The organism is Gilliamella sp. B3464, assembly GCF_026536145.1.
Taxonomy (GTDB): domain Bacteria; phylum Pseudomonadota; class Gammaproteobacteria; order Enterobacterales; family Orbaceae; genus Gilliamella.
In genome coordinates, this window is record NZ_JAFNOQ010000013.1 from 1 (window position 1) to 55,381 (window position 55,381).

The 55,381-nt window shown below is 35.8% G+C and carries 48 protein-coding genes; 30 read left to right on the forward strand and 18 right to left on the reverse strand.

The window, feature by feature from the left end; all coding sequences use genetic code 11:
• Positions 1-329: 329 nt before the first annotated feature.
• Positions 330-1,574 carry a hypothetical protein gene (locus tag J3U57_RS11630; RefSeq protein WP_267344841.1) on the forward strand — a complete coding sequence of 415 codons (1,245 nt, stop codon included), beginning with the start codon at positions 330-332 and terminating at the stop codon, positions 1,572-1,574.
• A 698-nt stretch (positions 1,575-2,272) separates the two neighbouring features.
• Here the strand turns inward: J3U57_RS11630 and J3U57_RS11635 are convergent.
• From J3U57_RS11635 to J3U57_RS11660, 6 genes are all read right to left on the reverse strand, one after another.
• A complete protein-coding gene (locus tag J3U57_RS11635) occupies positions 2,273-3,388 on the reverse strand; it encodes an ABC transporter permease (protein WP_267344842.1) in 1,116 nt (371 codons plus the stop codon).
• 19 nt (positions 3,389-3,407) lie between these two features.
• Positions 3,408-4,526, reverse strand: a complete 1,119-nt coding sequence (locus J3U57_RS11640; protein ID WP_267332472.1) for an ABC transporter permease — start codon at positions 4,524-4,526, stop codon at positions 3,408-3,410.
• Positions 4,523-6,253 carry an ATP-binding cassette domain-containing protein gene (locus J3U57_RS11645; protein ID WP_267344843.1) on the reverse strand — a complete coding sequence of 577 codons (1,731 nt, stop codon included), beginning with the start codon at positions 6,251-6,253 and terminating at the stop codon, positions 4,523-4,525. Before J3U57_RS11645 ends, J3U57_RS11640 begins: the two co-directional genes overlap by 4 nt.
• Positions 6,254-6,263: 10 nt before the next feature.
• Positions 6,264-7,253, reverse strand: coding sequence for a secretion protein HlyD (hlyD, locus tag J3U57_RS11650; RefSeq protein WP_267344845.1), 990 nt, complete (start codon positions 7,251-7,253; stop codon positions 6,264-6,266).
• A gap of 18 nt (positions 7,254-7,271) precedes the next feature.
• The gene (locus J3U57_RS11655; RefSeq protein ID WP_267344847.1) at positions 7,272-7,766 is read right to left on the reverse strand and encodes a MarR family transcriptional regulator; all 495 of its coding nucleotides are present in this window, start codon (positions 7,764-7,766) and stop codon (positions 7,272-7,274) included.
• Between the two features lie 147 nt (positions 7,767-7,913).
• Positions 7,914-8,441: a DUF4865 family protein gene (locus tag J3U57_RS11660; RefSeq protein ID WP_267332476.1), complete on the reverse strand. Its 528-nt coding sequence runs from the start codon at positions 8,439-8,441 to the stop codon at positions 7,914-7,916.
• Between the two features lie 107 nt (positions 8,442-8,548).
• Between J3U57_RS11660 and J3U57_RS11665 the strand changes: the two genes are divergently transcribed.
• A complete protein-coding gene (locus J3U57_RS11665; protein ID WP_267344848.1) occupies positions 8,549-9,286 on the forward strand; it encodes a LysR family transcriptional regulator in 738 nt (245 codons plus the stop codon).
• 17 nt (positions 9,287-9,303) lie between these two features.
• On the opposite strand, the gene J3U57_RS11670 is transcribed toward J3U57_RS11665, so the two are convergent.
• The gene (locus tag J3U57_RS11670; RefSeq protein WP_267344849.1) at positions 9,304-10,122 is read right to left on the reverse strand and encodes a helix-turn-helix transcriptional regulator; all 819 of its coding nucleotides are present in this window, start codon (positions 10,120-10,122) and stop codon (positions 9,304-9,306) included.
• Positions 10,123-10,425: 303 nt separating this feature from the next.
• Here J3U57_RS11670 and fsa point away from each other — a divergent pair, with 303 nt between their 5' ends.
• The 3 genes from fsa to J3U57_RS11685 all read left to right on the forward strand — a co-directional run bounded on the left by fsa (position 10,426) and on the right by J3U57_RS11685 (position 12,657).
• Positions 10,426-11,088: a fructose-6-phosphate aldolase gene (gene fsa, locus J3U57_RS11675; RefSeq protein ID WP_267332479.1), complete on the forward strand. Its 663-nt coding sequence runs from the start codon at positions 10,426-10,428 to the stop codon at positions 11,086-11,088.
• A gap of 151 nt (positions 11,089-11,239) precedes the next feature.
• Complete coding sequence (locus J3U57_RS11680; protein WP_267332480.1) at positions 11,240-12,028, forward strand: siderophore-interacting protein; 789 nt, start codon at positions 11,240-11,242, stop codon at positions 12,026-12,028.
• A gap of 17 nt (positions 12,029-12,045) precedes the next feature.
• Positions 12,046-12,657: an ACP phosphodiesterase gene (locus tag J3U57_RS11685; protein WP_267332481.1), complete on the forward strand. Its 612-nt coding sequence runs from the start codon at positions 12,046-12,048 to the stop codon at positions 12,655-12,657.
• A gap of 36 nt (positions 12,658-12,693) precedes the next feature.
• Here the strand turns inward: J3U57_RS11685 and J3U57_RS11690 are convergent, their stop codons facing one another.
• Positions 12,694-14,775 (reverse strand): 3-hydroxybutyrate oligomer hydrolase family protein, encoded by a 2,082-nt coding sequence (locus tag J3U57_RS11690; RefSeq protein WP_267344850.1) that lies wholly within the window; start codon positions 14,773-14,775, stop codon positions 12,694-12,696.
• Positions 14,776-14,888: 113 nt separating this feature from the next.
• Positions 14,889-15,794, reverse strand: coding sequence for an HTH-type transcriptional activator IlvY (ilvY, locus tag J3U57_RS11695; protein ID WP_267332483.1), 906 nt, complete (start codon positions 15,792-15,794; stop codon positions 14,889-14,891).
• A gap of 188 nt (positions 15,795-15,982) precedes the next feature.
• On the opposite strand from ilvY, the gene prfC reads away from it, so the two are divergent.
• The 12 genes from prfC to J3U57_RS11755 all read left to right on the forward strand — a co-directional run bounded on the left by prfC (position 15,983) and on the right by J3U57_RS11755 (position 31,546).
• The gene (gene prfC / locus J3U57_RS11700; protein ID WP_267344851.1) at positions 15,983-17,575 is read left to right on the forward strand and encodes a peptide chain release factor 3; all 1,593 of its coding nucleotides are present in this window, start codon (positions 15,983-15,985) and stop codon (positions 17,573-17,575) included.
• Positions 17,576-18,165: 590 nt separating this feature from the next.
• Complete coding sequence (ptrA, locus tag J3U57_RS11705) at positions 18,166-21,039, forward strand: pitrilysin (RefSeq protein ID WP_267344852.1); 2,874 nt, start codon at positions 18,166-18,168, stop codon at positions 21,037-21,039.
• Positions 21,040-21,139: 100 nt separating this feature from the next.
• Positions 21,140-22,012: a helix-turn-helix domain-containing protein gene (locus tag J3U57_RS11710; RefSeq protein ID WP_267332486.1), complete on the forward strand. Its 873-nt coding sequence runs from the start codon at positions 21,140-21,142 to the stop codon at positions 22,010-22,012.
• 19 nt (positions 22,013-22,031) lie between these two features.
• Positions 22,032-23,315: a 3-phosphoshikimate 1-carboxyvinyltransferase gene (gene aroA, locus J3U57_RS11715; protein WP_416379533.1), complete on the forward strand. Its 1,284-nt coding sequence runs from the start codon at positions 22,032-22,034 to the stop codon at positions 23,313-23,315.
• A 1-nt stretch (position 23,316) separates the two neighbouring features.
• Positions 23,317-23,997 carry a (d)CMP kinase gene (gene cmk / locus J3U57_RS11720; RefSeq protein WP_267344853.1) on the forward strand — a complete coding sequence of 227 codons (681 nt, stop codon included), beginning with the start codon at positions 23,317-23,319 and terminating at the stop codon, positions 23,995-23,997.
• A 110-nt stretch (positions 23,998-24,107) separates the two neighbouring features.
• Entirely contained in the window at positions 24,108-25,790 is a 1,683-nt protein-coding gene (rpsA, locus tag J3U57_RS11725; RefSeq protein WP_065634839.1) for a 30S ribosomal protein S1, read from the forward strand.
• A 99-nt stretch (positions 25,791-25,889) separates the two neighbouring features.
• The gene (ihfB, locus tag J3U57_RS11730) at positions 25,890-26,180 is read left to right on the forward strand and encodes an integration host factor subunit beta (protein ID WP_065634838.1); all 291 of its coding nucleotides are present in this window, start codon (positions 25,890-25,892) and stop codon (positions 26,178-26,180) included.
• 364 nt (positions 26,181-26,544) lie between these two features.
• Complete coding sequence (locus J3U57_RS11735; RefSeq protein ID WP_267344854.1) at positions 26,545-28,788, forward strand: DNA internalization-related competence protein ComEC/Rec2; 2,244 nt, start codon at positions 26,545-26,547, stop codon at positions 28,786-28,788.
• 82 nt (positions 28,789-28,870) lie between these two features.
• The gene (lpxK, locus tag J3U57_RS11740; RefSeq protein ID WP_416379685.1) at positions 28,871-29,878 is read left to right on the forward strand and encodes a tetraacyldisaccharide 4'-kinase; all 1,008 of its coding nucleotides are present in this window, start codon (positions 28,871-28,873) and stop codon (positions 29,876-29,878) included.
• A 3-nt stretch (positions 29,879-29,881) separates the two neighbouring features.
• Positions 29,882-30,067, forward strand: coding sequence for a Trm112 family protein (locus tag J3U57_RS11745; RefSeq protein WP_267332491.1), 186 nt, complete (start codon positions 29,882-29,884; stop codon positions 30,065-30,067).
• Between the two features lie 19 nt (positions 30,068-30,086).
• Entirely contained in the window at positions 30,087-30,854 is a 768-nt protein-coding gene (gene kdsB / locus J3U57_RS11750) for a 3-deoxy-manno-octulosonate cytidylyltransferase (RefSeq protein ID WP_267344857.1), read from the forward strand.
• The gene (locus tag J3U57_RS11755; protein WP_267332492.1) at positions 30,854-31,546 is read left to right on the forward strand and encodes a DUF2461 domain-containing protein; all 693 of its coding nucleotides are present in this window, start codon (positions 30,854-30,856) and stop codon (positions 31,544-31,546) included. Before kdsB ends, J3U57_RS11755 begins: the two co-directional genes overlap by 1 nt.
• Positions 31,547-31,634: 88 nt before the next feature.
• Here the strand turns inward: J3U57_RS11755 and J3U57_RS11760 are convergent, their stop codons facing one another.
• Together J3U57_RS11760 and J3U57_RS11765 are read right to left on the reverse strand one after the other, a co-directional pair.
• Complete coding sequence (locus J3U57_RS11760; RefSeq protein WP_267332493.1) at positions 31,635-32,297, reverse strand: MarC family NAAT transporter; 663 nt, start codon at positions 32,295-32,297, stop codon at positions 31,635-31,637.
• A 103-nt stretch (positions 32,298-32,400) separates the two neighbouring features.
• A complete protein-coding gene (locus tag J3U57_RS11765; protein ID WP_267332494.1) occupies positions 32,401-32,919 on the reverse strand; it encodes a single-stranded DNA-binding protein in 519 nt (172 codons plus the stop codon).
• Positions 32,920-33,131: 212 nt separating this feature from the next.
• Here J3U57_RS11765 and corA point away from each other — a divergent pair, with 212 nt between their 5' ends.
• From corA to J3U57_RS11785, 4 genes are all read left to right on the forward strand, one after another.
• On the forward strand, positions 33,132-34,073 hold the full coding sequence (gene corA / locus J3U57_RS11770) for a magnesium/cobalt transporter CorA (protein ID WP_065634831.1): 942 nt from the start codon (positions 33,132-33,134) through the stop codon (positions 34,071-34,073).
• Positions 34,074-34,629: 556 nt separating this feature from the next.
• Positions 34,630-35,601: a glucokinase gene (locus J3U57_RS11775; protein ID WP_267332495.1), complete on the forward strand. Its 972-nt coding sequence runs from the start codon at positions 34,630-34,632 to the stop codon at positions 35,599-35,601.
• Between the two features lie 11 nt (positions 35,602-35,612).
• Positions 35,613-35,861 carry a YcgL domain-containing protein gene (locus J3U57_RS11780; RefSeq protein WP_081297552.1) on the forward strand — a complete coding sequence of 83 codons (249 nt, stop codon included), beginning with the start codon at positions 35,613-35,615 and terminating at the stop codon, positions 35,859-35,861.
• The gene (locus tag J3U57_RS11785; protein ID WP_267332496.1) at positions 35,858-36,280 is read left to right on the forward strand and encodes a YcgN family cysteine cluster protein; all 423 of its coding nucleotides are present in this window, start codon (positions 35,858-35,860) and stop codon (positions 36,278-36,280) included. The genes J3U57_RS11780 and J3U57_RS11785 overlap by 4 nt, the downstream gene beginning before the upstream one ends.
• Positions 36,281-36,310: 30 nt before the next feature.
• Here J3U57_RS11785 and J3U57_RS11790 read toward each other — a convergent pair whose 3' ends face one another.
• Both J3U57_RS11790 and J3U57_RS11795 read right to left on the reverse strand, forming a co-directional pair.
• Positions 36,311-36,868, reverse strand: coding sequence for a YggT family protein (locus J3U57_RS11790; protein WP_267332497.1), 558 nt, complete (start codon positions 36,866-36,868; stop codon positions 36,311-36,313).
• A 36-nt stretch (positions 36,869-36,904) separates the two neighbouring features.
• Complete coding sequence (locus tag J3U57_RS11795) at positions 36,905-37,606, reverse strand: YggS family pyridoxal phosphate-dependent enzyme (protein WP_267344858.1); 702 nt, start codon at positions 37,604-37,606, stop codon at positions 36,905-36,907.
• 35 nt (positions 37,607-37,641) lie between these two features.
• Here J3U57_RS11795 and J3U57_RS11800 point away from each other — a divergent pair, with 35 nt between their 5' ends.
• From J3U57_RS11800 to J3U57_RS11820, 5 genes are all read left to right on the forward strand, one after another.
• Positions 37,642-38,583 (forward strand): type IV pilus twitching motility protein PilT, encoded by a 942-nt coding sequence (locus tag J3U57_RS11800; RefSeq protein ID WP_267344859.1) that lies wholly within the window; start codon positions 37,642-37,644, stop codon positions 38,581-38,583.
• 428 nt (positions 38,584-39,011) lie between these two features.
• The gene (locus J3U57_RS11805; RefSeq protein WP_267344860.1) at positions 39,012-40,421 is read left to right on the forward strand and encodes a hypothetical protein; all 1,410 of its coding nucleotides are present in this window, start codon (positions 39,012-39,014) and stop codon (positions 40,419-40,421) included.
• A gap of 215 nt (positions 40,422-40,636) precedes the next feature.
• Positions 40,637-41,446, forward strand: a complete 810-nt coding sequence (gene proC, locus J3U57_RS11810) for a pyrroline-5-carboxylate reductase (protein WP_267332501.1) — start codon at positions 40,637-40,639, stop codon at positions 41,444-41,446.
• A gap of 308 nt (positions 41,447-41,754) precedes the next feature.
• Positions 41,755-41,964: a cold shock domain-containing protein gene (locus J3U57_RS11815; RefSeq protein WP_267332502.1), complete on the forward strand. Its 210-nt coding sequence runs from the start codon at positions 41,755-41,757 to the stop codon at positions 41,962-41,964.
• Between the two features lie 133 nt (positions 41,965-42,097).
• A complete protein-coding gene (locus J3U57_RS11820; RefSeq protein WP_267344861.1) occupies positions 42,098-42,379 on the forward strand; it encodes a DUF5339 domain-containing protein in 282 nt (93 codons plus the stop codon).
• 15 nt (positions 42,380-42,394) lie between these two features.
• Here J3U57_RS11820 and J3U57_RS11825 read toward each other — a convergent pair whose 3' ends face one another.
• The 3 genes from J3U57_RS11825 to J3U57_RS11835 all read right to left on the reverse strand — a co-directional run bounded on the left by J3U57_RS11825 (position 42,395) and on the right by J3U57_RS11835 (position 45,366).
• The gene (locus J3U57_RS11825; RefSeq protein ID WP_267332504.1) at positions 42,395-42,880 is read right to left on the reverse strand and encodes a thermonuclease family protein; all 486 of its coding nucleotides are present in this window, start codon (positions 42,878-42,880) and stop codon (positions 42,395-42,397) included.
• 240 nt (positions 42,881-43,120) lie between these two features.
• A complete protein-coding gene (fabA, locus tag J3U57_RS11830) occupies positions 43,121-43,642 on the reverse strand; it encodes a bifunctional 3-hydroxydecanoyl-ACP dehydratase/trans-2-decenoyl-ACP isomerase (protein WP_065634819.1) in 522 nt (173 codons plus the stop codon).
• A gap of 146 nt (positions 43,643-43,788) precedes the next feature.
• On the reverse strand, positions 43,789-45,366 hold the full coding sequence (locus tag J3U57_RS11835) for an AAA family ATPase (RefSeq protein WP_416379535.1): 1,578 nt from the start codon (positions 45,364-45,366) through the stop codon (positions 43,789-43,791).
• A gap of 385 nt (positions 45,367-45,751) precedes the next feature.
• Between J3U57_RS11835 and J3U57_RS11840 the strand changes: the two genes are divergently transcribed.
• Positions 45,752-47,524, forward strand: a complete 1,773-nt coding sequence (locus J3U57_RS11840; RefSeq protein ID WP_267332506.1) for a DUF3413 domain-containing protein — start codon at positions 45,752-45,754, stop codon at positions 47,522-47,524.
• A gap of 20 nt (positions 47,525-47,544) precedes the next feature.
• On the opposite strand, the gene lipA is transcribed toward J3U57_RS11840, so the two are convergent.
• Positions 47,545-48,504, reverse strand: a complete 960-nt coding sequence (lipA, locus tag J3U57_RS11845; RefSeq protein ID WP_267332507.1) for a lipoyl synthase — start codon at positions 48,502-48,504, stop codon at positions 47,545-47,547.
• A 13-nt stretch (positions 48,505-48,517) separates the two neighbouring features.
• A complete protein-coding gene (gene lipB / locus J3U57_RS11850) occupies positions 48,518-49,135 on the reverse strand; it encodes a lipoyl(octanoyl) transferase LipB (protein ID WP_267332508.1) in 618 nt (205 codons plus the stop codon).
• A gap of 376 nt (positions 49,136-49,511) precedes the next feature.
• On the opposite strand from lipB, the gene aceE reads away from it, so the two are divergent.
• From aceE to lpdA, 3 genes are read left to right on the forward strand one after another with little or no spacing between them, the layout of a single operon-like run.
• Positions 49,512-52,178, forward strand: a complete 2,667-nt coding sequence (aceE, locus tag J3U57_RS11855; protein ID WP_267332509.1) for a pyruvate dehydrogenase (acetyl-transferring), homodimeric type — start codon at positions 49,512-49,514, stop codon at positions 52,176-52,178.
• Positions 52,179-52,190: 12 nt separating this feature from the next.
• Positions 52,191-53,780, forward strand: coding sequence for a pyruvate dehydrogenase complex dihydrolipoyllysine-residue acetyltransferase (gene aceF / locus J3U57_RS11860; protein WP_416379684.1), 1,590 nt, complete (start codon positions 52,191-52,193; stop codon positions 53,778-53,780).
• 16 nt (positions 53,781-53,796) lie between these two features.
• Positions 53,797-55,221 (forward strand): dihydrolipoyl dehydrogenase, encoded by a 1,425-nt coding sequence (gene lpdA / locus J3U57_RS11865; protein WP_267332510.1) that lies wholly within the window; start codon positions 53,797-53,799, stop codon positions 55,219-55,221.
• The last annotated feature ends 160 nt before the right edge of the window (positions 55,222-55,381 follow it).

Sequence of the window (55,381 nt, forward strand, 5' to 3'; positions counted from 1 at the left end):
GGGCATCGGGCATCGGGCATCGGGCATCGGGCATCGGGCATCGGGCATCGGGCATCGGGCATCGGGCATCGGGCATCGGGCATCGCAATTTTTTGTTCAAAAATCCATCTTTAAATTTATTTCTACATTTTTCAAATATTAATCAAAGTAAACAATCCTTTGTCAAAATTTGTTTCAGAAAGGGCATAATAAATTTAGGATTATCAAACCTCTTTTTGTTATTAATGTTGACAGCGTTATCGATAAAGCAGGTGTATGGCTTAAACTCACAAACAGCTCGAGTAATTAATGGCACAGGGCCTTATTTAACGTTTGACAATGGAAAGACAGTGTCAACAACAATATTACCACTGTTATCGCTAACGTTACCGAATAATAAGGTGATAAGCGCGTTGGAAGACAAATCATCAGTAGTCGAGCCCATTGTGATAGAAAAAGTGTCGACAACTTTTAATGATATTAAAACCTATTTACCTTTTAGTAATTATCCATCAATGCCGTTAGCTAATGTGATAGTGGCAAATAATTATTGGCGTGATGCAGATGGAGATAAACTTTTTACCATAACGGGTTCTATGAGAGTGAAATGGGAAACGTACGATGGTGAAGATGTGACCGATTATGTGAAATCGAATCCGAATAGTGAGTTAGATGCGTGTAAATCTCCCTATAAATCAACCCTTAGTGCCGATGATGGTGCTTTAGCAACCCGTTATGGTATACCGGATATAGGTCAATTTACGGGGGCAAGCCACAGTTATTATATTTTATCTAAACGCGAAGTATGTTATCTCAAACCTAACGCAACAATTGTGCTACCCGCTAAGCAATGGTTAACTAATAATCAAAAGGGCGATTTTAACTTTGATTCAGATTCAGATAATTGGTGGAATATACCAGACAGCACAAAACCTGATCCTCTTAATGGCGGTGGTTATACTTCAGATTATGTGCCTAATTTGGGTTTTAAAGCGGTGCCATCAGTATCGTCAAATAAGTTTCCTTCTACTGGCTTTCCTGGTGCACAGTTTCAGCTAATATTAACTGGTGCGCAAACAGATTATAACTATTCTGTTCCTAACAATCCTGGTGGAAAAGTCTCGATTGATAAATTAGGCAACGTATTACTTAATGATAAGCCTTCTGGACCTGTCACTGTTCGGGCAACGTTAAAAAACAATCCATTGTTGACGTATGATTATACTTTTGATCCACGAGGTATTTGGGTTGTACCTTATGAATTTGCATATAATTGGCAGAATGCGTCTAATTTTTGTAGTTTGATAACTCGTAAAGAATTAACTAATTCTCCTCGTCGTGCTGCGCCAATGAATTGGCTTTATCAATATAATGCTTATACAAGGTCAATTGGCGAAAGCATTTTGGGTGAATGGGGACATTTAGATAAAAATACCTATCCAAAATCACACTGGCTAGATCAGCTGTTTTGGACAGCAGACTATTGGGGAACATTATCGGGTGGTAATAGTGCACACTTTCGAATAGGTTTGTACTATGGTGATGTTGGTGTGGGTATCGATACCAATATGCATTATGTTTTATGTAGAGAATGATTTAACTACGTGTTTATTTAATGACTATCCAATTGATTTAAATAGTATAAATTAGATAAGGATTTCATGTTGCAATAAGGATTTATGATCAATATTTGTCACAAATTGGATTATCAACAGAATTTTAATAAAGTATTTTTATTTAAAGAATATACTTTTTTAAGAACATATAATTCAAGTGTATTTGTCATTAACCAGTAATTAGGTTACTGTTTTAAAATGGTTTTATTTCAATTTGAAACATATCTTAATAAGTCGATTTTTGTGTGTAGCTTGTTTCGTAACTAAGTTAAGCGAGCATTCGCCATAAGTGATTTTAACCGAATTTGGCGTACAACTTGAGTGCGAGTATGGTGTGGATGGTTATAGCGATGAATACACGCGACGTTGCCATAACATTAACGAAGTAAATGTTGTGGTAAAAGCCCGCAACGAGTCGTTGCAAACGAACGAGGCGCGGGCGTCGGAGCCGCAAGCATACAATTAGATTAAAATTTAAGCAATACATCTATTTAACTCAGTAAGCAGCAGGTAAGTTATTCACGCGGTTGGTCGCCAAATCTTTTTTCTTCAGACGCTGATTTGGTTTTATAGAGCGTTAAAAATAATAAATAACAAGCTTGTCGTAGTATAAGTGGCATCAAAATAGGTCAATAATCATCATAGACATTATTCGAATCTTCGAATGTTATGAGATGTTACACATACTTTTTAAATAGATAGTAAGCACTACCACCTAATAATATTGTGATGGCATACAGTTTCCATAAACTATGCCAGATAATAGCAAAACTGACATTTTTTAGATAAATCTGCTTTGTTAGTTCGACAAAATGGCGCACCGGATTAATTTCTGTTAGATATTGTAAAAAAATTGGCATGTTTTCGACCGGCGCAATAAATCCTGATAATAATATTGCCGGCATCATAAAGGTAATAATACCAATAAATGCTTGTTGTTGAGTTGAACAAAGTGCAGAAATAAATAAGCCAAATCCAACTAACGATAATCCATAACTAAACATACATAAATAAAAATAAATGAGTGATCCTTGAAAGGTAATGCCATAAAGAAAAATGCTGGCAATCAGTATCAGACTGCCTTGTAACATGGCGACAATAATTGCTGGTATTGCTTTACCAGTAAAAATTTGCCAAGTCATTAAAGGTGAAATGCGTAACTGGTCAAGGGTACCTTGTTCGCGTTCACGTGCTACCGAAAGTGAGGTGACAATCATAACGCCGATAGTCGTAATTAACGCAATTAAGGACGGTAAGATAAAATGTTTATAGTCTAAATTACTGTTGTAACGATGACGGACAATCAATTGACTACTATTTTGCCCTAGTTGTTCTTGCTGATATTGCATAATAATTTGTTGAATATAGCTAGCAGCAATTTGCGCACTGTTAGACTTGCGACCATCTAAAATAATTTGGATTTGTGTGGATTGCCCACTAAGTAATTTTTGCGAGAAATCACTTGGAAATTGCACCGCAACTAAGGCTTTTTGATAATTAATTGTATCACTAATGGCCTGCTGTGAATCGAGTACTAATATTTTAGAAAAAGAACTCGAATGTGCAAATCGATTAATTAACTCTGAACTCGGTTCATCTATTGTTGGTCTATACACGGCTATTGTTGCATTGGTGACATCAAGCGTAGCAGCAAAAGGAAAGATAAAAATTTGCAGTAAAACTGGCATGACTAAAATAAGACGGGTTTGTTTATCTTGCCAAAGTAGGGCGAGCTCTTTTTTTATTAGAGTCAAAGTTCGATATAGGGTTATTGTGTTAATCAATTTTATCATAGTATTTGTTCCGGTTATCTTAATCTAATTGCATACGGGTTTTTTTTAATATCACCACAAATAAAAGACAGATGCAGATGATTAAAAAAAACGCATTAATTAGCATTACCGATACAATATCGCCGGCTAAAAACAGCGTTTGTAAAATATTGACGTAGTAACGAGCTGGGATGATATAAGTAACGAGTTGGATAATGGCCGGCATACTATTGATTTCAAATACGAATCCCGAAAGCATAACGGCTGGTAAAAATGCCGCGTTTAATGCAATCATAGCTGCATTAAACTGGTTGCGGGCTAATGTTGATATCAATAAACCCAGTTGTAAAATAACCAGTAAAAATAAACTACTCACAATTAATAATAGTGTAATCGAACCGCGAAAAGGCACTTGCATGATGCCCACCGTCACAATTACACAAATAATTAACGCGAGTAGACCAATTAGATAATAGGGAATAAGCTTTGATAATAAAAACTCTAACTTAGTCATTGGCGTTGATAATAACGCTTCCATCGTGCCACGTTCCCATTCACGAGCAATCACCAAAGCAGTTAGAATTGAACCTATCACTGTCATAATGATCGTGATAGCGCCAGGCAAAATAAAGTTTTTGCTTATCGCCGCTGAGTTAAACCAAACGTGCGAGGTTATTTCAATACCTTGACGATGGTCAATCAATCGTTGTTGATTTTGCTTTTGTTGCCAAATTTGCCATATGCTCGTTAAATAACCTTGTACAAAATTAGCAGTATTGGGTTCACTGCCATCGGTGATAAGTTGAATAGTTCCTTGGTGATTTTGTACTGCTTGCGCAAAATTAACGGGTATGACAACTATCCCTCGAATTTGTCCGGCGCTTAATTTTGTTGATAATTCATAGCGGTTATTTGAAAACACAGGATCAATAAAGGGGGAACCATTCAATTCTTGTACAAAATCATGAGCCGGCTGACTTTGTTGTTCGACTAATACACCAATACGAATTTTGTTGGAATCTAAACTAATACCATAACCAAATAGGAACAATAATAACAAGGGAATAATAATGGTGATTATCCAGCTACTTGGATCACGAAGGATTTGCTTAATCTCTTTGTTACACAGTGTCAATGTACGGCTGAATGAAAACATCATAATGTTTTTCCTGATTTAGCATCAACGACCAGTTTAATAAAAGTTTGCTCCATAGTTGCATTGTCGGCGACGGATTGCTTTAATTGATTTGGTGAACCTAAAGCAATCACTTTGCCACCATTAATTAAAGCGATACGATCACAATATTCAGCCTCATCCATAAAGTGCGTTGTCACCATAACCGTTACACCTTTTTCAACCAGACTATTAATATGAACCCAAAATTCACGACGCGTTATCGGATCGACACCTGATGTCGGTTCATCTAAAAAGACAATTTCGGGTTTATGCATCAAAGCACAAGCTAAAGCTAAGCGTTGTTTGAATCCTAGTGGTAATGATTCAGGTTTTTTAGCTAACATTGGCTCTAAATCGAATGCGGTTATCATCTCGTTCATACGTTGTTTTTGTTCATCTGCCATCAAGCCATAAATCCCCGAAAAAAAGCGCAGATTTTGATACACACTCAATTTATCATATAGCGAAAAGCGTTGCGCCATATAGCCAATTCGTTCACGTACTTGGATCGCACTTTTTTTCAGATCTAACCCCAAGACTAAGGCTTTTCCGCGACTAACAGGCAATAAGCCGCACATCATTTTAAACGTTGTTGATTTACCTGCGCCATTCGGACCTAATAAACCAAAAATTTCGCCGCGTTTAATGGTAAAATTTACCTGATCTGTGGCAATAAAGCTGCCAAAAGTTTTTGTTAAATCTTTGGCTTCGATAACAATATCATCGAGTGATCCCGATATTTTCGGCATAATTTTAGTCAATATCGATTCTTTATGAGTAATACCGCCAAGTAAATCGATAAATGCATCTTCAAAACGCCCACAAGTGGGTTTACTGGTAATATCGGGGATAGACAGATGCTTCAATATTTGCTCAATAGATTGATCTGATTTTATAATCAAGCGAATATTATCGCCTTCAATCACACCGTCACTTACCGCGGGTAATTTTAAAACTGTTTGTAATAACGTTCGATTTGATGTAGATGAAGAAAGCAAGTAAACTCGATTGGCAACGCGCTGGGTTAGCCGTTGCGGTTGTCCTTGAAAAAGTAATTCACCTTTATTAAGCAATAAAATGGATTTACATTGTTCAGCTTCGTCAAGGTAAGATGTACTCCAGATGATAAGCATCCCTTCATTGGCTAACTGATGCACCATTTGCCATAGTTCCTTGCGTGAAATCGGATCAACGCCAACACCCGGTTCATCAAGTAACAAAATTTGTGGATCGCCCAATAAAGTACAAGCTAGACCAAGTTTCTGCTTCATCCCGCCGGATAACTTACCGGCTAGTCGTTCAGTAAAGCGCGCCAAATCGGTAAATTTAAGCAGTTTATCGAAAATTTGCTGACGATCTTCGCTTTTGATATCACGTAGATCAGCAAATAAATTAAGATTTTCTAACACGGTCAAATCTTCATAAAGACCAAACTTTTGGGGCATATAGCCTACAATTGTCCGTAGTTGATCGCGGTTTTCTATCGGGTTTAATCCTGCAACAGTAATTTGGCCTTCACTTGGCGTAAGCAACCCTGCTAACATTCGTAACAAGGTAGTTTTGCCGGCGCCATCCGGACCCACCAAACCAGTTACCCCATGTGCGGAAAGGGTTATCGATAACGGCTTTATAGCAATTGTTACCGGTTGATTGTTTTGCACAAACTGTTTGGTGACCTTGTCGAGTACAATTTGCTGATGATTTTGCATAATGTCACCATTATTGTGAAAATTTAATGGTTACCGGCATACCTTGACGTAACATCTCATCTGCTTGCCCTTCACCGGTTTGGTTAATTTGAATTCGCAAACGGTAAACTAAATCAGTGCGTAATACGGGGGTTTCAACCGTTTTCGGGGTAAATTCTGCCGTAGGAGACACAAAGCCAATTTGGCCGATATAGGGTCTGTCCGGCTGAGAATCGGTATATACATAAACGGTTCGACCCGGTACGGCTTGACTTAAATTGACTTCATCGATATAAGCCCGTACCCAAACTGGCCTATCTAACGAAATCGCATAAATCGGTGTGCCTGCACTCAACATCGTACCGGCTTCAACTGCGCGAGTTAAAATGGTGCCGTCAGTAGGAGCATAAAGTTCGGTATCCGATAAATTAAGTTCAGCTTGTTCAAGCTGAGCTTTTGCCACAGCAACGGTTGCTTGTGCTGATTCAATTTCCTCTTTGCGATAACCGTTAGTGAGTTGATCTAGTTTTTGTTTTGCTGTCTGTAAATTGGCTTTGGCTTGATTTCGCAAGGTTAAGCTGTTATCCAGTTGATCTTTAGATATCGAGGCGGATTTAATCAATGTTGCCATGCGTTGATAATTGCTTTCGGCATAATCATAACTCGCTTGATACTGTAAGACTTGTGCAGCAGCTTGCGCGACTTCTTCTTTACGATAGCCGGTGGTGACTAAATCCAATTGCGCTTGCTGCATCATTAAATTGGCTTTCGCCTGATCTAAAGCAATTTGATAAGGTTTAGCATCAAGTTTAGCTAATAGATCACCTTGTTTGATATGATCGCCTTCTTCATGATTCAACTGCATTAAGCGACCTGAAACACGAAAACTACTATTCACAGTGCGAATATCGACATTACCATATAAAACCAGTGAAGCCGGGCTTTTATAAATAAACCAAACGATACAACTTATTGCCAAAATGAATAATAATATTAGAGGTATGAGCTGTTTTTTCTTCATAACTATTCTCGCTTATCGTTATTCAGTAAGGTGCTTTAAAAGTTTAGTTAAGATTGAACGTAACTGCTGCCGTTCTTCCTGCGAAATAATTTGCCAGGCAGCAACCACTTTCTGTTCGATAGGGGGTAACTCTTTTTTAAAAAAATTAGTCCCCTTATTTGTCAAAACCAGACAGTGGGAACGACGATCGTTCGCATCATCTTGACGTTCAATCAGACCATTTGCGACCAAGGTTTCGACACTACGGCTAACTTGGACACGCGAAAAATTGGTTAACTGACTGACTTGTGACGGCTTCACGCCGTCAGGTTGATGCCAATAAATTACCAGTAAAATAGCAAATAATTTGTCATCAAGCTGATACTGTTGATAAGTTTGGTTAAGATTTTCTAACAGTGTTTCGGTACTAAACTGCAATAAACGAGTCAAAAAAATCTCATCATAGTTGAATGAAAGTCCACGAGATTTAAATTTATCAATCAGTTTTTCAACGGTTGTAATAGGGATCGCCATAAAAAAGCCATATTAAATTAGTTTCAATTGAAACTATATCAAATGAAACTAATTTTAACAATAACAATTTATAGCATTCATTAACAGGCTGTTATTTAAATGTTTTCCAATGGTAACGGCACTATTTTGCTGTTGGCTTTTAGTTGATTATTGACCGAGTGAAAGATGTAATACCTGATAGAGATTGTGATTAACTAATGTCGGTTTTTCATGAAAAAAAGTGAAAATACAATACATCCATTTATCAGGATTATAGATTACTATCTGTCCTGTTTGATTTTGATGTGTAGGGTGTTTGAAGTCGAACCCTTTTAATTGTGGCTGAGTCGCAATGACAAAGTTTTCTTCTAACATGTATTTACTTTGTACAAAACGATCACTGAGATTGATTTGCGCAACTACGCCTATATGAATATTTTGCCAACCAAATGAAGTTAGAATATTGTCATAATAACCGTCAAATATGAACGTTGTCATGCCTTCTGTACGGCGCCAAATATAGAGTGGGCAATAGCTATTGGCAATATTATCGTTATCTTTTTCTGAAATTAAGTAAGCTTTAAATAATAAATCTTTAAAACCATCCGTTTTGTGGCCATTAGTCATAATTCGTTGTTTGATTATTTTCATATCATAATCAGCCGGTAAATTTATTTTATATTGCATTGCTTGCATAATTTGTCTCCTTTCAATGTTTGATTTAGTTTAGAAAAGGAATTGAGATTTGAATAATCCTCATTTATGATTGGGGTATCAAAAAAAGTGATAGGTACTGTTTTTAAATGAATTTTAAAGGATTATTGATTTTTAAAACGGTTTATGAGGTGAATAGTCTTAATAAAGCCGCTAAAATTTTGGGTTATACTCAATCAAACTTGACGGCTCATTTAAAAAAGATAGAGCATGAGTTAGGTGCAAGCTTATTTATTCGTCGATTTGATGGTGTCATACCTACAGAAGAGGGGCAACAGTTTTATCATTTCGCTATTCAAACACTCGATAGATTTGCACAGCTTAAGACATCATTTAAATTTCGCCAACCTACGCTATTAATTTCTGAACTTCTTTTCCAATTTATTGTGATTGAACAACAAAAATATGCAATTGGCTCAACAGAGATTGTTATAAAAAGAACCAGTGAGATGAACCATGTTATTAATGAGCAATTTTTTGATAATGTCATTACGTTTAAAAAATTTAATCATGCTGATTATTGTTTAGTGGCTACAAAATATTTACCTGTTACTTTTTTAAAAAGCCATTCAAATATCACTCATCAACAACTGCCTATTTTGATTAATAATGATGTTGATTGTCCGCTAAGAGCTAAGACTTTAGCTCTATACCAACAGACGAGTAATATTATTACCGTTGATTCTTTAAGCCAATTGTTGAACCTTGTCGAAAAAGGGCAGGGAATTGCATTATTGCCGTTATTTTTGCAAAAAGATAATTTTGAAAAATTTAATGATGAACAGTATTTGATTGCATTTTATTGTTATCAACACCAATCGATTTAGTTTTTAAACCTTATTTATTATTTTTGTGATAATTTGCTGTGGTATTGACGGCGGTATTCGGTTGGTGTGCGTTCGGTTTTTTTTCTAAAAATTCGGCAAAAGTAGTTACTATCTTGAAAGCCCGATGCTTGTGCGACTTCTTTGACATTTAAATCATAATTTTTCAATAGTGATTTGGCATATTCTATACGTACATGATTTAAATATTCATTTAAGCCAATTTTGCCTTCGCGTTGAAATAGATGAGATAAATAGTTAGGCGAGATATAAAACATATTGGCTAAAAAGTCGCGGGTGATATCGTCACAAAAATGGGTATCGATATATTGTCGGATCGCTTGAAAAATGCTTGCCGTTTTCGATGCAGTTTCGACATTGACATTGAGCAGATCTAAGGTATTACTCAGTAGACTTTGTATCAAAAAGTGCGCGGTTTGATTGTTTTCTGATGGTTGATTATGCCAAGTCAGTTCGGCGAGAGCTTGAATAATAAAAGCGCCGACTCTTGGACCGCGCCTTAACGTATTGATTTGACCATAAGAGGTAAATTGGTTGCCATTCCAATGTAGTAAACTGAGGTTAATTTGTTGTTTGACAAATAAAATGGTTAATGTGGTGACAGGCTCTTCTAGAATGGGTTTATTCCAACTATGGGCCACAGTATATAAGAGGTCATGAGCTGATAACGTTTTGTGAATAATATTGCCGGCATTATCAGTCAATTGAATTTGTTGTGTACCTTCCAGCACAATCTCTATCTTCGGAAAATCAAGCTGGAATGTTTGCAGTGTTGGTGCATTGCTATTATCGGCAAAGAAGATATGATTGATCTTCATTTGTCCGTTAACCAGCTTAGTTAGTGTGTTGTTGATGGATATTTTCATGCTATTTAAGTGAGTATGATATCAAGAAATACACGCTGTTTTATAGAGTATATTCCGTGAATGATGAAAGCAAAGAATAATAAAATATCTTTATAATTAAATGTATTAATTATGTGATCAAGATCTCATTTTTATATTTAGCGTACAAAAATCCAGTAAATAGCAAAATCGTCTTCTAGGCTAACAAAACAATATTTTTTACTATGCTAGTGTCTTATCACTTAGATAATTAACCTATATACCAAGGGGCATAGTATGGAATTATATTTAGATACAGCGGATATTTCAGCAATTAAACGCCTTGCTGCAATATTGCCAATTAAAGGTGTCACGACTAATCCAAGTATTGTGGCAAAATCAGAAAAGCCGATTTTTGAATTGTTAGCCGAGTTACAAGATCTGTTAGGTTCGGATAAAGTGCTTTTTGCTCAAGTATTGTCGAACCAGGCTAAAGAGATGATAAAAGAAGCTGAGCAACTAAGAAAAGCCGTGCCAACTATTGTAACTAAAATACCTGTTAATGCCGAAGGTTTAATTGCCATAAAGGAATTGAGCAAACAAGGAATACCAACTTTAGGCACGGCGGTATATGGAGCGGGACAGGGTTTTTTAGGTGCGCTTGCTGGGGCAAAATATATTGCGCCTTATGTTAATCGTATTGATGCGCAAGGCGGCAATAGTAAAGAGACAATTCAAGAGTTACAGACATTATTAGATTTACATTGTCCTGAATCTATGGTGTTAGCTGCCAGTTTTAGAACACCACGGCAAGCGTTGGATTGTTTATTAGCTGGATGTCAATCAATTACGTTACCTGTTGATGTGGCTGAACAATTTATTTCTGATCCGGCTGTTGATGCAGCAATAGTAAAGTTTGAGCAAGATTGGTGCCGTGCTTTTGGTTCCCTAACTTACTAAGTCAAACTGTCAATACTATTGCGTGCATTGCTTGTAAAGCTAAGGTTTAATTGCGGTATTGAACGCAAAACGGTTAAATAAAAAGTTGGCTATATTTTGGTTATTTTATTGTATGATAATGCTAATAACATGGAATGAAAGGATCTTAAATATGACAGAACAACATAAGAGAGTGATTGTTAATGCAATATTGACAGTGGTTAAAATTGAAAAAATATCCCATAGTTTTATTCGATTACACTTTACTTGTAGTAAGCCACTCACGATTGATAAGTCTTGGGTTTGTCCACATATTAAATTACTCTTTACTGATCCTGAATCTGGTCAGATTCCTTTTCCACAGTTAGATGAAAATAATAAAATTATTGTTAATGAACGAACTCGCCAATTGGCTCGAACTTATAGTGTGCGTTATTTTGATGAAGCAACACAACAATTGGCAATTGATTTTGCTATTCACCCAGAAGGTTTGGCAACGTTATGGGCACAGCGGGCAACTGTTGGTGATCAAGTTGGTGTAGTTGGGGTTGTATCTAAATTAAACGTTGATGATCAGCAGTTAGTTTTTATGGGCGATATCGCTGCCGTGCCTACTATTAGTTACGCTATTGAGCACTTGCCTGATTATCAAAAAGTCAATGCGTTTATTGAAGTTAATCATCCAACCGATGTATTACCCTTACCCGTTCGTGACAACCAACAAATTCATTGGTTAGTCCGTGACAAAGGACAACCAAGTCAACTGATTGATAGCATACTGGCGACAGATTTTACGGATAATCCACCACTCCTTTTTTGGGGGGGAATGGAGGCATCGCTAGCACAGCAGCTGCGTCGAGCGCTAAAAGACAAATATAGTAATTTGCCAGCCGACGCATTCCAAATTACCAGCTATTGGCGTGAAGGATTAGCTGAAGGGCAATTTAAACACCGTGAATAATTAATTATTCTTATTGTATGAATATTCTTGCACATTTACATTTGGCAACATTGGCAAACAGTTCCTTGATTGGGAATAGTGTTGCCGATTTTGTGAAAGGTGATCCCTATTTAGCTTATCCACAAACTATTGCAGATGGCATTATGCTTCACCGAAGAATCGATAGCCTAATCGATTCTTTACCCGAAGTGAAGCAAGCTAAACAGTTATTTAGAAAAACTCACCAGCGAGTGGCGCCTATTGCATTAGATATTGTTTGGGATCATTTTTTGTCTAAATACTGGTCAGAGTATGGTATAAAATCTTATGCTGCCGTAGCTGAATTTAACCAGTTGACTAAAGAGCAAATTGCCCCTTTTATTACTGATTATCCACCCGATTATCAATATTTTATGCAGTCAATGTGGCAAGGTAAATGGCTTGAAAATTATGCTGATATCGAATTTATTGAAAAAGTACTTAAAGGTATGGCCGCGCGAAGACCTAGACTCAGTTTATTAAAAGAGACAATTGTTGATATTAAGCTACATTATTCAGCGCTTGAATCACTTTTTTTTAAGTTATATCCCCAAATGGTAAAATTTGTTAGTTCCAATCATTTTCAAGAAAACAGGCGATTATCGAAATAAGTTTAGTTAATCAACTTACCCGATAATCTTTAGTTGTTAATTTGGAATAGTAAGTTTACCGTTTTCTTTCTTAATGACATTGTTACGATTTGGTGATTGTGAAATCGGCACTAAGTTTTTAATGGTAGCATCAAGGGTAATGTCATTATTACTTGCTCGTGGTTTTGTATGAACAACTTGGCTTTCAGGCAGGGTTGCTTTATTCGTTAGATTTGCCCATAACCACTCCATTGCATCTTCACCATAATAATCTATAGGAAGTAAAATGTTTTCAAATGGCGGTTTACCATCTAAATAGCTAGTGTTTTCAACTTCTATGTAACGTAATTGTGAATTTTTACCTTCAACTTGGCTATTTAATGCGACATAAGCTCGTGATGTGTAATCCGGTAATTGTTTGACATTATTACGGCCATGTACAATATAGGTTTTAATTCCATTTAAATTAGCCGAAGCAATGATCTGACCCATACCATATTGAACGCGCGGATCGTTTATTTTTTTATATAAACATATAGCCCCTTTACTATTATAATCAATGTTTTCTTTGCTTTCAGAGCTAGAATAGAAATCCCTTCTAGGTGAAATTACATCTTCATTATTGACCAATGCTAATGCAGTTGAATCATTACCAATCCATACAGGTAAATGTCCATCAGATAATCCCCAAAGTTGTTCAAAGGCGACTTCCTTTAATGGTGCAACTTTACCGGTATAGTAAATGGGATTTTGTTGTGTGCTAGCAACCGAATAGTTGCACATTCTTTCGGTGATGTCGTAGTGTCCGTAAGTGCTAATGTATTGATAAGGTAAACTGACCGTTTCTTTAAAATAAAAATAGGGTAATTGGATATCCATTTCAGGCGTCCACCCATATTTATGCAGCTTTTCAAGCGCTTCTTCAGGTGTGCCTTCTTTTAATAGTTTTGCTTGTTTTAAGTCATTACAGCGGTTTTGTGAAAAAACATATTTATCGGCAAAAGGAATATACTTATCTTTATTGTTTTCGATAATTGCTGGCACAGCACAAGGGATATAAAGTGAAGCGTATGCGCTGTATTCTGCTATCGATTGATATTGAATTTTAACAGGTGTATTTTTACCGAATTGTACGCTAGCGGCTATTTTTTTGGAATAAGGTACAATTTGTGGGTTAACTGCAACGATTCCTTTTATAATGTTATTTTTGTCAAGCTCGCCCGCTTTGAGTGCTGCGCCGCCACCATCACTCGCTCCATAGACTAATACTAATGTATTGTCTTTGTTGTATTTGATTGTTTTATCCGGTGAATATAATGTGTTGATTTGATAAAATGCAAATTCAATGGATTGTAAAACAAATTCCCCCCAACGCTGCTCTGAATTCTGTCTTGAATGCAGTTGTTTTATGGCGTAGCGGTTGGGATAAGCTTTAACATACCTTTCTCGATTGTTAATATCTGGTTTAAAAAGAAGATTATCTGTTTGTGTTTTGCCATCAATGGCAAATCCACGCTGGTTAGTGATATCATAAATACCGTTGCCTAATCCTTTATCATTGTAAACAACTGCACAGTTGTGACGTAATCCCCATAATCCTCTAATTTGTACATCGTGGGCATTAAATAATCCATCGGAATCGGTGGCAGGCACCGCAACAATACAAGGTTTGTTTTTATCAAAATCCAAGGGGATTTGTAATAATAAACCGACAGTTTCTTCTTTATTTTTAAGGGTAGCTAAAACCTCAGTACCTGCCACTTTGCCATCAAATAATGGGGTTAAGGTTTTACGCTGATAACCAAAAAGAGTGCCTTCTCCTGTTTTAGTATCAATAAATCGGTTAAGTTTTAATTGCCTTAGTTCTTGAGTTGTTGGTTGCGTAGGGTTAGCCTGCTTAAGATTGATTTTAGTTGTTGATAGCGGTGTAAAGCCTAAACCCGCTGTGGCTAAGTCATCGCTATCACCATCATAATAGTTTGTACTTTCGATGGTTAACCATTGAGGTTTTACAATAGTATTATTCTCTTCACGGTTTATATTTAAACGTGTATTACCTTTGGCATGTACTGTAAAAGCAATCGTAGTTGTAGTAAGCAGAATTAATGATGTTAATATTTTTATAGTTCTTGTGTTCATGAAAATATTTCCTTTTTTAACAACCAAGCTTGTCGTCAAATTATTTTTTATGTTGCTTGCAGTATTAATAATGTAACTATTTTCTAGGTAAATGATTATACACGATATTTTGTTTATTGGGATTGGTTTGGTAAATTAAGATTGCATAATCCCCAAAACGCCGCGATAATTTTTTCTGATAAACGTCTTTTTTGAACACAGATCCCAACGTCAAACGGTTCCATTAAATTGGTTGACCATTCAGTAATTCTTTCCCGAATTCTTTCAGGGCTATTTTCCATAACAACTTTAGGTAATAAGGCTACACCGCAACCTAGTGCAACCATAGAAACAATTGCCTCGTGACCTGCAACTGTTGCATAAATTTTGGGGCTCATGATTTTTTGCTGTTTAAACCACAAATCAATGCGGTGCCGGCTTGGGCCATGTTCCGGCAAAATAAAGGGTATATTATGCCAATCCGGTTTTTTTTGGTGTAATTTATCACTAAATGAGCTATTGAGCTTGGGTATGAGTAACACCATCTCTATTTCACCAAATTTTAAAAATTCGACTCCTGAAGGTAATTGTTTTGGTTTGCCTGCAATGGCTAAATCGACTTGATTGGACTGGATTTTTTCAACCGCATCTGCCGCATCGCCGGTTGAGAGTTTAATTTCTACAAGAGGATAATTAATTCGAAAGCGGTCAAGTATTTCAGGTAAATGGCTGTAAGCGGCTGTCACTGAACAAAATAGGGTTAATTCCCCAACTAATTGTTGATTGGATTGATCTAATTCTTGGCGCACTTGCTGATGCAAACTGATTACTTGCTGGGCAAAACGTTTTACCTTTTCCCCTTCTTGCGTTATTTGTACTTGGCGATTATCACGAATAAAAAGGGCATGACCAAAATGTTCTTCTAAGCGTTGTATTTGTCTGGATAACGTCGAAGGGCTTACATGCATAGCATCGGCGGTCATACCAAAATGGCATGTTTCGCATAAATGTAAGAACAATTTTAAATCACGAATATTCATAACAAAATCCAATTTATACTGAAAGCTAGGTTTTTTTGCAAACTTGCAAAACAGCACCTAATCAATACTAGTTTATGCAAACATTATGCATAGATAAACCAATAACGCAAATAACTGCAATGGTAAAAATTAACAAGTTCTGTTAAAATGCCCGATTATTTTTGTGCAGGATAATTATCGTTAATTTTATGACAGAACAAGCTTATTTAGATGAAGTAAATGCGCGTCGCACTTTTGCGATTATTTCACATCCCGATGCTGGTAAAACAACCATTACAGAAAAAGTGTTGCTATTTGGTCATGCCATTCAAACAGCTGGAACGGTAAAAGGTCGAGGCGCGAATGCCCAACACGCTAAATCCGACTGGATGGAGATGGAAAAGCAGCGTGGTATTTCGATTACAACTTCTGTCATGCAGTTTCCTTATAATCAATGTCTAGTCAATTTACTTGATACCCCAGGGCATGAAGACTTCTCAGAAGATACTTATCGAACTTTAACGGCCGTTGATAGTTGTTTAATGGTGATTGATGCAGCAAAAGGGGTTGAAGATCGTACGCGTAAATTAATGGAAGTAACGCGTTTACGTAATACGCCGATTTTGACTTTTATGAATAAGTTAGATCGTGATATTCGTGATCCTTTAGAATTACTCGATGAAGTTGAGAACGAACTCAATATTATGTGTGCACCGATTACTTGGCCTATTGGTTGTGGCAAGTTATTTAAAGGTGTGTACCATTTAGCCAAAGATGAAACTTATCTATATCAAACAGGTCAAGGACATACCATTCAAGAAGTCCGAGTTATTAAAGGGTTAACTAATCCTGAATTGGATAAAACTGTTGGCGATGATTTAGCCGCTCAGCTTCGTGAAGAGCTTGAATTAGTGCAAGGCGCATCGAATGAGTTCGATTTACAAGCATTTTTATCCGGTGATTTAACCCCCGTCTTTTTTGGTACTGCATTAGGTAATTTTGGTGTTGATCATATGTTAGATGGCTTAACGGCTTGGGCTCCGCCACCGCAAGCTCGTCAAACGGATAAGCGAAAAGTCGAATCTAGCGAAGAAAAATTTAGTGGTTTTGTCTTTAAGATTCAAGCCAATATGGATCCAAAACACCGAGACCGCGTGGCATTTATGCGCATTGTGTCGGGTAAATATGAAAAAGGTATGAAATTGCGTCATGTTCGTCTTGCTAAAGATGTCAATATTTCTGATGCATTAACCTTTATGGCTGGCGATCGTGAACATGTAGAAGAGGCTTATGCCGGTGATATTATCGGATTACATAATCATGGTACTATTCAAATTGGTGACACCTTTACCCAAGGTGAAGATCTTAAGTTTACCGGTATTCCTAACTTTGCCCCGGAACTATTTCGCCGAATTCGTTTAAAAGATCCGCTAAAACAAAAGCAATTATTAAAAGGATTAGTGCAATTGTCTGAAGAGGGTGCTGTGCAGGTATTTCGACCATTAGCCAATAATGACTTAATTGTCGGGGCAGTTGGTGTACTTCAGTTTGATGTGGTCGTTGCTCGATTAAAATCTGAATATAATGTTGAAGCCATTTATGAACCGGTAAATGTGACCACCGCACGCTGGGTAGAATGTAGTGACGCGAAGAAATTCGAAGAGTTTAAACGCAAATGTGAGCAAAATTTAGCGTTAGATGGCGGTGATAATTTATCCTATATTGCGCCAAGTATGGTTAACTTAAATCTAACTCAAGAACGTTATCCAGATGTCGAATTTAGAAAAACACGGGAACATTAATTGTTATTATTTCTCCATTGTTGTTTAAAAAAATAAAGAGCTGGGTTTTCCCAGCTTTTTTATATTGTAGAGAAATTGAAACAATATAAAATAAAAGCGACTGTCAGTTCTAGTATTGGTACTTTGATGACTCAATTTATTGCAATAACATGGCTGACCAGTTGACTGTCAACATTTACGACAAGATTCAACGTGCCTGATTTTTAGATAAATAGTCGACCAAGAAAATCAAGATCGATTACGTTGTAATTGACTCGTTTTTCTATCTCAATCCAATATTGTTATTGAACGCAACTTTTGACTTAGTTGATGACTTACATTTAACCAAACCGTTTTTAATCTAGTCATGTCGTCAAAAATGTGGTGAGTAAATTGCCCTAATAGATTAGTGATACATTGTGCTTTCATATTATGAATTACTAGATTATCTTTTAGTTAAGATAGATAATAGAAAACTTACACCTCAATTTTTAATCAGATAAATTTATAGGATTAAATTTTTGAAAAAATTACTAGAAACTGCTGTCAGTTTTCTTTTTTAGTAATTTATTAAATTCATCATAGAATATGACATTTTAGGCGGAGAATATATGCATAAGATAAAAATAACGCTCTTAATTGTGCTAGCTTTTTTTTACTTCAATTCCTCTTTTGCGATTGAAAACAAACTTTCACATCCCGTTTTATTAGAAAAGGTTCAACAAAGTGATCGCGATAATCGCCAATACGAAGTCATCGAACTAGCCAATAAAATGCGTGTATTATTAGTATCCGATCCTAAAGCTGTGAAATCATTAGCTTCGCTCGCCTTACCTGTTGGCTCTTTACAAGATCCTGCCGATCAACAAGGTTTAGCTCACTATACCGAACATATGGTCTTGATGGGGTCTAAAAAGTATCCTGAACCCGCTAGTTTTTCTCAATTCTTAAATCGCCATGCGGGTAGTTATAATGCGAGTACTGCTTCATATAGAACTGCATTTTATTTTGAGGTGGAAAATGGCGCATTTAATCATGCGTTAGATTATTTAGCTCAAGCGATTGCTAATCCTGTTTTAGATCCAAAATTTGCAGATAAAGAGCGAAATGCTGTTAATGCTGAACTGACAATGGCCAGATCGAATGATGGTTTTCGTATTGGACAAGTTGATTCTGAAACAATTAATCAAAAGCACCCTGCGTCACAATTTTCAGGGGGAAATTTAGAAACGCTAAGTGATAAATCAACAAGTAAATTACACGATGCGTTAGTTAATTTTCATAATAATTATTACTCAGCTAACATTATGGTCGGGGTTGTTTATAGCAATCAATCTATTAATAAATTGGCAAAACTTGCTGAAACTACTTTTGGTCAAATTCCTAATAAAAATATTCAAGCTCCAAAAGTTGATCAAACCGCTATGCCAAGTGACGTATTAGCTAAACAAATTACTATGTTACCCGCTCAGCCTAAAAAATTGATGCTTTTACAATTTCCAATTGAAAATAATTTAGTTAAATTTGCCGATAAAAGTGATGAATATATTGCTTATTTAATTAGCAATCGTAGTCAAAACACATTGTCAGAACAATTACAAAAGCAAGGATTGATTGAAAACATTAGTGCATCAAGCGATCCTATTCGTTATGGTAATAGTGGTGTTTTGAGCATTAATGTAAGTTTGACTGATGACGGCCTTGCTCAAAAAGATAAAGTGATAGCGGCTATTTTCAATTACTTACAATTAATACAAAAAGATGGGGTAAAGGATACTTATTACGAAGAACTTAAAAAAGTATTAGCACTTGAATTTAAATACCAAGATATTGAACGAGATATGTCTTATGTTGAATGGCTATCTGATCAGATGTTGCTTTATCCAATCCAAAATATTTTAAACGCTGACTTTATTGCATCGCATTTTGATAAAGATGCGATAGTAAACCGTTTAAAGAGCCTAACGCCAGATAATGCTAGAATTTGGACCATTGCACCAAATCAACCTACCGATAAAGTTGCCTATTTTGTTGAAGCACCTTATAAAATTGATGCTATAACTAGTGAACAAAAATCAAATTGGTCGAATTTAGCAAAAAGCTTTTCGTTTACTTTACCTGAACTCAATCCTTATATTCCAGATGATTTTACGATTGTTAACCCAAATAGCAATCAATCTGAGCCTTTAGAATTTAATAAGCGCGGTAATCATATCCATTTTGTTAGCCAATATTTTGGTCAAGAACCTAAAGCCGCAATTGTCGTTTCATTACGTAATGATCAAGCTTTTAGTGATGCTAAATCTCAAGTTGCGTTTGATTTGCTCGATTATCTTGTTAGTCGTAATCTAGCACAACTTCAATTCCAAGCTAATGTGGCTGGTATTGAATTGTCGACTAGCCGTGATAATGGTTTGATGGTGACAGCTGATGGTTTTAATCAGCACCTTCCCGAAATGGTATTAGCGGTACTTAATCGGTATCAGCAAATAATTGTTGATGAACAAAGTTTAGCCTTAGCTAAATCGTGGTATATCCAAAAATTAGATGCAATTGAGCATGCGAATAGTTATCAGTTAGCCGCCAATCCTGTCAATGCATTGTCTGTATTACCTCACTACTATGAACGTAATTTAAGAAGACAAATCACAGCAGATATCAGTGTTAACGATATTGTAGCTTATCGTGATGCGCTAATGACGCATTCAGTTCCTTATATGCTAAGTTTAGGTAATTTATCGAATCAACGCTCGTTAGATCTTTATCATAAAATTCAAGAAAAATTTGCGTCTAACGCTCAATTTACACCAATTGATAACCTTAAAATAAATGCACCATTAACAGCACGCATTACTCAAACGGCGAAAGCAACTGATAATGCTTTAATGATGAGCTATATTCCGACTAATTATGATCGAAATTCGAGCCGCATCTTGAGTTATACGCTTTCGAAGATTATATCGCCTTGGTTTTTCGATCAATTACGATCTAATGAACAGTTAGGTTATGCCGTTTTTGCTGTATCAATGTCAGTAGGCGATTCTTCAGGTATTAGCTTTATTATACAAAGTAATCAATACGACCCAGCCTATTTGCTAGGACGTTATCAGCATTTCTATCCAATTATGCTGCAAAAATTACAAGCATTATCCAAAAATGATATAGAGCAATATAAAAAGGCGGTGCTTGAGGAATTGACAATGCCACCTCAAACGTTAAATGAAGAATTAGAACGCTATCTGGCTGATTATCGTTTATCGAATTTTTCGTTTGATTCACGCGATAAGAAAATAGCCGAAGTGAAAAAAATTGATAAGCAAGACTTAATTGATTTTTATAATAACGCTATTGTTAAACAAAAAGGTTTGGTGTTTGCTTCGCAAGTATTAGGGCAAGCGTCACAAGCTTCGAAAAAACCTGAAGCAATTACTGAATATACTGAATTTGCAGATGCATCAAACTTACAAGATGTTTTGCTAAAATAGTTGACTAAAATGTGGATGTTACCTTAAACATTTTTAGCGAAAATTGGCATTGTTATCACCTTGTGATACACTGCCAAGATTCGAATATTTTGAGTCAATTATGATTAGTGAAGCAATTGATTATTTGGCAATAGGGCAGCGATTACGCGCTTATCGTATTGCCGCCTCACTTAAAGCCGAAGATGTAGCTGAGAGTTTAAGAATTTCAAGAGCTGCAGTTTATCGCTTAGAAAAAGGTGAAATCGTTAAAATTGAAACATTAGAGCGATTAGCACTATTGTTAGACACTTCTTTAGCGAGCCTACTTGGTATTGATACGGAATATTATTCAAGTGGCGAAGGGTTTTTTGAACGTATGCGTCAGTTGGAAGAACAATCAACCCATATTTATTCACACTTTGATCCCTTCTCTTTTTTGCTAACTTCACCACACTATTTATCGCATTTGGCCATGATGCTTGAGGAGTCTGGTGAAGCGATTGATTCAGATAAATATGCGGTGAGTTTATCAATTTTGAAACATCGTAAAACGCAATTTTATCAGTCTGTTCCTAAAGTGATTAATTTAATTAGTTTACGCAATGTTGAGCGTTTTTTGCATATTGGTTTAGTCGGTAATTTAACCATTTCGCCGGGGAAAAAATCGGAAAGAATGTTATTAGCACGTCAAGAAGTTTATCATTTAATTGAACTTTTAGAACACCAATCTTATGCGCCAACAATTGCTATTACTGAGCAGGCTATTCCGTCAATAGCTTTTCAAATCTTTTATCAAGATCAAAATCCGATCTCTTTAGCGATGAGTCCATTTCGTTTGGGGGAATTACCCAATGTGACAACGGGGATTGCTTCAATTACTTCATCATTTGATGCAATCAAGCGATATCGTTCTTTATTTGATAAATTATGGCAAAATAGTGCTAAAGATAAGCAAGCTATAGATTTGTTAAAAGCGACGCTAGAAAAATTTTAAAAAATATTTATAGAGAGTGATTATGTTATCTATAACATTACAACCGATAAAAAAAATTAATGGGACAATCAATTTACCTGGGTCAAAAAGTGTCTCTAATCGAGCATTACTATTATCCGCACTGAGTAAAGGTAATACCCGTTTGACCAATTTGCTTGATAGTGATGATGTCCGTTACATGCTTGATGCTTTAAAGGCTTTAGGTATTAAATATCAACTATCTGATGATCGTACTATTTGTGATATTCAGGGCATCGGTCGTCACTTGCAAGTGACTTACCCTTTGGAATTGTTTCTGGGAAATGCTGGCACAGCGATGCGTCCATTAACAGCGGCATTATGTTTGGGTAACAATAATATTATATTAACAGGCGAACCTCGTATGAAAGAGCGCCCAATAGGGCATTTAGTCGATGCTCTGCGTCAAGGTGGTGCTAAAATTGACTATCTTGAAAACGAAGGTTACCCGCCACTGCATATTCATGGTGGTTTTAGCGGGGGTAATATCAACGTTGATGGAACGGTTTCAAGTCAGTTTTTAACCGCTTTATTAATGACTGCACCCCTAGCGGATAAAGATACCGAAATTACCATTATTGGTGATTTAGTTTCGAAACCTTATATTGATATTACAATCAAAATGATGGCGATTTTTGGTGTCACAGTTACCAATCATGATTATCAAAAATTTACCATTAAAGCCAAACAATGTTATCAATCTCCTGGCAATTATTTAGTCGAAGGTGATGCTTCGTCCGCTTCTTATTTTTTAGCCGCAGCGGCAATTAAAGGCGGTACAGTGCGTGTTACCGGTATAGGTAAAAAAAGTTTACAAGGCGACACCCAATTTGCACATGTACTTGAAAAAATGGGTGCTAAAGTGATTTGGGCAGATGATTATATTGAATGTACTCGGGGGGAATTAAACGGTATTGATATGGACATGAACCATATTCCCGATGCAGCAATGACTATTGCCACGACTGCTTTATTTGCCAAAGGATCGACGACAATTCGTAATATTTACAATTGGCGAGTGAAAGAAACCGATCGCTTATATGCGATGGCAACTGAACTGCGGAAGGTTGGAGCTACGGTTGAAGAGGGACCTGATTATATTACTATCGTTCCGCCTGCAAAATTAACGCATGCTAAAATCGAAACCTATAACGATCATCGCATTGCAATGTGTTTTTCGTTAGTTGCACTATCCGATACGCCGGTGACCATATTAGATCCTAAATGCACTATGAAAACTTTTCCAGACTACTTTGAACAATTTGAACGATTAAGCGAATATTAATATGATTAAAACTGTTCCCGTCATTGCCATTGATGGACCTAGTGGCGTAGGTAAAGGCACATTATGCCAAGCATTAGCTAATCATTTTAATTGGCACCTTTTAGATTCGGGGGCTATTTATCGAGTATTGGCATTTTCAGCCTTGCAACAAAACATCGCACTTGATGATGAAAGTCAGCTTGTTAAATTGGCGTTAAATCTGCCTTTAACCTTCGATTCTACAGGGGCTGAAGTAAAAGTTTTATTACAGAATAACGATGTCACTAACGCTATCCGTACTGAACAAACAGGCGGAGCCGCATCAAAAGTGGCTTCGTTAAGTCAAGTGAGAGTTGCATTATTACAACGACAACGAGATTTTAAACAGGCTCCGGGCTTGATTGCTGATGGTCGCGATATGGGAACTGTCGTATTCCCAGATGCATCAGTCAAAATCTTTCTCGATGCCAGTGCGCAATCTCGAGCAGAAAGAAGAATGAAACAGTTGCAAGATAAGCAAAATCATGCTAAATTCGCCGAAATTTTGCAGGAAATAACAGCGCGTGATGAGCGTGATCGCAATCGGGCCGTTGCGCCGTTAAAACCTGCTGTTGATGCACTTATAATTGATACCACATCACTTTCTATTCAAGATGTTTTTAATCAATCTATTAAGTATATAAACCAAAAACTCGGGCAATAAATTTATTTATTGCTTGAACCAAGCTCCACAAAAGGATAGGTGGAGTTCCGTAAACAACCCCACAAGACATGATGTAATGTGGACGTTAATATTAATTTAAGTATATAAATATGACTGAATCTTTTGCTCAACTCTTTGAAGAGTCTTTAAATCAACTAGACACTCGTTCTGGTAATATGATCCGTGGTACTGTCGTTGCAATCGACAAAGATGTCGTTTTAGTTGATGCTGGTTTAAAATCTGAATCAGCAATTCCAGTAGAGCAGTTTAAAAATGCCCAAGGCGAATTAGAAGTTCAAGTAGGTGACGTTGTTGACGTTGTGCTTGACTCAATTGAAGATGGCTTTGGTGAAACAATCTTATCTCGTGAAAAAGCTAAACGTCATGAAGCGTGGCTGACACTAGAAAAAGCAGTTGAAGATGCTGCAACAGTTTTAGGTGTTATCAATGGTAAAGTTAAAGGTGGCTTTACGGTTGATCTTAATGGCGTGCGTGCGTTCCTTCCTGGTTCACTTGTTGACGTTCGCCCATTACGCGATACTTCACATATTGAAAATCGCGAAATTGAATTAAAAGTTATTAAATTAGATCAAAAACGTAACAACGTTGTTGTTTCACGTCGTGCCGTTATCGAATCTGAAAATAGCGCAGAAAGAGAACAACTTCTTGAAAATCTACAAGAAGGTTCAGAAGTTAAAGGTATCATTAAAAATCTTACTGATTACGGTGCATTCGTTGATCTTGGTGGGGTTGATGGTTTACTTCACATTACCGATATGGCTTGGAAACGTGTTAAACACCCAAGTGAAGTGGTTGAAGTGGGTCAAGAATTACTTGTTAAAGTGCTTAAATTCGATAAAGATCGTTCACGTGTTTCTCTTGGCTTAAAACAATTAGGCGAAGATCCATGGGTTTCAATCGCTAAACGTTACCCAGAAGGAACAAAAGTAACAGGTAAAGTAACTAACTTAACTGATTACGGTTGTTTTGTTGAAATTGAAACAGGTGTTGAAGGTTTAGTACACGTTTCTGAAATGGATTGGACAAACAAAAACATTCACCCATCTAAAGTGGTTAGCTTAGGTGATGTGGTTGAAGTTGTTGTTCTTGAAATTGATGAAGAACGTCGTCGTATCTCTTTAGGTCTTAAACAATGTAAACCAAACCCATGGTTACAATTTGCTGAATCACACAATAAAGGTGATAAAGTTAGCGGTAAGATCAAATCAATCACTGACTTTGGTATCTTCATTGGTTTAGATGGCGGTATTGATGGTTTAGTTCATCTTTCAGATATCTCTTGGAATATGCCTGGCGAAGAAGCGGTTAAAGCTTATAAGAAAGGTGACGATATCGAAGCGGTTGTGTTACAAGTTGACGCAGAGCGCGAACGTATTTCTTTAGGTATTAAACAATTAGAAGATGATCCTTTCAATAATTTTGCTGCAAACTATAAAAAAGGCACTATTGTTAAAGGTAAAGTAACTGCTGTCGATGCTAAAGGTGCAACTATCGAAATTGCTGATGGTATTGAAGGTTACTTAAAAGCTCAAGATATTGCTCGTGAACGTATTGAAGATGCAACTACTGCACTGAAAGTTGGTGACGAAGTTGAAGCTAAGATTGTTAATATCGATCGTAAGTCTCGTGCGATTTCATTATCAGTACGCGCTAAAGATGAAGCTGATGAAAAAGAAGCACTTGCTGCTGTAAATAATACTGCAACTCAAGAAGAAGCATCATTTACTAATGCAATGGCTGAAGCTTTCAAAGCTGCTTCAAAAACTGAGTAAAAATTGTTTATGTAAAGAGTAAAGAGGGCTTGCCCTCTTTTTCTTTTGTGGTATAAAATAAATCAGTTATTTACCACACAAAATAAATTAGGAGTGACCATGAACAGATCAGATTTAGCCGAAAAGATAGTTAACTGGCGGACACACCTTCCTGTACAACTAGTTGATGATGCTGTAAGAGATATTATCGAACAGATCGCTTTAGCTATGGAAAGTAATGATCGTGTTGAAATTCGAGGTTTTGGTAGTTTTAGTTTGAACTATCGCGCCCCACGTAAAGCGAGAAATCCTAGAACAGGTGGTAATGTTGAAGTTAAACATAAATATATCCCTCATTTCAAACCGGGTAAAGAATTACGTGAACGAGTTAATAATGCTGCCAAAGCATAAGTTTGCATAATATTACAAAAAAACCTTTGACTAAAATCAAAGGTTTTTTTATTTATAACAATTCGGGTATTTATCAATCAATGCTTGCAGCACCATTCTAGATTACCGACACCTCCTCTTTAGCTGTGATTCGTATTAACGTAAAAAATAAGTTTTGCTGAAAATCAGTTTAGTTTTGTAAAAGTTTTTCAACTAATTAATAAAATGGAAGCAACCTCTAGAAATTAGCAAATGGAATATTTTGAGAAAACAGTTATGTGATAGTTTGATAGCCAATCAAAATTAACCCTATCCAAAATCAATGCGGCAACTTTTTTCACTGGATCTATTAGCAATAATTTTTTCTTTAGGTTGTTTGCCACTTATGTTTTTACCTTCATTACCTTCTTATGAACAGTGGTATATGCTGGCTATTGTTCTTATTACTTTTATTTTGATTGTTCCATCAACGTTTTATCGCTTTACAATAATGATTGCGGTATTAATCCTTAGCTTTTTATGGTCTACTGCTTATAGTCATCAATATTTATCAAATGTTGAACCTTATATCGATAAGACCTTGGTTGTGCAAGCTAAAGTCGAAACAATTGATGTTCAAGCCGACAATATAACAGAACCGTATTACATAAAATTTGCCCTAATCAATTCTGACCAGCATTATTTGTCTTTTAATCCGACTATTTCAGTCTATTGGGATCAGCCAATTATTCCTAAGGCCGGTCAAATTTGGCAACTTACGTTGAAAACCAAAGTTAGCCAAGGTTATTTGAATGAAGGGGGTTTTGATAGTCAACGCTTTGCAATTGCCAATAAGCGCCTGTTATCAGCAAAATTAAAACAAGCTAAATTACTTGATGATAAGCGTAATGTTAGACAAGTTATAGCAGATTACGCTTTACCCTATATTAATCTATGTGTTTACCGAGGAATCCTGATTGCGCTTGCTTTTGGCGAACGCACACAAATAAGTGGTGAAGATCGCCTAATAATGATGCAAACCGGTATAGCTCATTTAATGGCAATATCCGGTATGCATATTCTTTTAGTTTTTTATTTTTGCTGCTTTATTGTTAAAACAAGTCTGTTTTTACTTCCAAATCGTTATATACATTATTTTGTACCAATCATAGTTGGTTGGCTAAGTGCATTATTTTATGCTTGGTTAACAGGATTTAATCCGCCAACACTGCGTGCGATATTCGCACTATCAATATGGATATACTTACGCTATCAAAGTTATCATTTAAGTGCTTGGCAAAAAATAAACCGAATTATTGCAATATTACTCTTATTTGATCCGTTGATGATTTTATCAGAAAGTTTTTGGTTATCTTGCTACGCGGTTATCAGTTTACTCTTTCTATCCCAATGGATGCCTTTACCAAACCGTTTTCAACAAAAAAAACGTTGGTATTTAATACGGTTATTGCATCTACAATTTGGCTTAACGTTATTATTATTACCTATACAATTTTTTATTTTTCACGGGATAAGTACTGTTGCAGTATTCACGAATTTAATAGCAATTCCACTTATCACACTATGTACCTTTCCTGCTATTTTATTGGCACTATTATTTAGTTTGGTACATTGTTTTTATTTATCCTTGTGGTTTTGCTTTGTTGCAGATAGTTCTCTTAAAGGATTATTTTTATGTTTAAAAGCAATGAATGTATTGTGGTTGACATTACCGGCTAATTTTTATCTACTAAGTTTAATTGGTTGGTTGATGATTATTGTTATTCATACTGAACTTTGGCGTCATTTTTTCGTGACTATATTGTCTATTTTATGCTTAATGATTTCACCTTTTTTTGTCGTTCTTGATTATGTTTGGCGAGTAGACATGTTAGATGTTGGTCATGGACTGGCTATTGTGATTCATAATGGAAAGTCAGCTATTTTGTATGATACGGGTGCTAAATGGGATAAAAATTCAGTAGCACAGCAGGTCATTATACCGTTTTTATTGCAGCATAATTTAACAGTTGAAGGCATTATCATTAGTCACCAACATAATGATCATATTGGTGGGCTGAATATTTTAAAGCGTACCTATCCAAATGCGTGGTTGATGAGTTCATCATCATCATTGAATAATGATTATTTATGTTTAGCGGGGAATCACATTAGTTGGAACCAGCTTTCATTTAATATTTTATGGCCTAAAAAGCTGGTTAATTATGCGCAAAATAAAGACTCATGTGTGATACAAATAACGGATGGTCGATTCTCGGTATTGTTAACAGGGGATTTAGAACGAACGCAAGAGTATCAGTTAATTGAACAATATGGAGTTAAATTATCTTCAACATTTTTACAAGTTCCCCATCATGGTAGTATGAGCTCATCAAGCTATGCCTTTATAAATCGGGTAAAACCGAAAAGTGCATTGGTGTCGACTTCGCGCTATAATGCTTGGAACTTACCCGCAGATAAGATTACTTTACGTTATCATGAACTTAACTTAGATTATCATGTTACTGCAAGGACAGGTCAAATTAGTCTATTTTTTAATAAATTAACATGGAATATCAAAACAATGCGGGAACAAGTTCGTCCTAGGTGGTATCATGATTGGCTTGGGCGTTTACCTATTTATGAGTAAAATAATAGCCAATATCGCCATATTTATATTACGTCAAATATAGCAGTAATGGTAACAAAACATAATCAAGTGATAATAAATGATGATTGAAAAATTATGGTATGGTAAAAATAGATTATATTGGTTACTTATTCCTTTTTCTTTGTTGTATGGTTTGATTGTTTTTATTCGTCGCCAGTTATATCGATTCGGTCTTTTAAAATCATGGCATTCACCTGTTCCGATTGTTGTTGTTGGCAATTTATCCGTCGGCGGTAATGGTAAAACCCCTTTCACGATTGGTTTGATTCAAGCTTTACAAGCTAAAGGGTTCCATGTTGGTGTCGTTTCACGGGGATATGGCGGTAACGCTGATTCTTATCCCTTAATTTTAGATAACAATACAACAACAGCCCAAGCGGGTGATGAACCGGTTCTGATTTATCAACGCACTCAGGCGCCTGTTGCGGTAGCACCGAAACGAGTTGATGCGGTCAAAGCTTTATTAAAACACTATCAGTTAGATGTTATTTTGACTGATGATGGCTTACAACATTATGCGCTAGCTCGTAACATAGAAGTTGTTGTAGTCGATGGTAAACGTCAATTTGGCAATGGGTGGTGGATTCCTGCTGGTCCAATGCGAGAGCGACAAAACCGTTTAACATCAGTCGATGTGATCATCATTAATGGTGATAGCGATAGTCTGTTACCCGAGAAATATCCCAATAAAACTTATACTATGCAATTGGCTCCCAACTGTGCCATTAATTTGCTTACTCAGGAAAAAAAGCCATTATCTTCGTTACAAAATATCTGTGCTATTGCTGGAATTAGCAATCCTAAACGTTTTTTTGATATGTTAACAATGATGAATGCGGATTTAATTAAAACGGTATCCTTTGCTGATCATCAACAATTTACTTTGCCATTGTTAGCAGATATTGCAACTGATCAACAAATCATTTTAATGACAGAAAAAGATGCAGTAAAATGTCAGCAATTTGCATTACCAAATTGGTGGTATCTACCTGTAGATGCCATTATACCTATGCCAGCAATTAACCATATCTGTTCATTATTAGCGGATATAACATCACATAGAGAATAAAATATGAAAGCGCTTCTTCTTAATGCTATTGCATGCCCTAAATGTCACGGCAAATTGCAATATGATAAAGAACATAATCAGCTGATTTGTCAAACTGATAAATTAGTTTTTCCTGTAAAGGATGGTATTCCCGTATTACTTGAAACCGAGGCGATGGCACTGACTCAAGTAAAATTTAATCAAGAATAGAACATTACAAGGATTAGTTATGAATTTTTCTGTTATTATTCCTGCAAGATATGCATCAAGCCGTTTACCTGCAAAACCTTTAGCAGATATACACGGTAAACCGATGATCGTACGAGTGATGGAACAAGCAAAAAAGTCATCGGCAAATCGAGTCATTGTTGCAACCGATCATCAGCAAGTTTTCGAGGTGGTAAAAAAGCATGGTGGAGAAGTGATTCTAACCAGTGATAAACATAACTCGGGGACTGAGCGTCTGGCCGAAGTCATTAATAGCTTTCAATTTGCCGATGATGAAGTGATTGTTAATGTTCAAGGTGATGAGCCACTGATTCCCCCTATTATTATTGATCAAGTCGCTGAAAATTTAGTCAAATATAAAACAGGTATGGCTACTTTAGCTGTACCTATTGAGTCGGTTGAAGAAGCGTTTAATACTGGCGCTGTTAAAGTTGTGATGGATAAAGATGGTTATGCGCTCTATTTTTCTCGAGCGACTATTCCTTGGGAGCGAGATCGCTTCGCGAAAGCTAGCAATTTATTCAATCAATCCAGTATTGGTGATTTTTACCTTCGCCACATTGGTATTTATGCTTATCGAGCAGGTTTTATTCGTCAGTATATCAACTGGGCACCTTCTTCACTTGAGCAAATTGAAATGCTTGAACAGCTTAGAGTTCTTTGGTATGGTGAAAAAATTCATGTTGCAGTTGCTAAAGAGTCACCCGCCATTGGTGTTGATACGCAACAAGATTTAGAAAAAGTCAGAGAGTTATTTAAGGAGCAATAATGGCCATATTTAACGGCTTTTCTCAAGCGGGGCTAAATTTTTTACAAGATGCTTGGATTAACAACAGTAAAACCTGGTTTGATGAACATCGTTCTATTTATGATAACGATTTAGTTAAACCATTTAAGTTATTGGTTGAACAATTAACCCCAGAAATGTTAAAAATCGATGAGTGGTTTGAAACCAAGCCAGCGATAGGTAAAACCATATCACGCATTCATCGTGATACTCGATTTTCCAAAGATAAGACATTATATCGAAGTCGATTGTGGCTAACATTTAAACGACCAAATAAGGACTGGAAAGAAGCGCCAGCTTATTTTTTTGAAATTAGTCCGGATAGTTATCAATATGGTTTAGGTTATTATTGTGCATCAAAACAAACTATGGATATTTTTCGAGAAGAGATTGCTAATGATACTGCTAAGTTTTTAGAGATGATTCGTTGCGTCAAAAAACCTTTTGAATTGGTTGGTGAAAGTTATAAACGACCGCTGGTTAAAGATCAAGATGAAAAGATAGCAACATGGTATAACCGTAAAAGCTTAGCTGTTATGGTAACCAATAATCATATAGCTGATGTATTAGATAGTGATCTGCCAAATAAATTGATAAAAGGATTTAAAAAAATCGTCCCTCTATATGATTATTTAATGCGGGTTGAAATGATCAAAAATATACCTAAACTTTAATTGATGTCAGAACAGTAGGGCATCAACGTGTCCTATGTCTCATTATCCGTCAGTGCTTGGGTTAACTATCTGTATATTATTTAATATGTTAAATATTGGGGAAATTTAATACCAGCTCTTTTACGCCGTTAATGATAAATTGGGTACCGACACAAACTAATAAAAATCCCATAATTCTAGAAGTTGCTTCAATACCACTTTTCCCCATAAATCGCATGATACTGCCAGCACTACGCATACAAAACCATAAAATAATACACAATAATAATGGCACCATTATTGAAGTGGTATAAACAACCCAAGTCGATACGTTGTAACCACCACCTTTAACCGTTGAAGCCATACTAATAATCATCGCAATCGTACCCGGACCAGCAGTACTGGGCATTGCTAATGGGACAAACGCGATATTATTTGACGTTTCTCGTTTTTTTGCATCGGCTTCTAACGTTTTATGAGATGGTTGCTGGGGGAATAGCATTCTAAAACCGATAATACCGACTATCATTCCACCTGCAATACGTAATCCAGGAATTGATATACCAAAAGTATTCATCACTAATTGCCCACCATAAAACGAGACAACCATGATAATAAACACGTAAATGCAAGTCATTTTAGACTGATAGTTACGCTCTTCATTGGTCATATCACCGGATAAACCTAATAGTAATACAACAGTCGTTAATGGATTAGTTAATGGTATGAAAAGAATTAGACCAAAGCCAATAGTTTGTATAAGTTCCAGCATATCAATTTCAAGACTTAATAAAAAACATTAAGATAAGTATAATTGAAATTGATTAGATATGATACATGGGCGTAATAAAACGCCCAAAAAATCATTTGGTTGATTAGAAAGGAATATCGTCATCAAAATCCATTGGTGGTTCAGGGGCTTTAGGTTGTGGTGCTGGCGCACTTTGAGCTGCTTGTCGGGTCGACGCTGGCGCTGACGAAAAATTATTTGCGCTTTGTCCCCAATTTTGTGAGCCATCATCAAAGCCTTCGTTACTCGCGCCACGCGATCCCAAAATTTGTAAGGTACCCCCCATAGTATTGATAACTACCTCAGTGGTATACCGATCTGTTCCCGATTGATCTTGCCATTTTCGAGTTTGCAATTGTCCTTCAAGATAAACTTGCGTTCCTTTTCTAATGTATTCGCCAGCAATTTCAGCTAATTTACCAAACACGACAACTCGATGCCATTCAGTGCGATCACGGTTTTCACCGGTTTGTTTATCCTTCCATGATTCTGATGTTGCAACACTAAAATTAGCGACAGCATTACCATTTGGCATGTAACGGACTTCAGGATCTTGTCCTAAATTACCAACTAAAATGACTTTGTTTATTCCTCGATTTGCCATTATAAACTCCTAAAAATTGCATAAAGATTTAATTTCGATATTGTAGCATGAGACAGAAGTAACATCACCGTATTTAATTTAATTATGCGAGCTATTATCCATTTTTAAACATTGAGAAAGATTTGTCTCACCATAGGAATTTCTTATTATAACAGGTATAATGCCACACATTTGTTGTGTAGTGTTCTAAACATATTTTTACTGGAGGCCTTATGATTAATGCGTTTGGACTAAAAAACAAACAGTTAGTGAAAATTAATGAAGGCGATATAAATAATGCGACTTGGGTTGATTTAATTGAGCCAGAAGAAGCCGATCGTGATTTTGTTTTAACCCATTTAGGACAAAACTTAGCAACGAGTATAGAGTTAGATGATATTGAGGCGTCAGCCCGTTTTTTTGAAGATAACGAAGGATTACATGTGCACTCGTTCTTTTTTTATGAAGATGCAGAAGATCGAGCAGGTAATTCTACTGTTGCATTTACAGTCCATAATGGACGTCTTTTTACCTTAAGAGAACGTGATCTTCCTGCGTTTCGTTTATATCGAATGCGGTCACGATATCAGAGCATGATAGACGGTAACCCTTGGGAAGTATTACTCGATCTATTTGAAGTTAAAGTTGAGCAGTTAGCCGATCAGATTGAAAATATCTATAGTGAATTAGAGGAGTTGAGTCTAATTATTATGGATCGCTCTTCACAAGAACATTATGATGAAGCGATTACCTCTTTAGCTGAGTTGGAAGATACCGCATGGAAGGTAAGACTTTGCTTAATGGATAGCCAAAGAGCGGTGAACTACTTAGTTCGACGAGCAAAAATGCCAGTTGATCAGTTAGAACAAGCACGTGAAGTTATTCGTGATATTGAGTCGCTTGTTCCACATAATGAATCCTTGTTCCAAAAAGTAAACTTTTTAATGCAAGCTGCAACTAGCTTTATTAATATAGAACAAAGCCGGATTATCAAGATTTTCTCAGTTGTATCTGTTGTATTTTTACCGCCAACGGTAGTTGCTTCGGCTTACGGAATGAACTTTGAAAACATGCCTGAATTAAAATGGGAATATGGTTATCCATTCTCATTAATATTAATGTTACTTGCTGGCGTTGCACCTTATATCTATTTTAAATTAAAAAAATGGTTATAGATAAAGCATATTGGATATAGTTGGTAATTATTAACTATATTGATTTATTCTCGAGTTATCGCCTTGATGTTAATCAAGGTGAACTAGTTATGCATATACTGATAGTAGAAAGTGTTCATTTTGATGCTTATTATCTATCATTACTGTTCAAACTGTTGGTATGCTTTGACTAAGTTTATGAGTAAAGATTATCAATTAATTTGAAATCAAATAGAGTAAAGGATCACAATTAGTTTATTAGTACTACTTGATAAATAGTATGACCAGTGTTAAACAAGAACGGTCATTTGTACAATGGCTACATTTGAATAACGCCGAATAAAGCGAAATTCAAACAGTTCTTGCTTACTTTTTTAGGTGTACAATAAAATTGCATCGGTAAGAAGCAGCGCATCTTAAAATAACGTTATGTTTCACGCCAAAAATCATTGCTAGCGGTGAGATTTTTAACTTATTTGACTTGCCTTGTAACGAGTAGCTCAAAAATGTTTTAAATACCGATGATTTTGTACGCAGCAATAGGATTTAAACACAATTTGTAATAGAAGGGAATAACATGAGTCAATATGCTTTAGTCACTGATATTGGTGGAACCAATGCCCGTTTTGCGTTGTACGATTTAACCACTAACAAATTATCTGCTATCACAAAAATTCTGATTTCAAAAGATGATGATCTATTAGTTTTGATTAAAAACTATCTTGCTAATCAATCAATCAGTGTCGATATGGCCTGTATTGCAATTGCTTGCCCTATTGATGATACAGATATGGTGAATATGACCAATAATAATTTGTCGTTTTCACGTTCAGCGTTGATTAAAGCATTAAACTTAAAACAACTTGAAGTAATTAATGATTTTACGGCTGTATCGACTTCTATTCCACAATTAACCGATAAAGATTTAGTAAAAATCGGCGGGGATGACGCCGATTTAAATTACCCAATTGCGATTTATGGTGCTGGAACTGGTCTTGGTGTGTCGCATTTAATAAAAGTTAATCAACATTGGATCAGCTTGTCTGGAGAAGGTGGGCATACTGAATTACCAATGACCAATGAGAAAGAAGATCGTCTTTTAGCTGAGTTACGCAAAAAGTTTGGACGCGTATCGTCTGAGCGTTTTTTATCTGGAAATGGTATTGTAAATATATACCAAGCATTATTAAACATTAATAATCAACCTATAGAAGAGATTACGCCAGATGTAATTGTCAAAAAAGCGTTGTCCAATAGTTGTCCACTTTGTTTAGAAACGCTAACCTATTTTTGTACTTTTATGGGACGATTTGGTGGCAATTTAGCATTAACACTGAACACACAAGGTGGCGTTTACATTGCTGGTGGCATCGTACCACGTTTTATCGAGTTTTTTAAATCTTCACCTTTTCGGCATGCTTTTGAAAACAAAGGACGAATGTCGTACTTGGTTAAAAAAATCCCTGTTTATGTCATTACTCATGAAGATCCCGGTCTATTAGGTGCAGGTGTTTATTTACAAAATAGTCTTAATAAAATGAAGGAGTAGGTTCATCGGTTATGATGTGGTGTTATATTTATCGAAGTCCAAAAAAAGAAAATTGTTATTTATATCTGGAAAAGGAGAATGATTTTTCTACTATTCCTGAAAAAGTAATGTCAATTTTTGGTTCACCTGTATTGGTGATGAAAGTATTATTAGACGGTAAACGCCGTTTTGTTGTTGGTACTTCGGATGAAATAGAAGAAAAAATAAAAGCAGATGGTTTTTTCTTACAAATGTTAAAAGAAGATGATTTTAAAGTATGACAGAGCGATTTTGGGAATCTAAAACCTTAGATCAATTAACTGATGCACAATGGGAACAGTTGTGTGACGGCTGTGGTCAGTGCTGTCTTAATAAGTTGATGGATGAGGACACCGAAGAAATCTTGTACACCAATGTTGCTTGTAACTTGCTTGATTCTAATACGTGTCGTTGTAAGCATTATCACAATCGTTTTAAATATGAGCCTGATTGTATTAAGTTAACGCGTGAAAATCTTCTTACGATTGAATGGTTACCGTTAACTTGTTCTTATCGTTACTTTTTACAAACAGGGCAGCTACCCGAATGGCATCCACTCATTACCGGTGATAAAAAGCTTATGCATAAGCTGAAAATATCAGTTAGAAAACGTATTGTGTATGAAAAAGATGTAATTTGTTGGGAAGATCATATTCTATAAAAGGGAGTATACTCCCTTTTTTAAAAGCTTTTATAATATTAGCCAAATACTCCCGACCATATCGATGGCAAATAAATTCAAGAACATTAGAATAAAAATAAAAATCATAAATGAAATATCAATCATGCCAATAGGGGGAACAATGCGTCGAATGGGTGCGATAAAGGGTTCAGTCAACTCTGCCAGTAGCTCATCAGCGACCGATTGTCCACGGCTTACCCAACTTAGGATAGCTCTAAATAACAGTAACCAAAATAATAAATGACCAAAGGCGTGTATCATAGCAGCAACGGCATATGCTAAATACTCAGGGCTCCAAACTGGCGCATTAATCATGGCAAAATGTAAAATAAAAATAATTTTAACTAGCGCGACCAGATAGAAAATTAACCAGGTTGCACTATCAACTCTTCCTATTGACGGAATTACTTTACGTAATGGTCCAATAATGGGTTGAGAAATGCGAACTATAAATTGAGTAAATGGATTATGAAAATTAACTCTTACACTCTGCATCCATAGACGTAAAATGATCACATACAGACAAACAGTTAAAACAGCTCTTCCCAAGAAGATCAGTGATATCATTTAACACTCCTAAAAATTTTATAAGTTTGCAATATATCATAAATACTGCCTTGCGCCAAAGATCGCCGAGCCAATTCTAACCATAGTACTGCCTGCAACGATTGCTGCTTGCATATCAGCAGACATGCCCATAGATAATGTATCAAGAAATGGATAATCTATTTGTAGTGATTTTAAAAGTTGTTGCATCTGCTTAAATACATCTAATTGCTTGTTAAAATCATTCTCGATTTCAGGAATAGCCATCAAACCACGTAAATTCAAATTGGGTAATGCTATAACTTGCTTAACTAAGTCAGCGACTTGATTGGGTGCAATACCAGACTTGCTCGCTTCTTGACTTATATTTACTTGAATTAATACATTAAGTTTATTCATATTGGCTGGCCTTTGCTCATTTAATCGCTGAGCGATTTTAAAACGATCAATTGTGTGCATCCAATCAAAATTTTCTGCCACTAATTTTGTTTTGTTTGATTGTAATGGGCCAATAAAATGCCAAATTAAAGGGGCATTGGGCATATTTTGTTTAAAAAATTGAATTTTTTCGACGCCTTCTTGAACATAGTTTTCGCCAAAGGCAAACTGACCTGCGCTAATAGCTTGTTCGATTAATGTCACAGGTTTTGTTTTACTGACGGCAATTAGTTCAATGCTATTGGGATCTCTTTCGCATTCTAACGCAATATTTTTAATTTTGTTTTTAATGGTGAGTATATTGTCATGTACTGTATTCATGTGAATCCCGAATCAAAGTTAGTTGGAATAATTGAATGTTAAATTCATTTTTGGCTCTTAGTGTAACGCAAAATGCCTCTGATTTGCACCTTTCAAGTGGTGAAGCTGCCTGTATTCGAATCAATGGGCAATTACAATTTTTATCAGAACACAGGTTATCACCAATAAGTTTAGAGACTGAACTATTATCATTATTAACTGGCGATCAAAAACAACAATTATATCAAAATAAGCAAATTGACTTCGCTTATCAGGTAAAGGACTTAGGCAGATTTAGAGTGAATATTTTTTATCAATATCGGGGAATCTCAGCCGTTTTTCGTATAATTAAACAACACATTCCGACCCTTGCCGAGATAAAGGCGCCTGAAATTTTTAAACAACTTATCAATTATGAAAGTGGCATTATTTTAATTACCGGTTCAACAGGGAGTGGTAAGTCAACCACACTAGCATCTTTAATTAATCACATTAATTTTAATCAATCAAAGCACATATTAACCTTAGAAGATCCGATTGAATTTATTTATCATAATCAAAAATCATTAATCCAACAAAGAGAGTTAACAAATTTGGATCAGACTGTTGATAGCCTCTTAAGGCAAGATCCTGACATAATATTGCTTGGGGAATTACGTAACAAAAAAGCTATCCAAACCGCATTAACAGTAGCTGAAACAGGACATTTAGTTTTTGCTACGTTGCATACAAATTCTGCTATTGAGACTATTAATCGTATTATTGATGTATTTGAAGACAGTTCACGAGATTTTATTCGTACTCAATTATCACATAGTTTAAAGGCAATAATAAGTCAGAAACTAGTCACCACCGAAAATGGACGTAAAGCTTTATTTGAAGTACTGATTAACAACCCTGCTGTCAGTAATTTAATCAAAGAAGGCAAAGTTAAACACATTTATTCTTTAATGCAAACTGGACAACAATATGGCATGCAAGTAGCGCCTACATATTAGCTATTATAACACGGTTAAATTCCATAAAATGATTTTGAGTAAACCACCTTATGAGTTTTTAGAGGATGATTTTTACTCTAAAATATAAATAACTCGGTGTTTTCCTATAGGTATCTTTATTCTTAACTAATCTTTACAAAAAATCCATTAAAAAACTATCTAACTATTTTTTAAACAGCTATAATTTTTCACCTATAGAAATAGGCTTATAAAATAAGCAAACAATCATAAAAAACAAAATAAAACAATATATTACTTGACGGACGGAACACAATGCTGTATCATTTTAGACACCAGACTGGCAAACCAATGTATTAAATTCATCAACTAACTCCATTCGACTATTTTTATATCTATTTTCGTTTATATTCTCGAAATTATCTACGAAGTTTTTTTCAAAGAAACAATTAGTATTGGCGTCGTCGTTGTTGTCGTACTCATTAGCACCACAGGCATTATCGGCTATTGCTGCCAATGCAATTCAAGGCACTGCTCCTTATTTAACATTCGATGGCGGAGCAACCCATGCGAACTCAGTTATTCCCTTATTATCAATAACATTACCAGGAAACAAAATTGTTAATGCATTAAATGATAGCTCTAGCATGGAAACACCAATCGTGTTAGATAAACTTTCTGCCACTTTTGCAGATATCAATACGTTAGTACCTTATGGGGATTATCCTGAGACATTGACAGATAAAGTTATTGATAATAACGATTATTGGAAGGATGATGATGGAGATATGTTCAATCGTGCCAATTCTAGTAAATTAAAAATTAAATGGAAAAATTTATATGGTCAAGATATTACTAATTATGTCAAGGACAACTTTGATAAAGCATTAGATGGGTGTGATGCACCTTATCAGTTGACTTTAGAAGTTGAAGATGTAAGCATTAAGACAAAATATGGTATTCCCTCTGAAAGTGATAGATTTATAGGAGACAGGCATACTTTCTACCTTTATCCTAAAATAGATAAACCACAATTTTGTTACTCTATTCCTGATTTAGAGTTTGATTTTTATTCAAATAATATGCCTTATGATGGGGCTATTTCATCTTTTAACGATTCGAATGGTGATTGGAATAAGTATAGAGGATTTTATACTTACAATCCTGCAAATCCTGGGGCAAACTTTCCAACAACAGGCTCTAATAATTTGTTTTTTTATTTGAGCATTGCAGGGATGAAAGCACAAGATATTGTAAATGCTAATGGTCGTACAATTTCGGCAGGAGGGGTAACATTAACGTTAAGTGCTGAAAATACGTTACCTACTGGATTAGTAAAAATCAACTTAACAGGTCCTAAAGAGAGTGCACCTAGTTCTTTTTGGCCTTCAACTTTTTATTTTCGCGATATGAACAATGATCCATTTTATAGCTTTAGGTTAGAGCGTTGGTATGTGGCTAAAAAAGGTGGAGCAGGAGGTTATCAGAATGCAGTAACGTTTTGTAATAATTTTAATGGTGGTGGATATCGTATAGGAAAAGTGCACGATTTTACAAATGCAAGAAATAGTAACGTCAATTGGCTAAATGGTATATCTGAATCATTTTATCTTGGAAAAATTAGTTATAAAACAGATGGTTATTGGATGGGAGGACTTTTTAGTGAATGGGGCCGTGTGACTCAAATTTACTATAAAGATAGTGATTGGGAATATTTTCGTGTTGGTGACCCTGCTTGGGGAGATTCGAGAGCAATTTATTGGACTTCAGATGATCAGTCACATTGGGGATATAATTATGTTGTAGAGGCTAATACTGGTGGTGTTGGTGATAGAGATCATTTAGATCAGGGCTATAGAGTTGCTTGTGTTGCACCCTAGTTTATTCCATCCTTTAAAACGTATTCATAACTATTTAAACAAAAATATTTAGTATTTTGTTTAAATAGTTGATTGAATTCTTTAGCTATAAAGTATTTAATTAACCATCGAAGTTTATGCCTATTTTTTATATATGTTATATTATTAAAAAGGTTTTTATACAAAAAATGTTCTATACTTGTGAGCTAGTATAGATACTAAAAGGTGATTAATAAATGGAACAAAAAATTGGATTTATCGGTTTAGGAAATATGGGGAATGCCATTTTACAAGGGATTTTATTAAGTAATATTGTTCCTGGATCTCAGCTTTATGTTTATGACCATCATCCAGAAAAAGGGCAACTCCTTAATCAAGAATATGCTGTTAATAATCTTAATTCTGAGCGTGAAGTTGCGCGTGAATCAGATATTGTTATTATTGCGGTTAAACCTAATGTCATTGTAGATGTATTGAACGATATTCAAAAAGAGTTAAAAAAGAATACAATTGTTATCTCAATTGCAGCCGGTGTAACTATTAAAACTATTGCTAAAAGCGTTGGTTATGAGCAAAAGATTATTCGAGTGATGCCAAATACGCCGGCATTAGTAAATGCGGCAATGTGCTCAATTACCCCTAACACTGAAGTGACAGACGATGAGTTAGCAATCGTGCAGTCGTTATTGAATTGTATTGGTGAAACCGAAGTTGTGCCTGAATATTTAATTGATGCGGTTGTTGGCGCTAGTGGATCTTCACCTGCATTTGTATTTATGTTTATTGAAGCGATTGCTGATGGCGCTGTTAAAGGTGGTTTGTCGAGAAAACAAGCTTATAAATTTGCAGCACAGACGGTGTTAGGATCGGCAAAACTGTTACTTAAAACCGGTAAACATCCAGGTGAATTAAAAGATATGGTTTGCTCGCCTGCTGGAACAACTATCGAAGGTGTACAAGTTCTTGAAGAAAAAGGGTTTCGAGCAGCAGTAATCGATGCCGTAGAAGCAACAATCAAAAAATCGAAAGATCTGTCCGAAAAATAAATTGTTAAGTGTGACATATTACTCTAATAGAAATTCATTTTGTATTCCTTCCTGTTAGAGTAATGAAATGTTAAAAGTAAAACATTTCTTGCATTCAATCGGAATTTATGCGTTAATAGTTACCAGCATATAACATGCAGATTTATTTTGTAACATTTAGATATTCGCAGTTTGTAGTTTACTTTATATCAGGGATTCGTATTAGTTTTCTTCAGTCTCCTCTTCTTAGTGTTAATAAGTAGTCTAGGTTTTATGTTTTAAAGATGGCCGTCATCGGCTAAGATTAATTTATTTATAGGAAGATTGTTATGTCTAAGAAAACTGGTCAAGTTAAATGGTTTAATGAAAGTAAAGGTTTTGGTTTTATTTCGCCTGCAGATGGCAGCAAAGATGTATTTGTACACTTTTCAGCGATTTCTGGTGATGGCTTTAAAACGCTAGCTGAAGGTCAACAAGTAGAATTTTCTATCCAAGATAGTCCTCGTGGTCCAGCTGCTGCTGACGTTATTCTAATTTAAATACCTCCCATCATATCCTATCCTATCTTATCAGCAACTATTTGCTGGTAAGATTACAAACAAAATAATTCTACATATACACTTTTAAAAAAAATCTTATAACATATCAATAGTAAAATAATATGAGGAAAAAATGAAAAAATTACTACTTACAATCTCATTACTGGGAATATCTTCTTTTGCCATGGCAGACCTATCAGCGTCTTGTAAAACTTATTTTGATAAAGTGGATAATTTAATTAAAGCCATTCCAGATAATGCAGCGACTAAACAACAAACGGATATGTTGAAACAAAATCTAGAATTGGGTAAAAAGCAAGTTATTGCAATGTCTCAAGCTGATCAAGAAAATGCTTGTAAGAAAGGATTAGAGGCATTAAAACAAGCAGAAGCAGCATTATCTTCTAAAAAATAATGCGCTAAAGTTGATTTATCGTTTATTACGATGTCGAAAATCCCAAGGGGCTATAGGATTTTTATCTTTCCAAAGCCCTTTTTTGTTTTGTTTAGCTTGCGTTTCTAATCTTACCATTTCTTGATTATTTGCTATCCCTTTATAACGGTAAGCCCAAGCATAGCCACTTTCAACCATCTTAGCATTGATATTTATCTTATTGGAAAATACAGTACCTAACGTTCGTTGATAGATATCTTTTTTACTCTCTTTTATAAAAACAGCTTTACCCGCAACAAGTGACGCTAAATATTTTCTCGACACATTGCCATAAGCTTGTTTTTTTTCGGGCGCATCGATATCTAACAATCTAACTCTTATTTTTTGTTTAGTGTTGGTTAATACATCAATTGTATCGCCATCAATCACTTTGACTACTTTGCCTGCAAAATCAGCATAAACAAAAGAACTGAATAAAAAAGAAAAAACAATAATAATAAAAAAACGTTTTAACAAAATCATATTTAAAAACTTAAAAAATAAACTTATTATGGCGATGACCAACAAATGATGAACTAGTTTATATTGTTATAAGGAATATCATTTGATCATAGGCACAATAGATAACTAGGTTGAGCTGCAATGACAAATAGCAAAAACATGTTGTTATTAATGATACTCAATCAACCACTGTTGTCTAATAAATCGTTATTTTAGCCTTACAACTAGTGCGTTATAAGGCTAAGTAACCTTTATTATGAATTAAAATTCGCTGGTATCTTTAAATAATCCAACTTTTAAATCAGTTGCTTCATAAATTAATTTACCATCAACATAAACTTCGCCATCTCCAATTCCCATAATTAATTTACGGTTAATGACGCGTTTAAAATGAATTTTATAAGTCACTTTTTTATTTTTTGGCAGGATCTGACCTTTTAATTTTAATTCGCCAACACCCAGTGCGCGTCCTTTACCTTTACCACCAATCCAACCAAGATAAAAGCCGACTAATTGCCATAATGCATCTAAGCCTAAACAACCAGGCATCACAGGATCGTTTTTAAAGTGACATTTAAAGAACCATAAATCAGGATTGATATCGAATTCTGCTTCAACATAACCTTTACTATAGTTACCGCCATCTTCATTCATTTCAATCACACGATCCATCATTAACATTAGATCAGAAGGTAAAGGAGGACCATCATGACCAAATAATTCACTATTGCCTGATTTAATCAAATCTGCTTTATCATACGAAGACTTACGTTCAAATGTCATAAAAAAACCTTTTATTTGTTGTTATTACTTCATGGTCAAAATAACGGTATTATTCATATCCATGTTATAAAAATAGATAGTGTTTAAACAGTATCAGTTTAACTCATTAATTAATGAGATTTTGCTTTAAAGTGTATTGGTTATTATTATTTTTTGCAATATTTTTGCCATCTACTCAACCAACTGTCGTGTTTTTTATCTTGCACTAACAGTGACTGCATGCGTGCCTGAATCAATTTGTATAAGCTAATACCATGCTCATCTTTATAGGGAATACCCGTTAGTAAATACAAGGCATCGGCAATATGCTCAACTGCCCAAATTGAAAATTTATTTTCTATCACTGCATTAATCACTTCATCGCTTAAACTCAAATGGCGTTGGTTACTGGCGGGAATAATGACTCCTTGTTGGCCAGTTAAGCCTTGATGCTGACAAACGGCAAAAAAACCTTCTATTTTTTCATTTACCCCACCAATTGACTGTACATGACCAAACTGATCAACCGAACCGGTAACAGCTAATTGTTGATCGATAGGTTGATTGGATAATGCACTAATGAGTGCACAAAATCCAGCCAGTGAAGCACTATCACCATCGATTTCACTATAAGATTGTTCAAACACTAAAGATGTTGAAAAAGGTAATTGATGATTTATCGCAAATTCTGACATCATAAATGCTTGCATTATCATCATTCCTTTAGAATGAATGTTACCTGCAAGGTCAGTTTTACGTTCAATATCAATCAATTCACCATCACCAAAATGAATAATGCAGCTTAAACGAGAGGGTTCCCCTATGGCTCTTGGATAACCCGGATATTCAATGACAGATAACCCATTTATTTGCCCAACAACCTGATCTTTGGTATTAATCATTATCTGGTTGGTAAATATTTCATCATAAAACCGCTCAGTTAAATAACTTTCGCGCCAAAGTTTTTGCTTGATTGACTTGATTATAGCTGACTCATCAATGACACTATTTTCCATATAATGGGCTGCATTAACTAATAGGGTGTAAACCCAATCAACTGCCATAGGAAGATAAAATTGATCACCGGTATAACGTGTTGCCTCTTTATATAACTTAGTGAATGCTGATTTATCAATATGTGGTAAGTTTTGATTCTCAGCTATAAATTCTAAGTAACTAAACCACTGTTCTATCTGTAAAGAGGCGTTAACGGCTAATTCGTTTTCAAACTCACTATAAATTGAAGTGGAGTAAAACTCGGGATCGAGATCTTGTAATTCGGTTAAGCTTAATCTATCACCGACTAAAATAATGCGTAAATCAAGAGGCATTTTTGGAATAGCAATAGGCAATGGGTGTAATTCATCGGCAGAAAACCATTCAAACTCTTGTTTTATCACCATCTGTTTTAATTTAAACCACATAGATGGTTGGGCAAGTAACGAGCGAAGTCCTAAAATCAAAAAACCACCATTGGCTTGATGAACTAATCCTGCTTGTAATTTGATAGGATCATTTTCCGGTTGTCGAACGCAGCCTAATAGCATTTCACTGTCGAAAGAGAGGGCTGTTAAACACGTATCTTGAACAGCAAAGTTATCTTGTTTACTTTTGGCCTTTGTTAGCGTGATTTTGTTATCATTGATATAATAACTAAAGCCTAAAATAGAAGTTGAAATACTAGGTTTGATTGCTTGTTTAAATAGACGAAAAAACAGTTCGCTTTCTGTCCCTTTTAGGAGCATAAACCGAGGGGTATAAGCTTGCTTTTGCTTTGGGCACAATAGTGAAAAGGCATCGGCAATTCGTGGTTGCCATGTCAATAAATTATTTACCTCTTTAGTGGCTAAATCAGTAGGTATTTTTTTGTTATTAACGATGATTTCGATTTGTTTTAAATCTGGTTGAAGCTGTTGTGCTTCGAGTTGTTTGATTGCCAAAATGAGTATCTTTTTTGTTAGCCAAATAAATCTATAAATTATAGCAAGTATCGATTGTAACGCCAACAAATTACCGAGATCTTTATGCTAACAAATAAAAAATTTACAGAAAGATTTTTCAAAATCAGGTAAACTATGCCGTAAATTAATAGTTACTAATCATTGTTATCATCATTGCCAACAATTAAATATGCTCAAACTTAAAAATAATCATTTTAAAGATGAACAAGTTTCACAAATTGTGAGCTGGGGACACTGGTTTACATTATTTAATATTTTTGTCGTAATTATTCTTGGTAGTCAATACTTGATGATTGCGGATTGGCCTCGCACATTTATGGGAAGATTTTATGCTATTATTAGTGCGATTGGGCATTTTAGTTTTTTGACTTTTATTGCTTACTTGATTTTACTTTTTCCATTAAGCTTTTTTATTTATTCATCAAGGTGGCAACGCATCATTGCAACAATTACAGCTACCTTAGGTATTACCTTACTTTTAATTGATATTGACGTTTTTTCGCATTTTCGAATGCATCTTAATTTATCGATTTGGCAATTGCTAACTACGCAAAAGGCTTCTTTTTTAAGTACTGCATTTATTCTTATTCCGTTTATCCTCTTTATTGAGATTTTATTTGCAATCTGGAGCTGGAAAAAGTTACGTAGCCTTACTAAACGTAAACGATTTGCAAAGCCAGTTGTCCTTATATTTATTCTTTGCTTTATTTCTTCCCATCTTATTCATATTTGGGCTGATGCTAATTTTTATCGACCAATAACCATGCAGCGTTCAAGCTTGCCGCTGTCTTATCCGCTTACCGCGAGGCATTTTCTTGAGCGTTATGGTTTTATTGAGCAAAATGATTATCGTAATCGGGTTATTCAAGAAGGTAATCCATTCGCACTTGCAATTGAGTATCCACTTGGGCGTATCACATTTGATACCGAACAACAGATGAAAAATGTGGTAATGATTGCTATAGATGGATGGAATTATGATTTGCTTGATGACACTATGCCTGCGTTAAATAAATTTGCGCATAACAGCCTCTTTTTTACTAATCATTATGGTGCAAGCAATCAGTCATATTTAAATGATTTTTCACTGTTTTATGGGTTAGATCCCAATTATTACAACAGTATTTTAGCCAGTCACAAAACTTCGGCTTTAATTGATGCAGTAATAAAACAACATTATAATTTAGGTTTATTTTCGGCCGATGGTTTTGCCGAACCTCTTTATCGTTATGCATTACTCTCTAATTTTACCTTACCTGAACCTAAAAAACAGACTAATCGACAAGTCACTGATAACTGGATGGCATGGCATGACAAACAAAACGAATTGGACAACCATGCACCTTTATTTTCTGTCATTCAATATTCACTGGGTTCTAAAAATAAAAACGTACCGATAACTGAATTAAAAACTGAGGCAAAAAAATTAGATCAGTATTTAGAATCGATAATTAGTTACTTAAAATTATCAAATTCATTTGATAATACGATTATTGTTATCACCGGATCGAATGACATTAAGATTAATGAAAATTTGAAAATTGCATTACGTGATAATACAAAGAGTTTTAGTCGGGAATCACTAAAAGTACCATTAATTATTTCTTGGCCAAATAAAGAGGCCAAACAAATAAGTGATGTAACTACGCAAACTGATATTTTAAGTACATTAATGCAAGAAGCATTCAATGTTACCACACCACCTCAACAATATAGTCAAGGTAAAAACTTATTTGATCAAAAATCTAGACAATGGATCATTGCTGGCAATGAAAGCGAAATAGCCGCGCTTTATAGTGATAAAACCGTTGTTCTTGATGAATTTGGGCGCTCAAAAATTTATGATTTAAACGATAAATTAGAAAAAGATCAGAAAATAAGCTTACCAATATTCTTACAAATTGTAACCGAGAATCGCCGGTTTATGGTTTTTGATGATTAAGAGTAAAAAAAGGGTGAAGATTACTTCACCTCTTTCCCCATTGCTTGTAAATCGGCATGATAAGATGAACGAACGAATGGACCACACGCCGCATGGGTAAATCCCATATTTAATGCGATTTGTTTTAACTCATCAAATTCTTCCGGTGGCACATAACGCTCAACCGGTAGATGATATTTGCTTGGTTGTAGATATTGACCTAACGTTAGCATAGTTACGCCATGGGTACGAAGGTCTTTTAATACTTGAATCAGTTCTTCATTAGTTTCACCAAGTCCTACCATTAAGCCAGATTTTGTGGGTATTTCAGGATGTCTTTCTTTAAAAGCGGCTAATAATTTTAGTGAACCTTGATAACTGGCACCAGGACGAATTTTTTTATAAAGGCGTGGAATATTTTCTAAATTATGATTAAACACATCTGGTGGATTTTCACTTAACACCTTAACCGCTTCATCAATGCAACCACGAAAATCTGGGGTCAAAGTTTCAACTTTAATATTAGGGCTTAATGCTCTAATTTCTTTGGTACACGAAGCAAAATGGCTCGCGCCGCCATCTTTAAGATCATCACGATCTACCGAGGTAATTACTACATAACGCAGTCTCATTTCTTGTATAGTTTTAGCTAATTTTATGGGTTCTTCACGATCTGGCGGTAAAGGTCGTCCGTGTGCAACGTCGCAAAATGGGCAACGACGAGTACAAATATCGCCTAAAATCATAAAAGTCGCCGTTCCATGATTAAAGCACTCAGCTAAGTTAGGACAAGAAGCCTCTTCACAAACTGAATGTAAACCGTGTTTGCGCATGGTATTTTTAATATGCGAAATGTTATCAGAATGAACTGGTAATTTGATTTTCATCCATTCCGGTTTTTTTAGTGGCGCAGCGTCTTGTATTGTAATAGTTGGGATTAATCGTGTTTTATCAGCATCACGATATTTTGAGCTTCTGATTATTGTTTCATTATTTTGCATAATTTATATCTTATTAGTTTGTTAACTGCTTGATGAAATTATTGGTTAACAATTGTTTTATTTTTTTACGATCAATTGGCGAGACATATTCTTTTAATTGTGTCATTTGTAATCCGGCATAACCACAAGGATTGATATTTTTAAACGGTCCAAGGTCCATATCAATATTTAATGCAAGCCCATGTAATGTGCAACCTCTTTTAATATGTAACCCGAGTGAACAGATTTTCTTGTTATTGATATACACGCCCGGCGCATCGGCTTTAGCGTAAGCTATAATACCATAGTGTTGCAAAGTATCGATGACACTCTTTTCCAAATAACTGACAATATCACGAATGCCGATCTTACGTCGTTTCAAATCAAATAATATATACATAATCTGCTGACCAGGTGCGTGATAGGTAATTTGTCCGCCGCGATCAGTTTGTACAATCGGAATATCTGTTTTGCATAACAAATGTTCTGGCTTACCAACTTTTCCTTGTGTAAAAACAGGGTAGTGCTCAACTAACCAAATTTCATCCAATGTTTGTTCATTGCGATTAAGCGTAAATTCATGCATGGCTTGATAAGTTTGCAGGTAGGGCTGTATATCTAAATCCTGAATAATAATATCTTCTGCTTTCATCTTCACTGTAGCGTTTATCTGCCATTTTTATCAAAATCTTACATCTATATATCAGATTTTACTATAACTTGACAATACATAGCTAATCACGGTATAACCAATCCCATTAATTCAGATAAATTAATTTTTATTAAATTTGATTTATATCAATTGATTATGGGTTTATTTAAATTAATAATTGAAATGGTTGATTAATTTGATAGGAATTAACATTCTTTTCTAAACTATGGTTTGCTTTACTTTTTCTTTGAAAATGGCAGACTTATACTAAATAAGCTCCGTAATGCAGAGTAGAAGGTTATAAGTTAGTTATGGCTTAAGTTATAGCTAAGGATAGCAAAAGCTGCATTTTTTTTAACAAAAAAGAGGTTTTTATATGTCGGACATGCAAGTGAATGATATCGATCCTATTGAAACACAAGATTGGCTAAAAAGTCTTGATTCAATTATTCGTGAAGAAGGCATCGAACGTGCACAATATATTATTGAACAAATAGTCAATAAAGCCAAAGATGGTGGTGTTCCTTTACTTTTTGGTTCTTCAACCAGTAATTATATCAATACCATCCCTGTAGAAGAGGAGCCAGCATATCCGGGGGATTGGGAAATTGAAAGACGCATTCGTTCAATTGTTCGTTGGAATGCTATTATGATGGTACTTAGAGCATCTAAAAAGGATTTAGAGCTTGGCGGTCATATGGCATCATTTCAGTCTGCTGCTACATTTTATGAAGTTTGTTTTAACCACTTTTTCCGTGCCAGAAATGAGAAAGATGGTGGTGACTTAATTTATTTCCAAGGTCATATCTCACCGGGAATTTATTCACGTGCATTTATTGAAGGTCGTTTGACTGAAGAACAATTAGATAATTTCCGTCAAGAAGTTCATGGTAAAGGTCTATCATCTTATCCTCATCCAAAATTAATGCCTGAATTCTGGCAATTCCCAACTGTTTCTATGGGATTAGGTCCGGTTAGTGCGATTTTCCAAGCTCGATTCTTAAAATACCTAAACCATCGTGGGCTTAAAGATACCTCAGAACAAACTGTCTATGCATTTTTAGGTGATGGTGAAATGGATGAGCCAGAATCAAAAGGGGCAATCACAGTTGCAACCCGTGAAAAACTAGACAATTTAGTTTTTGTTATCAACTGTAATTTACAACGCTTAGATGGCCCTGTTACTGGTAATGGTAAAATTATCAATGAACTCGAAGGTGTATTTGCTGGTGCGGGTTGGAATGTTATTAAAGTGCTTTGGGGTGATCGTTGGGATAAATTATTACAAAAAGATAAATCAGGTAAATTAATCCGTCTAATGAACGAAACACTTGATGGTGATTACCAAACATTAAAATCTAAAGATGGTGCTTATGTTCGTGAACACTTCTTTGGTAAATACCCTGAAACCGCAGCCTTAGTTAAAGATATGTCTGATGAAGAGATCTTTAGATTAAATCGAGGTGGTCAAGATCCATCTAAAATGTTTGCTGCATTTATGCGAGCAAAACAGACTAAAGATCGACCAACTGTAATTTTAGCTCATACTATTAAAGGTTATGGTATGGGTGAAGCGGCTGAAGCGAAAAATATTGCTCACCAAGTTAAAAAAATGAATATGGATGGTGTTCGTCATGTTCGTGATTTCTTTAATATTCCTGTGACTGACGATGCACTTGAAAAATTACCTTATATTAAATTTGAAGAACATACACCTGAATACAAATATATCCATGAACGTCGTAATGCGCTGCATGGCTATGTTCCGTCAAGATTAACTAAGTTCTCTGGAACAGTTTCTATTCCACCATTAAGTGAGTTTGCGCCATTACTTGAAGCACAAACTAAAGAAATTTCAACAACAATTGCGTTTGTTCGTGCTCTTAACATCATGCTTAAGGACAAAGAGTTAGCACCACGTTTAGTGCCAATTCTCGCTGATGAAGCACGTACTTTTGGTATGGAAGGCTTATTCCGTCAAATTGGTATCTATAATCCACATGGACAACAATATACCCCACAAGATAGAGAACAAGTCGCTTACTATCGTGAAGATGAAAAAGGTCAGATTTTACAAGAAGGAATCAATGAATGTGGTGCGACAGCTTCTTGGATTGCTGCTGCAACTTCATATAGTACTAATGATTTCCCAATGATTCCATTCTATATTTATTACTCAATGTTTGGTTTCCAACGCATTGGTGATTTAATGTGGGCAGCTGGCGATCAACAAGCTCGCGGATTTATGATCGGTGGTACATCTGGACGCACAACCCTAAATGGGGAAGGCTTACAACACCAAGATGGTCATAGCCATATTCAAGCTTTAACTATCCCGAATTGTATCTCTTATGATCCTGCATATGCTTATGAAGTCGCTGTTATAATGCAAGATGGCTTACGTCGTATGTATGGCGAACAAGAAAATGTTTACTACTACATCACAACTCTTAACGAAAATTATGCGCAACCAGCGATGCCAGAAGGTGCAGAAGAGGGGATCCGTCGAGGTATTTATAAACTTGATACCGTTGCAGGTCAAGCAGGTAAACCAACTGTTCAGTTATTAGGTTCAGGCTCTATATTACGCCATGTTCGTGATGCTGCTGCTATCCTAGCGAAAGATTATGGGGTTAACTCAGAAGTTTACAGTGTAACATCTTTTACCGAGCTTGCTCGTGATGGACAAGATTGTGAACGTTACAATATGTTACATCCAAGTGAAACACCAAAAGTGCCTTATGTTGCACAGGTGATGAATAATAATCCAGCGGTTGTGTCAACTGACTATATGAAACTGTTTGCTGAACAAATCCGCGGTTTTGTTCCTGCCGAAAGCTACCGAGTATTAGGTACTGATGGCTTTGGTCGCAGTGATAGTCGAGAAAACTTGCGCCATCATTTTGAGGTAGATGCATCTTATGTTGTTGTTGCTGCATTGGGTGAACTTGCTAAACGTGGTGATATTCAAGCTAGTGTGGTTGAAGAAGCCATCAAAAAATTTGAAATCAACCCAGATAAACTCAACCCACGTATTGCATAAGAGGTAAAAAGAATGAGTATAGAAATAAAATTACCCGACATTGGTGGTGATGAAGTTGAAGTAACCGAAATTTTGGTCAAAGTCGGTGATAAAGTTGCTGTTGACGATAATATTATGACTGTTGAAGGTGATAAAGCGTCAATGGAAATTCCTGCACCACAAGCAGGCGTTGTAAAATCTATCATTGTGAAAGTTGGTGACAAAGTAAAAACTGGCGTTGCAATTATGGAATTTGATGAAGATGGTGCAAGTGCACCAGCTACCAAAGAAGAGCCAAAATCAGCGCCTGCTGCACCTGCTGCTCCAGCCGCAAGTCAAATTGTTGATGTCAATGTACCTGATATTGGTGGTGATGAAGTTGAAGTCACTGAAATTTCGGTTAAAGTTGGTGATAGCGTAGCAATCGATGATAACATCATCACTGTTGAAGGCGATAAAGCATCAATGGAAGTGCCTGCAACCGTTGCTGGTGTTGTTAAAAACATTGTTGTTAAAGTTGGCGATAAAGTTAAAACTGGTTCTAAAATAATGGAATTTGAAACGGCAGCATCGACTGCACCAGCGAAAGCTGAAAGTTCAGCGCCAGTATCAACACCAGCTCAAGTAGCTCCGGCGCCTGCAACAGTAGCTGAGCCGGCTAAGGCATCAGCTCCAGCAACCACGGGCAATGATTTTGTTGAAAATGATGCTTATGCACATGCAACACCATCGGTTCGTCGTTTAGCTCGCGAATTTGGCGTTAATCTTGCTAAAGTGACACCAACAGGTCCTAAACATCGTATTTTACGTGAAGATATTCAAGCTTATGTTAAAAATGCGGTTAAACAAGTTGAAAGTGGCAATGCAGGTGGTGCATTACCTGGCTTACTACCATGGCCAAAAGTTGATTTCAGTAAATTTGGTGAAGTAGAATCATTACCATTAACTAAGATTCAAAAAGTATCAGGTGCTAATTTACATCGCAACTGGGTCATGATTCCGCATGTTACTGAATTTGATGAAACAGATATTACTGATCTAGAAGCATTTCGTAAGCAACAAAATGCTGAAGCTGATAAGAAAAAACTTGATCTTAAGATCACACCACTTGTATTTATTATGAAGGCGGTAGCAAGTGCGTTAACGGCTTACCCACGCTTTAACAGTTCATTATCTGAAGATGCACAAACCTTAATCATTAAAAAATACATTAATATTGGGGTAGCGGTTGATACGCCAAATGGTTTAGTAGTGCCGGTATTTAAAGATGTGAATAAAAAAGGTATTGTTGAACTTTCACGTGAACTGGCTGAAATTTCTAAAAAAGCGCGTGACGGTAAATTAACAGGTTCAGACATGCAAGGTGGTTGTTTTACTATTTCTAGCCTAGGTGGAATTGGTACCACTTCATTTACTCCAATTGTAAATGCGCCTGAAGTCGGAATTTTAGGGGTATCACGCTCTACTATGAAACCTGTTTGGAATGGTAAAGAGTTTACACCACGCTTAATGTTACCATTGTCATTATCATTTGATCACCGTGTGATTGATGGTGCTGACGGTGCACGCTTCTTAAGCCATATTGTTAACGTATTATCCGACTTACGTCGTTTAGTGATGTAGTGGAGGAAAATAGATTATGAGTCAAGAAGTTAAAACACAACTTGTAGTTTTAGGTGCAGGGCCAGCGGGATATTCCGCTGCGTTCCGCGCAGCCGATCTTGGTTTAGATGTCACCTTAGTTGAACGTTACTCAACGCTAGGTGGGGTGTGTCTGAACGTCGGTTGTATTCCTTCCAAAGCATTACTGCATGTTGCTAAAGTAATGGATGAAGCCAAATCATTAACTGAGCATGGTATTCATTTTGGTACCCCAAAACTTGAATTAGATAAAGTACGCGGTTGGAAAGAGAAAGTCATTAATCAGCTCACTAATGGATTAGCGGGTATGGCTAAAATGCGTAAAGTGAACGTAATTCAAGGTGAAGCGCAATTTACTGGCAGTCATACTATGGATGTGACATCGTCAAAAGGCATTACCAAAATTACCTTTGATAATGCGATTATTGCTGCTGGTTCTCGCCCAATTACATTACCATTCATTCCTCATGAAGATCCGCGTATTTGGGATTCAACCGATGCATTAGCATTAACCACCATTCCTAAAAAATTATTATTAATGGGTGGGGGAATTATTGGACTCGAAATGGGTACTGTTTATCATGCCCTAGGTTCAGAAGTGGATGTGGTTGAAATGTTTGACCAAGTGATTCCTGCGGCTGATAAGGATGTCGTTAAAGTCTTCACTAAACAAATTCAGAAGAAGTTTACCCTAAGACTGGAAACTAAAGTCACTACCGTTGAAGCAAAACATGATGCCATTTATGTCACCATGGAGAAAAAAGACGGAACGACCGAAACGCATACCTATGATGCTGTGTTAGTCGCAATTGGACGTACACCAAATGGTAAACTAATTGGCGCTGAAAAAGCTGGCGTAAATGTTACCGATCGTGGCTTTATCGAAGTTGACAAACAAATGCGCACTAATGTACCGCATATTTATGCGATAGGTGACGTAGTGGGTCAACCAATGCTTGCGCATAAAGGTGTGCATGAAGGGCATGTTGCTGCTGAAGTAATTGCCGGTAAAAAACACTTCTTCGATCCAAAAACTATTCCTTCAATTGCATACACTGAACCTGAAGTAGCTTGGGTTGGTTTAACTGAAAAAGAAGCCAAAGCTAAAGGTATTGATTACGAAGTAGCAATCTTCCCATGGTCAGCATCAGGACGCGCGATTGCTTCTGATTGTTCAGAGGGTATGACAAAACTGATCTTCAATAAAGCTGATAATCGCTTACTTGGTGGAGCGGTTGTCGGTGTGAATGGTGGAGAGTTGCTAGGTGAAATCACTTTAGCTGTTGAAATGGGATGTGATGCAGAAGATATTGCATTAACTATTCATGCTCATCCGACATTACATGAATCGATCGGTTTAGCGTCCGAAATTTATGAAGGATCGGTAACCGATCTACCGAATGTAAAAGCGAAGAAAAAATAGTTAAAACAGACTTTTTAACTGTATATAAAATGCCATTAGCATTAAAAATGCTAATGGCATTTTTATTTCGATTAGCAATCCCTTTTCAACTCCAATAACAAACGCATTATTTAACTTTTTATTTATTGGTTTGATTTAAATTCAGGACTTTATATCTCAA

Bases quoted from the DNA above. Each gene is read 5' to 3' on its own strand.
- rpsA (WP_065634839.1), top strand. From the start codon at position 24,108: ATGACTGAATCTTTTGCTCAACTCTTTGAAGAGTCTTTAAATCAACTA.
- cmk (WP_267344853.1), top strand. From the start codon at position 23,317: ATGATTAAAACTGTTCCCGTCATTGCCATTGATGGACCTAGTGGCGTA.
- ihfB (WP_065634838.1), top strand. From the start codon at position 25,890: ATGAACAGATCAGATTTAGCCGAAAAGATAGTTAACTGGCGGACACAC.
- J3U57_RS11645 (WP_267344843.1), bottom strand. From the start codon at position 6,253: ATGCAAAATCATCAGCAAATTGTACTCGACAAGGTCACCAAACAGTTT.
- aceF (WP_416379684.1), top strand. From the start codon at position 52,191: ATGAGTATAGAAATAAAATTACCCGACATTGGTGGTGATGAAGTTGAA.
- lpxK (WP_416379685.1), top strand. From the start codon at position 28,871: ATGATTGAAAAATTATGGTATGGTAAAAATAGATTATATTGGTTACTT.
- J3U57_RS11815 (WP_267332502.1), top strand. From the start codon at position 41,755: ATGTCTAAGAAAACTGGTCAAGTTAAATGGTTTAATGAAAGTAAAGGT.
- J3U57_RS11790 (WP_267332497.1), bottom strand. From the start codon at position 36,868: ATGATATCACTGATCTTCTTGGGAAGAGCTGTTTTAACTGTTTGTCTG.
- J3U57_RS11690 (WP_267344850.1), bottom strand. From the start codon at position 14,775: ATGAACACAAGAACTATAAAAATATTAACATCATTAATTCTGCTTACT.
- J3U57_RS11710 (WP_267332486.1), top strand. From the start codon at position 21,140: ATGATTAGTGAAGCAATTGATTATTTGGCAATAGGGCAGCGATTACGC.
- ptrA (WP_267344852.1), top strand. From the start codon at position 18,166: ATGCATAAGATAAAAATAACGCTCTTAATTGTGCTAGCTTTTTTTTAC.
- J3U57_RS11795 (WP_267344858.1), bottom strand. From the start codon at position 37,606: ATGAATACAGTACATGACAATATACTCACCATTAAAAACAAAATTAAA.
- J3U57_RS11680 (WP_267332480.1), top strand. From the start codon at position 11,240: ATGACAGAACAACATAAGAGAGTGATTGTTAATGCAATATTGACAGTG.
- J3U57_RS11775 (WP_267332495.1), top strand. From the start codon at position 34,630: ATGAGTCAATATGCTTTAGTCACTGATATTGGTGGAACCAATGCCCGT.
- J3U57_RS11765 (WP_267332494.1), bottom strand. From the start codon at position 32,919: ATGGCAAATCGAGGAATAAACAAAGTCATTTTAGTTGGTAATTTAGGA.
- J3U57_RS11755 (WP_267332492.1), top strand. From the start codon at position 30,854: ATGGCCATATTTAACGGCTTTTCTCAAGCGGGGCTAAATTTTTTACAA.
- J3U57_RS11655 (WP_267344847.1), bottom strand. From the start codon at position 7,766: ATGGCGATCCCTATTACAACCGTTGAAAAACTGATTGATAAATTTAAA.
- fabA (WP_065634819.1), bottom strand. From the start codon at position 43,642: ATGACATTTGAACGTAAGTCTTCGTATGATAAAGCAGATTTGATTAAA.
- lipA (WP_267332507.1), bottom strand. From the start codon at position 48,504: ATGCAAAATAATGAAACAATAATCAGAAGCTCAAAATATCGTGATGCT.
- hlyD (WP_267344845.1), bottom strand. From the start codon at position 7,253: ATGAAGAAAAAACAGCTCATACCTCTAATATTATTATTCATTTTGGCA.
- fsa (WP_267332479.1), top strand. From the start codon at position 10,426: ATGGAATTATATTTAGATACAGCGGATATTTCAGCAATTAAACGCCTT.
- J3U57_RS11735 (WP_267344854.1), top strand. From the start codon at position 26,545: ATGTTTTTACCTTCATTACCTTCTTATGAACAGTGGTATATGCTGGCT.
- J3U57_RS11835 (WP_416379535.1), bottom strand. From the start codon at position 45,366: ATGCTCCTAAAAGGGACAGAAAGCGAACTGTTTTTTCGTCTATTTAAA.
- J3U57_RS11640 (WP_267332472.1), bottom strand. From the start codon at position 4,526: ATGATGTTTTCATTCAGCCGTACATTGACACTGTGTAACAAAGAGATT.
- prfC (WP_267344851.1), top strand. From the start codon at position 15,983: ATGACAGAACAAGCTTATTTAGATGAAGTAAATGCGCGTCGCACTTTT.
- J3U57_RS11780 (WP_081297552.1), top strand. From the start codon at position 35,613: ATGATGTGGTGTTATATTTATCGAAGTCCAAAAAAAGAAAATTGTTAT.
- aceE (WP_267332509.1), top strand. From the start codon at position 49,512: ATGTCGGACATGCAAGTGAATGATATCGATCCTATTGAAACACAAGAT.
- J3U57_RS11840 (WP_267332506.1), top strand. From the start codon at position 45,752: ATGCTCAAACTTAAAAATAATCATTTTAAAGATGAACAAGTTTCACAA.
- ilvY (WP_267332483.1), bottom strand. From the start codon at position 15,794: ATGAATATTCGTGATTTAAAATTGTTCTTACATTTATGCGAAACATGC.
- proC (WP_267332501.1), top strand. From the start codon at position 40,637: ATGGAACAAAAAATTGGATTTATCGGTTTAGGAAATATGGGGAATGCC.
- lipB (WP_267332508.1), bottom strand. From the start codon at position 49,135: ATGAAAGCAGAAGATATTATTATTCAGGATTTAGATATACAGCCCTAC.
- corA (WP_065634831.1), top strand. From the start codon at position 33,132: ATGATTAATGCGTTTGGACTAAAAAACAAACAGTTAGTGAAAATTAAT.
- J3U57_RS11785 (WP_267332496.1), top strand. From the start codon at position 35,858: ATGACAGAGCGATTTTGGGAATCTAAAACCTTAGATCAATTAACTGAT.
- J3U57_RS11745 (WP_267332491.1), top strand. From the start codon at position 29,882: ATGAAAGCGCTTCTTCTTAATGCTATTGCATGCCCTAAATGTCACGGC.
- J3U57_RS11825 (WP_267332504.1), bottom strand. From the start codon at position 42,880: ATGATTTTGTTAAAACGTTTTTTTATTATTATTGTTTTTTCTTTTTTA.
- kdsB (WP_267344857.1), top strand. From the start codon at position 30,087: ATGAATTTTTCTGTTATTATTCCTGCAAGATATGCATCAAGCCGTTTA.
- J3U57_RS11800 (WP_267344859.1), top strand. From the start codon at position 37,642: ATGTTAAATTCATTTTTGGCTCTTAGTGTAACGCAAAATGCCTCTGAT.
- J3U57_RS11670 (WP_267344849.1), bottom strand. From the start codon at position 10,122: ATGAAGATCAATCATATCTTCTTTGCCGATAATAGCAATGCACCAACA.
- J3U57_RS11665 (WP_267344848.1), top strand. From the start codon at position 8,549: ATGAATTTTAAAGGATTATTGATTTTTAAAACGGTTTATGAGGTGAAT.
- J3U57_RS11760 (WP_267332493.1), bottom strand. From the start codon at position 32,297: ATGCTGGAACTTATACAAACTATTGGCTTTGGTCTAATTCTTTTCATA.
- J3U57_RS11660 (WP_267332476.1), bottom strand. From the start codon at position 8,441: ATGCAAGCAATGCAATATAAAATAAATTTACCGGCTGATTATGATATG.
- lpdA (WP_267332510.1), top strand. From the start codon at position 53,797: ATGAGTCAAGAAGTTAAAACACAACTTGTAGTTTTAGGTGCAGGGCCA.
- J3U57_RS11820 (WP_267344861.1), top strand. From the start codon at position 42,098: ATGAAAAAATTACTACTTACAATCTCATTACTGGGAATATCTTCTTTT.
- J3U57_RS11635 (WP_267344842.1), bottom strand. From the start codon at position 3,388: ATGATAAAATTGATTAACACAATAACCCTATATCGAACTTTGACTCTA.
- J3U57_RS11685 (WP_267332481.1), top strand. From the start codon at position 12,046: ATGAATATTCTTGCACATTTACATTTGGCAACATTGGCAAACAGTTCC.